General features: G+C 70.4%; 47 protein-coding genes (2 of these 47 cut by a window edge). 29 read left to right on the top strand and 18 right to left on the bottom strand.

Going from position 1 to position 57,671, the window contains the following annotated elements; genetic code table 11:
* Positions 1-534 carry the 5' end (the start) of a phenylacetic acid degradation protein PaaN gene (gene paaN / locus FNH13_RS02260; RefSeq protein ID WP_143781957.1) on the bottom strand. 1,182 nt of this gene lie to the left of the window's left edge, so the window shows 534 of its 1,716 coding nt (coding positions 1-534); it begins with the start codon at positions 532-534; its stop codon lies off the left edge, out of view.
* Between the two features lie 139 nt (positions 535-673).
* Between paaN and FNH13_RS02255 the strand changes: the two genes are divergently transcribed.
* Together FNH13_RS02255 and FNH13_RS02250 are read left to right on the top strand one after the other, a co-directional pair.
* Complete coding sequence (locus tag FNH13_RS02255) at positions 674-1,447, top strand: nucleotidyltransferase domain-containing protein (RefSeq protein ID WP_143781956.1); 774 nt, start codon at positions 674-676, stop codon at positions 1,445-1,447.
* A gap of 23 nt (positions 1,448-1,470) precedes the next feature.
* A complete protein-coding gene (locus tag FNH13_RS02250; RefSeq protein ID WP_143781955.1) occupies positions 1,471-2,673 on the top strand; it encodes a 3-hydroxyacyl-CoA dehydrogenase NAD-binding domain-containing protein in 1,203 nt (400 codons plus the stop codon).
* Between the two features lie 75 nt (positions 2,674-2,748).
* On the opposite strand, the gene FNH13_RS02245 is transcribed toward FNH13_RS02250, so the two are convergent.
* Positions 2,749-3,165, bottom strand: a complete 417-nt coding sequence (locus FNH13_RS02245) for a hypothetical protein (RefSeq protein ID WP_143781954.1) — start codon at positions 3,163-3,165, stop codon at positions 2,749-2,751.
* Positions 3,166-3,214: 49 nt separating this feature from the next.
* On the opposite strand from FNH13_RS02245, the gene paaI reads away from it, so the two are divergent.
* Both paaI and FNH13_RS02235 read left to right on the top strand, forming a co-directional pair.
* Positions 3,215-3,637: a hydroxyphenylacetyl-CoA thioesterase PaaI gene (gene paaI, locus FNH13_RS02240; protein ID WP_228266539.1), complete on the top strand. Its 423-nt coding sequence runs from the start codon at positions 3,215-3,217 to the stop codon at positions 3,635-3,637.
* 30 nt (positions 3,638-3,667) lie between these two features.
* Positions 3,668-5,803 (top strand): glycosyltransferase, encoded by a 2,136-nt coding sequence (locus tag FNH13_RS02235; RefSeq protein ID WP_143781953.1) that lies wholly within the window; start codon positions 3,668-3,670, stop codon positions 5,801-5,803.
* On the opposite strand, the gene FNH13_RS02230 is transcribed toward FNH13_RS02235, so the two are convergent.
* Both FNH13_RS02230 and wecB read right to left on the bottom strand, forming a co-directional pair.
* Positions 5,785-7,020, bottom strand: a complete 1,236-nt coding sequence (locus tag FNH13_RS02230) for a glycosyltransferase family protein (protein ID WP_228266538.1) — start codon at positions 7,018-7,020, stop codon at positions 5,785-5,787. The genes FNH13_RS02235 and FNH13_RS02230 overlap by 19 nt on opposite strands.
* Positions 7,013-8,125, bottom strand: a complete 1,113-nt coding sequence (wecB, locus tag FNH13_RS02225) for a non-hydrolyzing UDP-N-acetylglucosamine 2-epimerase (protein WP_228266537.1) — start codon at positions 8,123-8,125, stop codon at positions 7,013-7,015. The genes FNH13_RS02230 and wecB overlap by 8 nt, the downstream gene beginning before the upstream one ends.
* Before the next feature lie 361 nt (positions 8,126-8,486).
* Between wecB and FNH13_RS18920 the strand changes: the two genes are divergently transcribed.
* Positions 8,487-8,852 carry a hypothetical protein gene (locus FNH13_RS18920; RefSeq protein WP_165699982.1) on the top strand — a complete coding sequence of 122 codons (366 nt, stop codon included), beginning with the start codon at positions 8,487-8,489 and terminating at the stop codon, positions 8,850-8,852.
* Positions 8,853-8,878: 26 nt separating this feature from the next.
* A complete protein-coding gene (locus tag FNH13_RS02220) occupies positions 8,879-13,756 on the top strand; it encodes a glycosyltransferase (protein ID WP_165699981.1) in 4,878 nt (1,625 codons plus the stop codon).
* A 43-nt stretch (positions 13,757-13,799) separates the two neighbouring features.
* Here FNH13_RS02220 and FNH13_RS02215 read toward each other — a convergent pair whose 3' ends face one another.
* Both FNH13_RS02215 and FNH13_RS02210 read right to left on the bottom strand, forming a co-directional pair.
* Positions 13,800-15,563 (bottom strand): glycosyltransferase family 4 protein, encoded by a 1,764-nt coding sequence (locus tag FNH13_RS02215; RefSeq protein WP_143781951.1) that lies wholly within the window; start codon positions 15,561-15,563, stop codon positions 13,800-13,802.
* A 53-nt stretch (positions 15,564-15,616) separates the two neighbouring features.
* A complete protein-coding gene (locus FNH13_RS02210) occupies positions 15,617-17,689 on the bottom strand; it encodes an acyltransferase family protein (protein ID WP_165699980.1) in 2,073 nt (690 codons plus the stop codon).
* A gap of 187 nt (positions 17,690-17,876) precedes the next feature.
* Between FNH13_RS02210 and FNH13_RS02205 the strand changes: the two genes are divergently transcribed.
* From FNH13_RS02205 to cydD, 10 genes are all read left to right on the top strand, one after another.
* Entirely contained in the window at positions 17,877-21,323 is a 3,447-nt protein-coding gene (locus tag FNH13_RS02205) for an FtsX-like permease family protein (RefSeq protein WP_143781949.1), read from the top strand.
* Positions 21,320-24,136: an ABC transporter permease gene (locus tag FNH13_RS02200; protein ID WP_143781948.1), complete on the top strand. Its 2,817-nt coding sequence runs from the start codon at positions 21,320-21,322 to the stop codon at positions 24,134-24,136. The genes FNH13_RS02205 and FNH13_RS02200 overlap by 4 nt, the downstream gene beginning before the upstream one ends.
* Before the next feature lie 82 nt (positions 24,137-24,218).
* Positions 24,219-25,265: an ABC transporter ATP-binding protein gene (locus FNH13_RS02195; RefSeq protein WP_143781947.1), complete on the top strand. Its 1,047-nt coding sequence runs from the start codon at positions 24,219-24,221 to the stop codon at positions 25,263-25,265.
* Complete coding sequence (locus tag FNH13_RS02190) at positions 25,262-25,966, top strand: ABC transporter ATP-binding protein (protein ID WP_143781946.1); 705 nt, start codon at positions 25,262-25,264, stop codon at positions 25,964-25,966. Before FNH13_RS02195 ends, FNH13_RS02190 begins: the two co-directional genes overlap by 4 nt.
* Positions 25,967-26,034: 68 nt before the next feature.
* Positions 26,035-27,057 carry a UDP-glucose 4-epimerase GalE gene (gene galE, locus FNH13_RS02185; protein WP_143781945.1) on the top strand — a complete coding sequence of 341 codons (1,023 nt, stop codon included), beginning with the start codon at positions 26,035-26,037 and terminating at the stop codon, positions 27,055-27,057.
* 73 nt (positions 27,058-27,130) lie between these two features.
* A complete protein-coding gene (locus FNH13_RS02180) occupies positions 27,131-27,517 on the top strand; it encodes a BlaI/MecI/CopY family transcriptional regulator (RefSeq protein ID WP_143781944.1) in 387 nt (128 codons plus the stop codon).
* Positions 27,518-27,532: 15 nt separating this feature from the next.
* Positions 27,533-28,426, top strand: a complete 894-nt coding sequence (locus tag FNH13_RS02175; protein ID WP_143781943.1) for a M56 family metallopeptidase — start codon at positions 27,533-27,535, stop codon at positions 28,424-28,426.
* A 201-nt stretch (positions 28,427-28,627) separates the two neighbouring features.
* Complete coding sequence (locus FNH13_RS02170) at positions 28,628-30,070, top strand: cytochrome ubiquinol oxidase subunit I (protein WP_143781942.1); 1,443 nt, start codon at positions 28,628-28,630, stop codon at positions 30,068-30,070.
* A 32-nt stretch (positions 30,071-30,102) separates the two neighbouring features.
* A complete protein-coding gene (gene cydB / locus FNH13_RS02165; protein WP_143781941.1) occupies positions 30,103-31,158 on the top strand; it encodes a cytochrome d ubiquinol oxidase subunit II in 1,056 nt (351 codons plus the stop codon).
* Positions 31,155-34,601, top strand: coding sequence for a thiol reductant ABC exporter subunit CydD (cydD, locus tag FNH13_RS02160; RefSeq protein ID WP_143781940.1), 3,447 nt, complete (start codon positions 31,155-31,157; stop codon positions 34,599-34,601). The genes cydB and cydD overlap by 4 nt, the downstream gene beginning before the upstream one ends.
* Here cydD and FNH13_RS02155 read toward each other — a convergent pair.
* The 3 genes from FNH13_RS02155 to FNH13_RS02145 form a co-directional block, all read right to left on the bottom strand.
* Positions 34,522-35,430, bottom strand: coding sequence for an aminoglycoside phosphotransferase family protein (locus tag FNH13_RS02155; RefSeq protein ID WP_165699979.1), 909 nt, complete (start codon positions 35,428-35,430; stop codon positions 34,522-34,524). The two genes, cydD and FNH13_RS02155, sit on opposite strands and share 80 nt — an antisense overlap.
* A gap of 85 nt (positions 35,431-35,515) precedes the next feature.
* On the bottom strand, positions 35,516-36,757 hold the full coding sequence (locus FNH13_RS02150) for a hypothetical protein (protein WP_143781938.1): 1,242 nt from the start codon (positions 36,755-36,757) through the stop codon (positions 35,516-35,518).
* Positions 36,758-36,830: 73 nt separating this feature from the next.
* Positions 36,831-37,298 carry a GyrI-like domain-containing protein gene (locus FNH13_RS02145; protein ID WP_143781937.1) on the bottom strand — a complete coding sequence of 156 codons (468 nt, stop codon included), beginning with the start codon at positions 37,296-37,298 and terminating at the stop codon, positions 36,831-36,833.
* Between the two features lie 230 nt (positions 37,299-37,528).
* On the opposite strand from FNH13_RS02145, the gene FNH13_RS02140 reads away from it, so the two are divergent.
* The 3 genes from FNH13_RS02140 (at position 37,529) to FNH13_RS02130 (ending at position 40,723) form a co-directional block, all read left to right on the top strand.
* Complete coding sequence (locus FNH13_RS02140; RefSeq protein ID WP_143781936.1) at positions 37,529-37,879, top strand: hypothetical protein; 351 nt, start codon at positions 37,529-37,531, stop codon at positions 37,877-37,879.
* Between the two features lie 163 nt (positions 37,880-38,042).
* A complete protein-coding gene (gene purB / locus FNH13_RS02135) occupies positions 38,043-39,452 on the top strand; it encodes an adenylosuccinate lyase (protein ID WP_143781935.1) in 1,410 nt (469 codons plus the stop codon).
* A gap of 179 nt (positions 39,453-39,631) precedes the next feature.
* A complete protein-coding gene (locus FNH13_RS02130; RefSeq protein ID WP_143781934.1) occupies positions 39,632-40,723 on the top strand; it encodes a tartrate dehydrogenase in 1,092 nt (363 codons plus the stop codon).
* Between the two features lie 49 nt (positions 40,724-40,772).
* Here FNH13_RS02130 and FNH13_RS02125 read toward each other — a convergent pair whose 3' ends face one another.
* Positions 40,773-41,576, bottom strand: a complete 804-nt coding sequence (locus FNH13_RS02125; protein WP_143781933.1) for an ABC transporter permease — start codon at positions 41,574-41,576, stop codon at positions 40,773-40,775.
* Complete coding sequence (locus tag FNH13_RS02120; protein ID WP_143781932.1) at positions 41,569-42,558, bottom strand: ABC transporter ATP-binding protein; 990 nt, start codon at positions 42,556-42,558, stop codon at positions 41,569-41,571. The genes FNH13_RS02125 and FNH13_RS02120 overlap by 8 nt, the downstream gene beginning before the upstream one ends.
* An 85-nt stretch (positions 42,559-42,643) precedes the next feature.
* On the opposite strand from FNH13_RS02120, the gene FNH13_RS02115 reads away from it, so the two are divergent.
* Positions 42,644-43,372 (top strand): TetR/AcrR family transcriptional regulator, encoded by a 729-nt coding sequence (locus tag FNH13_RS02115; RefSeq protein WP_143781931.1) that lies wholly within the window; start codon positions 42,644-42,646, stop codon positions 43,370-43,372.
* Position 43,373: 1 nt separating this feature from the next.
* On the opposite strand, the gene FNH13_RS02110 is transcribed toward FNH13_RS02115, so the two are convergent.
* A complete protein-coding gene (locus FNH13_RS02110; protein ID WP_228266536.1) occupies positions 43,374-45,857 on the bottom strand; it encodes an excinuclease ABC subunit UvrA in 2,484 nt (827 codons plus the stop codon).
* Between the two features lie 128 nt (positions 45,858-45,985).
* Between FNH13_RS02110 and deoD the strand changes: the two genes are divergently transcribed.
* The 7 genes from deoD to FNH13_RS02075 all read left to right on the top strand — a co-directional run bounded on the left by deoD (position 45,986) and on the right by FNH13_RS02075 (position 52,411).
* Complete coding sequence (gene deoD, locus FNH13_RS02105) at positions 45,986-46,747, top strand: purine-nucleoside phosphorylase (RefSeq protein WP_143781929.1); 762 nt, start codon at positions 45,986-45,988, stop codon at positions 46,745-46,747.
* A gap of 237 nt (positions 46,748-46,984) precedes the next feature.
* Positions 46,985-47,926 carry a type IV toxin-antitoxin system AbiEi family antitoxin domain-containing protein gene (locus FNH13_RS02100; RefSeq protein WP_165699978.1) on the top strand — a complete coding sequence of 314 codons (942 nt, stop codon included), beginning with the start codon at positions 46,985-46,987 and terminating at the stop codon, positions 47,924-47,926.
* A 330-nt stretch (positions 47,927-48,256) separates the two neighbouring features.
* Positions 48,257-48,799 carry a barstar family protein gene (locus FNH13_RS02095; protein WP_143781927.1) on the top strand — a complete coding sequence of 181 codons (543 nt, stop codon included), beginning with the start codon at positions 48,257-48,259 and terminating at the stop codon, positions 48,797-48,799.
* Positions 48,796-49,443, top strand: coding sequence for a ribonuclease domain-containing protein (locus tag FNH13_RS02090; protein ID WP_202878846.1), 648 nt, complete (start codon positions 48,796-48,798; stop codon positions 49,441-49,443). The genes FNH13_RS02095 and FNH13_RS02090 overlap by 4 nt, the downstream gene beginning before the upstream one ends.
* 100 nt (positions 49,444-49,543) lie before the next feature.
* On the top strand, positions 49,544-49,825 hold the full coding sequence (locus tag FNH13_RS02085; RefSeq protein ID WP_143784894.1) for a metal-sensitive transcriptional regulator: 282 nt from the start codon (positions 49,544-49,546) through the stop codon (positions 49,823-49,825).
* A gap of 41 nt (positions 49,826-49,866) precedes the next feature.
* Positions 49,867-50,112 carry a heavy-metal-associated domain-containing protein gene (locus FNH13_RS02080; protein ID WP_143781926.1) on the top strand — a complete coding sequence of 82 codons (246 nt, stop codon included), beginning with the start codon at positions 49,867-49,869 and terminating at the stop codon, positions 50,110-50,112.
* A 79-nt stretch (positions 50,113-50,191) separates the two neighbouring features.
* Positions 50,192-52,411: a heavy metal translocating P-type ATPase gene (locus tag FNH13_RS02075; protein ID WP_143781925.1), complete on the top strand. Its 2,220-nt coding sequence runs from the start codon at positions 50,192-50,194 to the stop codon at positions 52,409-52,411.
* Here the strand turns inward: FNH13_RS02075 and FNH13_RS02070 are convergent.
* From FNH13_RS02070 to FNH13_RS02055, 4 genes are all read right to left on the bottom strand, one after another.
* Positions 52,399-52,638, bottom strand: coding sequence for a hypothetical protein (locus FNH13_RS02070; protein ID WP_143781924.1), 240 nt, complete (start codon positions 52,636-52,638; stop codon positions 52,399-52,401). The genes FNH13_RS02075 and FNH13_RS02070 overlap by 13 nt on opposite strands.
* Positions 52,639-52,647: 9 nt before the next feature.
* The gene (locus FNH13_RS02065; protein WP_143781923.1) at positions 52,648-53,250 is read right to left on the bottom strand and encodes a hypothetical protein; all 603 of its coding nucleotides are present in this window, start codon (positions 53,248-53,250) and stop codon (positions 52,648-52,650) included.
* 257 nt (positions 53,251-53,507) lie between these two features.
* Positions 53,508-54,143 carry a VOC family protein gene (locus tag FNH13_RS02060; RefSeq protein ID WP_143781922.1) on the bottom strand — a complete coding sequence of 212 codons (636 nt, stop codon included), beginning with the start codon at positions 54,141-54,143 and terminating at the stop codon, positions 53,508-53,510.
* Between the two features lie 104 nt (positions 54,144-54,247).
* Positions 54,248-55,057: a TrmH family RNA methyltransferase gene (locus FNH13_RS02055; RefSeq protein ID WP_143781921.1), complete on the bottom strand. Its 810-nt coding sequence runs from the start codon at positions 55,055-55,057 to the stop codon at positions 54,248-54,250.
* Between the two features lie 85 nt (positions 55,058-55,142).
* Between FNH13_RS02055 and FNH13_RS02050 the strand changes: the two genes are divergently transcribed.
* Complete coding sequence (locus FNH13_RS02050; RefSeq protein ID WP_228266535.1) at positions 55,143-56,000, top strand: HAD family hydrolase; 858 nt, start codon at positions 55,143-55,145, stop codon at positions 55,998-56,000.
* A complete protein-coding gene (locus FNH13_RS02045; protein WP_143781919.1) occupies positions 56,000-56,248 on the top strand; it encodes a ribosomal protein L7/L12 in 249 nt (82 codons plus the stop codon). The genes FNH13_RS02050 and FNH13_RS02045 overlap by 1 nt, the downstream gene beginning before the upstream one ends.
* 143 nt (positions 56,249-56,391) lie before the next feature.
* Here the strand turns inward: FNH13_RS02045 and FNH13_RS02040 are convergent, their stop codons facing one another.
* Both FNH13_RS02040 and FNH13_RS02035 read right to left on the bottom strand, forming a co-directional pair.
* The gene (locus FNH13_RS02040; protein WP_143781918.1) at positions 56,392-57,630 is read right to left on the bottom strand and encodes an ABC transporter permease; all 1,239 of its coding nucleotides are present in this window, start codon (positions 57,628-57,630) and stop codon (positions 56,392-56,394) included.
* On the bottom strand, positions 57,627-57,671 hold the 3' end of the coding sequence (locus FNH13_RS02035; RefSeq protein WP_143781917.1) for an ABC transporter ATP-binding protein. 840 nt of this gene lie beyond the right edge of the window; only the last 45 of its 885 coding nucleotides appear in the window; its start codon lies off the right edge, out of view; the stop codon is at positions 57,627-57,629. Before FNH13_RS02035 ends, FNH13_RS02040 begins: the two co-directional genes overlap by 4 nt.

Genomic DNA, 57,671 nt, shown 5'->3' with positions numbered 1-57,671 from the left:
GGGGACCCGCTCCTGCTCGACGAGCGCTGCGGTGACCGCCTCCAGTGCCCGGTCCTGCGCGTGCGGACCGCCGGCCTGGAAGGACATCACGAAGGGCTGGCCGGAGGTGTGCATCACGGCGTTGGCGATCTCGTGGCTGCGCGCGTTGATCTGCTCGATGATCTCGACGCAGACGGCGGCCCGGATCCGGGCACCGGCGTCGCGCCAGGCCGGCATGGCGGCCCGAGCAGCCTCGACCCCGGCCTCGATGTCCAGCTCGGGATAGCGCACCCCGAGCGCGGGCCCATAGGGCGAGACCTCGCTGCCCACCTCGGTGCCGGTGCTCGGCTGGTCCGACAGCGGGGAGTATGCCGAGTTGCGGCTCTGCTCGAACGCCGAGCGTCCGTCCTGGGCCGCGTTCTCGCCATACACCCGTGGTGAGGGCGACTCGGGGTAGCGGCTGTAGTACTCGCGGGTGGCCAAGGCGTTGCTGGCCGTGTCGAGCACCTCACCGTGGGATTCGAGCAGGGCTGCGCCGGGGGCTGTCTCAGTCACCCAGCCAGACTAACCGCCCGACCAGACCCGACCCACACTGAGCGCCGCCCGCTCACCCGGTCGACGCACTGACGTGAGCGGCTCACCGAGGTCGGTCTGCAGGGATGCCACCGGGACTCAGGATCGGCCACACTGGACCATGGCCGAGGACCGACTCATCGCGCGCGCCCGCGCGTTTCTGCGCCAGGAGTTTCCCGGCGCGGAGGCCGCCTTCCTGGGCGGCAGCGCCGCCACCGGTGCGGCAACCCCAGGGTCCGACCTGGACGTGCTCGTCGTCCTGCCCGAGCACTGGAGCCCGGTCGCCTTCGTGGAGACCTCCCGCTTTGACGGCCAGCTGGTTGAGGCCTTTGTCTACGGCCCGGCCTCGCTGCGGGTCTGGCTCGAGAAGGGGCGAGCCGCCCACCGACCGGTCCTCGACCGGTTGGTCGCCGAGGGGATCCCCCTGACGGACAACGGACTCACCCATGAGCTGGCTGCACAGTCGGTGGCCGTGCTCGCCGCCGGACCGTCCGCACCAGACTCGGAGGAGGTGCACCGGCGGCTCTACAGCCTGTCGTCCGCCGTCGACGACCTGGCGGATCGCGGCTCGCAGGCCGCCCGCGCGGCACCTCGGCCCAGCGCGCCCTTGGACCCCGCGGAGACCGCGGTCCTGGCCTGGACCGTGTGGCGCGAGGCTGCGGAGCTGGCGCTGGTCGCGGACCGGCAGTGGCTGGGGACCGGCAAGTGGCTGGTGCGCGAGCTGCGCCGCCACGGCGACCGCTACGGTCTGCTCTCCTGGGCCGACGCGTCACTGGCCGCGGCAGCCGCCCCCGACACGGACGTGCTGGTGCAGCAGGCCCAGGCCGTCCTCGACGCCGCCGGCGGTTATCTGCAGGAGGGCCACCTGCGGGGTCACCGGCCACCCGATCTCTGAGCGGTCCTCCGCGAGATGACACGATGAGGCGCATGCCACTCACCGAGGGACTGACCGCCGTAGCCGTCATCGGCGCGGGAGCCATGGGAGCCGGGATCGCGCAGGTCGCCGCGCAGGCAGGCCACGAGGTGCACCTCGTGGACGCCGCAGAAGGAGCCGCCGCCACAGCTCGCGACACCCTGGGCAAGACCCTTGACCGCCTGGTCGGGAAGGGGAAGCTGACCGCAGAGGAGAGCGCCGGCATACTCGACCGGATCATCATCGGACCCGCCGCCGACGGCGCACTCAAGGAGCTGCCACCGGTCGGTCTGGCGATCGAGGCCGTCGTGGAGAACCTGGGGGTCAAGCACGAGATCTTCGCGACGCTGGACGAGCACCAGGACGAGTCGACCGTGCTGGCGACCAACACCTCGAGCCTGGACGTCGGGGCGATCGCCGGCGGGCTGGGCACCCCCGAGCGGGTCATCGGGCTGCACTTCTTCAACCCGCCCCCGCTCATGAAGCTGGTCGAGGTGGTCCGCACCACCCAGAGCTCGGGCGAGATCCTCGACGACGCGATGGAGCTGATGCGTCGCTGGGGCAAGACGCCGGTGCTGTGCACGTCGACGCCCGGCTTCATCGTCAACCGCGTGGCCCGCCCGTTCTATGGCGAGGCGCAGCGCATGCTCGAGGCCGAAGTGGCCGACGCCGCGACGCTGGACCTCGCGCTGCGCGAGCACGGCGGCTTCCGCATGGGCCCGTTCGAGCTGACGGACCTGATCGGCCAGGACGTCAACTTTGCCGTCGGCAACAGCGTGTGGCACCAGACCGACCGCGACCCCCGCTATGAGCCGGTGAACCTGCATCGTCACCTGGTTGAGCAGGGGCGGCTCGGGCGCAAGACCGGTCGTGGCTGGTTCACCTATGACGACAGCGGCCAGGCCGTGGACGCAGACCCCGACCCCGCGCGGGTGGCCGAGCTGGTCGGCGGTCCCATCGAGACCGACCCCGTGGCCCGGACCATCGCCATGCTGGTCAACGAGGGGGTGGACCTGGTGCGGCGTGGAGAGGCGAGCGCCGAGGACGTGGACACGGCCATGAAGCTGGGCACGAACTATCCCAAGGGCCCGCACGAGTGGCTCGCCGAGATCGGTGCCGCCACGATCGTCGGGCAGCTGGAGGCGCTGGACGCTGCCTTCCCCGGCGGGCGTTACCGGGCGAGTTCCGCGCTGCAGGAGCAGATCTGAGGGTGCTGAAGGGACGCAGATCTGCCTCGGTGCCCACGGCGCAGCCCCGGACCGGGCTCGTAGGCCGGGGCTGACTCAGCGCCGGAATCCGTCGGCGTCGACGCCGAACGGTCGGCCACCGCGGATCATCAGCAGCAGGCCGCCACCGCCGAAAAAGATCAGCCCGATCACCCCGACGGCGACGCTCAGCTGCCACGGCCCACGGTCGAGAGCGTTGTGGTCGCGCCAGGCGACCAGGCCCAGGGCAGCACATCCCACCCCCATCAGCATGGTGACGGCACCCATCAGCCGGGCATACACCACCCGGGAGAGCCGACCGCCCTGGAGTTGGAGGAGACCGACCGCCAAGCAGGCGCCGAAGAACAGGATCGCGGCCACGGCCACGGGACGGGCCTGCGGTTGGAAGAACCACAGGAAGACACCGAGCGCGACGAAGATCACCCCGACCACGGACATCATGATGACTGTGCCCCGATCCGTGCTTCCCACCATGCCTCGATCCTCACACGCTCCACCACTCCGGCCCGTCTAGGGTGAGGGCGTGGACCTGACGCACGTGCGGACGATGTGGGCGCAGGACCGTGCCTCGGCAGCGCTCGGCATCGAGTGTCGTGGGGTCACGCACACGGACGGCCTCGGCGCCGCGACCGCGTCGATGACCGTCACGGAGACGATGGTCAACGGGCACGACATCTGCCACGGCGGCCTGATCTTCACGTTGGCTGACTCGGCCTTCGCGCTGGCCTGCAATGCCGGTGGGGCACCCACCGTCGCAGCGACGTGCGACATCTCCTTCATCGCCGCCGCTCGCCTCGGGGACACGCTCCTGGCCACGGCAGCCGAGCGCATTACCTACGGACGCAACGGGGTCACCGACGTCACGGTCACCCGGGAGTCCGACCACGTCGTGGTGGCCGAGTTCCGCGGTCGGTCCCGCTCGATCCCACCCAGCGCGCAGGCTTAGCGCCGCAGCGGATCTGGCTACACTCTCGTCGTGGCAGCACCCGACAAGGCACCGTCCCTGAGTCCGCCGCCGGTGGACGGCGAGGTGCTGTCCACGAGCCGGCCGCAACGCCTGGTCGCCCTGGCCCACGATGCCGCGGAGTTCACCCGGGTCCGGGGACAGCTGCAGGGCCTGACGATGGCCGGGCACACGATCACCCTCGTGTGGCTGACCGGTGAGCCGGCCCGCGAACTGGAGTTCCTGGCCCTGCGCCGTCGGGTCCGTCCCGGCCTGCTCCGCTCCCCCAAGGCACTGCGGCAGGTGGTGTCGACTCCTCGCCGGCACTGGCGCGGTGACCGGACCCGGTTGGCGGACGCGATCCGGCTGGACCCCGCGACCCTCAAGGTGGTGGCGGCCGCGGACGGGGTGATGGCCTTCGGAGAGCGCGCCAAGGGGGCGGTGAAGGATGTCGTCGAGGGTCGCAGCGTCCGGGTGCCACACAAGGAGCTGCGTGGCTGGGCCGGGTTGGCCAGAGTCTGGGACGAGTTCGCCTCCGTCGCGCAGGCCGACGGGCTGTCCCCGGACTTCGCGCACGAGCTTGCCGAGCGGACAGCGATCCTCAAGGAGCCCGCGCCGGATGCTGTCCAGTGGATGCTCAACGACTTCCTCACCGAGCTCACCCGCTCCGGTCATCATGAGCAGGCCCTGGCCCTGCTGCCCCTGATCCGGACCGAGGACGAAGACCCGGTGGAGGTGGCGCGACGCCGGGCGCTGCTGGCTTACACCCGCACCTCGGAGTCAGGGCGCGAGGACCCTGACCTGCGGGCCAGCGTGGCCGAGCTGCTCACGGCGACCGACACCGTCCTGGCTGCCGGCGATGTGGAGCGGGCCGCCGCGCTCACCACGGTCGCTCTCGGGCTGTTGTTCCACGTCGAGCTCCACGCCGACAAGCTCTCGACCCCGCTCATCGAGGAGCCGGAGACCTTTCTGCGGGACTGGCAGGCCTCCGAGATTGCCCGGACGCTCGCGCGGCCGGTACCCCGGACACCACCACCGGAGCAGAACCAGCCGGAGCAGGAGCACGGACACGAGCCGGATCACACCCGGGTGATCGTGCTCCGCGGCTCCTATCCACAGTTCTCGGCGCAGCTGATCGACGCTCTGGAGCGGCGACCCGACGTGGACGTCACGGTGCACTCGTGGGGCCGGCGGGGCACGACCGTCAAGGGTCTGGGGGTGCGCCCCGAACCGATCGAGGAGCGTCTCCGACAGGCCGTCGGAGAGGAGCCCCTCGACGGGGAGCTGGCCACGACCTTCGGTGGTGCCGATGCGATCTTCATCGACTGGGCGGACCGGGGAGCGCTGGTCGCGCTGATGCATGTCCCGGCCGGCGTGCACGTCACCCTGCGCATCCACAGCATGGATGCCCTGTCACCGTGGCTCCACCTCATCGACTGGTCGAGGGTCGATGACCTCGTCTTCGTCAGTGACCACCTGCGCGACACGGTCCAGCGGCTGCTCGGTGAGCGCCTGGCCGGCACCCGGCTGCATGTCCTGCCCAACACTCTCGACGCCTCCCGCATCCCGGAGGGCAAGTCGGAGGGTCACCGACGTCGCCTGCTCATGATCGGCTGGGCCCAGCCGGTGAAGGACCCGGCGTGGGCACTGGACGTGCTGGGCCGGCTGCGCGCGCACGACCCGCAGTGGCGCCTCACCCTGGTCGGACCCGACTTCTCGCCGGGGACGGTGACCTCAGGCCTCGCCTACATGGCGGACTTCCGCGAGCGCCTCACAGCGGAGGATGTCTGCGGTGGGGTCGACTTCGTGGGCCACACCCGGGACATCACCCCGCACCTGGCAGCAGCGGGTTTCGTCGTGAGCTCCAGCAGGCGTGAGTCCTTCGGGCTGGGCCTGGTGGAGGGGGCGGCCTCCGGCGCCGTGCCGGTGGTGCGGAACTGGCCGATCTTCGCCAGCCTGGACGGTGCCCGTCGGCTGTTTCCTGCAGCGTGGGTCGTGGACACCGTGGACGAGGCTGTCGAGCGGATCCTGGCACACGCCGAGGAGGAGTCGTGGTCGGCCGGGTCGGCCAGGACCAGGGCAGCGGTAGCCCAACGGTTCGTGGATGGCGAGCCGGCTGTCGCCCTCAGCCGGATCGTGCTGGGTGAGGCTCAGGACAGCGCGATCTGACCCAGCACCTGCACGGCGGCCGTGGTGTGCCGCACGGGCGAGCGATAGTCCAGCGGCTGGGCGGAGAGCGGGCTGCCGGGCTCGACGATCCCCCAGACGGGAGGCCCACTCCCCCGATAGTCGCTCCACTTGGAGGGCAGGAAGGGGTTGGCGGGAAACAGGCCAGTCGTGATCGCGTCGTTGATGAGCAGGGCGTCCATCCGTCTGCTCAGGGCCAGGAAGTCGAGATAGCTCACGAACGGGCGCGTCTTCACCGACTCGGCACCCTCCATGTGCAGGGCCTTCAGGGCCGAGGCGATCGCGTCCGGCTTGGACGTGTAGACGTCGATCTGCAGGCGCCGTCGCACATCAGCGGGGAGAGCAGTCAGGGCGGCGACCACGGCCGTCATCGAGCGGTTGGCGTAGAAGTTGCCGAAGTAACCGATGTGGCGCACCTGCGGGTCGAGGTCGACCTCGGGCTGAGTGAGCTCATAGAACTCCGGCGGCAGGGTCGGATGGGGGCTGACGACCGACCGTTCGCGAGCCCTCGCAGCTAGTGCCTCATCAGGGATCCGGCTCAGCATGAGTTCGCGCTGGTTCTCATTGGTGAAGATCAGTTCGTCGGCGAGCGCATAAGGCAGGTGCTCCACCCAGGTGAACAGGTTGTCGCCCGGTGGCTCGAAACCCGCGGCACGCGTCGCGGCTCTGAGCTCGTCGAGCAGCGGTCCCTCACCGGCCGGGGAGTGCCGTTCCTTGGCGTCGACATAGACCGACAGGGGGTCGGAGAACTCCGCGGTCCAGCGCACCTGTGGCCACAACGTCTTGAGTCGTGCGGCCAGGACGTGACTGGGCACCCAGTGCGCCCGACTGTAGATCCGCTCATAGGTCGAACCACCCGCCTCCCACGCCAGCGCCTGCTCGAGCCCGACCTCGACGAAGGTGTTCACGCCCTTCCACGAGGAGAACAGGGTGGGAGTGCGCAGCACCGCGCGCCGACGCACCAGGTCACCGGCGATCTTGTCGAGCGCAGGGTCGCTGTCCCGCTGCGATGACATCTCGTTCTGGATGACGTCGACGGGGCGTCCGGCCTCGCGCACCCGTTTAGCGGCCACCACGCCTGCAGTGTCTGCATAGGGCGCGAAGGCATACGCCACAACGAGGTCCCTGGCAGAGCCGGACCCGGTGGCGTCGTCGCGGACGTTGCTCACGTGGGGTGCCGGGGCCGGCAACTCAGTCATGCGAGGTCGACAGCCCAAGGTGAGCAGCGAGCACGGCTGCGATCCGCGGTCCGGCGTGGCCGTCCCACAGCGGAGGCACCGGCCAGGTCTCCTGACGACCCGCCGCGAGCACGTCCGCTATCGCACCCGGCAGGGTGTCCCGCTGCACCAGCTGGTTGGTGCCGTGGGTGATCGTCACGGGACGCTCGGTGTTGGGTCGCAGCGTCAGGCACGGCACGCCCATCACGGTGGTCTCCTCCTGGACACCACCGGAGTCGGTGACGACGGCCGCCGCCCCCTTGACCAGACCCAGGAACTCGACATAGCCGAGCGGGTCGATCACCGACAGGTTGTCGTGGTCCATGAACCCGGCTTCCTCGAGACGGCCGCGTCCCCGGGGGTGCAACGGGATGACGACCTTCACCTGGTCAGCCACGGCGTGCATGGCCCGGACCAGCTCTGCCACGTCGGCGGGGTCATCGACGTTGCCGGGTCGGTGCAGGGTCGCCACGGCATACGGCTGGGTGGTGTCGAGGCCCACCGAGGCGGCCACACCCTCGGTGTCCAGGCTCTCTAAGTGCCGCAGCAGGGTGTCGATCATCGGGTTGCCCACAAAGTGGATGGAGTCGGCCGGTGCGCCCTCGTGACCCAGGTGTGCGATGGCGTCGACGCTGGTCACCAGCAACAGGTCAGAGATCCGGTCGGTCAGCAGCCGGTTGATCTCCTCGGGCATCCTCCGGTCGAAGGAGCGCAGGCCGGCCTCGACGTGCGCGATGGGGATCCCCATCTTCACGGCGACCACCGCAGCCGCGACGGTGGAGTTCACGTCGCCATAGACCACGACCAGGTCGGGGCGGCGGTCGGCAAACAACTCCTCCAGTCCCACCATGATGGCCGCGGTCTGCGCGCCATGCGCCCCGGAGCCGACTCCCAGGTTCACGTCCGGCTCGGGCAGCCCGAGCTGGCGGAAGAAGACCTCGCTCATCTTCTCGTCATAGTGCTGGCCGGTGTGCACGAGCAGCTGGGTCACCGGATAGTCCCCGAGGGCCGCGATCACCGGGGCTGCCTTGGGGAAGTTGGGACGAGCACCGGTGATGTGCACCACCAGGGGTTGCGAGTCGGACACGGGGGATCCCTTCCTGGCGGACGATGGCGTGGCCATCATGCTGTCACAGCGCGAGGTTGCTGGCGCGCAGGTGGCCACGCCCCGGAGCATGTTCCCTGTGGAAGGGGTTCGCCCTGTGGAGCGAGGCGCGCGTCCTGTGGAGCGAGGCGCGCGTCCTGTGGAGCGAGGCGCGCGATTCTCCAGGAGTTGGCGCAAGCACCGCCTCACGACCGCCCCCTCCGCGTGCCCGTGTTGGCCATCGCCGAGGTGGCGGCACGCGGGTGCTGCGCGCCGGAGCACGCCGGCGACCGTGGCATGCTTGGTCGGCACCTCGGCTCGGGCTGGGGAACCGGCACATCACGACGAGGAAGGGTGACCGCTCATGGCTGACACGAGCCGCTCCGTGCCATGGATCCTGCGCCGGATCCCGACCAAGATGCTGCTCGCCGGGCTCGGTCTGGTCGGCGCGCTGACGATCATGGCAGCGGTGCTGATGTGGTGGCAGGTCGTCGTTGTCGGACTGGTCCTGCTCAACCTTGGCACCGTCGCGGCGGTGCTCGGGCCCTGGTCACGCCGGGGCGAGCAGTCCAAGAAGACGATCGCCAGGGTGAGCCAGGAGATCCAGGACCTAGAGCGTCGGGTCGATGCCCTCGGCTCCCGTCTGGTCGCCAGCACCGAGCGCACCCGCGTGGAGTTGCTCGATGCCCTGGCCGAGCAGACCGACCGGGCGGCGGACCGGCCCTCCTGATGGGTGGCGACAACACTGCGGGCCCGATGCACACGGATCACCCTCAGAGCTCGACGCAGCCTCCTGAGCGCGCGCCTGACACCTCGGTGGACCTCGACCTGGTCGCCCGACTCGCGGACGGGCTGACCCCGGAGTCCGTCAGCGCCTACACGAACTTCGCGATCCGCACCCGCAGCCCCCTGGCGACCCGGGTCCTGTCCGCAGCGGGCGAAGATGCTGCGCTGGCCCGGTTCACCAGCCTTTCCGGTGCACCTGACGCGCACGCTGCCGGACTGGAGCAGCTGGAGCGGGTCATCGCGCGGGAGGGAGTGGCCGCGCAGGCCCCCGAGATCGCCACCCTCTATGCCCAGCTGCTGGTGCGCACAGGCCGGGACGAGGAGCTCGAGACCCTGGTGCGTGACCCTGCGGTCCCGCTCAACGATCTGGACCGGTGGTCCCTGCGCACGGACCTGCTCAATCCGCACCGCGTCGGCTCCGGCCGTGCCGCCCTGGCCGAGCAGCTGGGCCCCGAGGAGCTTGACGCTGCAGAAGGTCGCTGGCTGGCGGCCTTCAACGAGATCCATGAGGCTGACGGGCTGGAGCCGGTGAGCCTGCGCGCCCCCCAGCCGGGAGCCAACCCCTACCAGCGGCTCAGCAGCCCCCTCGCCACCGACACAGCCTCCCCGGGGACGTCAACGGTCGACGGGGAGCTGGTGACGGTGGTGATGTCCGCCTTCCGCCCCGACGAGGATCTGCTGCTCGCGGTCCGAGGAGTGCTCGAGCAGACGTGGAGCAACCTCGAGCTGCTCATCGTCGACGACGCCTCACCGGCCGCCTTCGAGCCGTTGTTGGAAGAGGCGGCCGGCCTCGATCAGCGCGTGCGGGTGGTCCGCGCCCCACGCAATGGGGGGACCTATGAGGCGCGCAACCTGGCTCTGCAGCTGGCCCAGGGTCGGTGGATGACGTTCCAGGACAGTGACGACTGGACGCACCCGCGGCGGGTGGAGCTGCAGGTGCGTCACCTGCTGGAGAACCCGACGGTCCTGGCCAACCGGACCTGGACTTTGCGGGCCTACCAGGACCTGACGCTGACCTATGTCGGATATCCCGCTGCTCGGCTCAATGCCAGCTCCCTGCTCTTCGACCGGCTCCCCGTGACCACCCTGGTCGGCAACTTCGACTCGGTGCGCAAGTCCGGGGACATGGAGCTGCCGTTCCGGTTGCGGGCCCTGCGCAAGGGCAGCGTGCGAGATCTGCGGCACCCCTCTCCCCTCGCGATCACCCAGCTGCGCTCGAACTCGCTGTCCCGCGCAGACGCGATCCCGGGATGGTTGCGGTGGGACCGGCTGGCCTACCGCGACAGCTATATGGAGTGGCATGACCAGGTCAGCTCGCGTCGACACCGCGCGGAGCTGCCCGCAGACGGGCGGCCCTTTCCGCTCCCCCGCCGTTCATGGGCCCCGGAGCGCTCCCCGGACCCGGAGACGCCTCGCTGGCAGGTCGTCGTGCTCGGAGACCTGCGCAACGGCCAGCCCCGCGCCCCACGGACCCTCGGGGTGGCCCGAGCCGCCTCCGACGCTGGACTGTCTGTCGCCGTCGCCCAGGCGGAGTCGCCCGCTCCCCTGGCCACCAAACGCGAGGCGCTGAGCCGCTCACTCTCCCGCGACGTGCGTCTGGGCACCATCGGCCTGACCGACCTCCACGAGAGCGACCACGCCCAGCTGTTGGTGGTGACCGAGCCCGCCGCCCTGCTGCACTCCGACGAAGCCGGCCTGCAGGTGCGGGAGATCCTCGTGGTGGCCGATGAGGCCGAGCCCACCGGCTGGACGGTCCAGGCCGTCGACCAGCGCTGCGAGGAACTGTTCGGCAGGCTCCCCCGCTGGGGCGGTCCGGCGGTGCTGCACCAGGGAGCGGAGCCCTCCGCCGTGCGCACTGCCGTGCCGGACGACCGCTGGCTGCCTGCGGACCTGGCGCTGGTCACCGGCGCCACGTGGCCACAGGTGCCCCAGGCCTCTCGAGTCCGTGAGGATCACGTGGACCACCAGGGGCGGGACGGGGCGGCCAGCCCCGTCGGCCAGCCGCAGCACACCCGGCGACCCCTAGTGATCGGGCACCACCTACGCGACTACGTGGCCCGCTGGCCGCGAGGCCCCAAGACCCTGCGGCACGCCTATCCCGAGCACGCGTGGCGGCAGACGCCAGGCGAGATGCCTCGTGGTGTCGAGGAGCCACCGGCAGACCCTGCGACCGGCACGCCCCGCCGCAGGACACGGGGCGCCGGCCGGCAGGTGGGCAACACCACGGGGGACGCCGGCGCGCTGCGCAACACCACGGGGGACCCCGGCGAGGTGCGCGACGACGCGGTGCACGACGGCGAGGTACACGACGTCGAGGTGCGCGACGTCGAGGTGCATGCCCTGGGCGGCCTGACCACCCCGACCCAGGTCCTGGGTCGCGATCTGCCACCGCCTTCCTGGTGCTCGTTCCAGGGCACCGGCATGAACGTGCGTGAGTTCCTCTCCCATCTGGACGTGTGGGTCTATCACGGGCGGTGGGACCTGCATGCCGAGATCGCGGCTCTCGAGGCGCTGGCGGCTGGGTTGCCCTGCGTGCTCCCGGCGGAGGCTGCTGTCAGCAGGCTGCAGGGACGGGTGCGCTGCGTGGACCCGTGGTTGACGGCACACACCCTGGCCGAGATGCAGGCCGAGGGCGACCTCGACAGCACACCGGTCCACGGCCACTCGGCACGCCACAGGCAGGACGCCTGGGCCGCCGCCCTGACTAGCCTGCTGCCCGCCGCCACGTCCACCCGCGAGACCGGATCGGCGATCGACCCCGACGCTCTCAAGACGGGATCAGCGTCCGACCCCGAGTCATCCGAGGTCGAGTCTTCCGACCGCGAGTCTTCCGAGGTCGAGTCTTCCGACCGCGAGTCTCTCGGCCCGGACGCTCCCGCCCTGCTCCTCCGCACCGCAGCGAGGGCGGCCTCCAGGGCCGGTGACGACGCCCGCGCCTGCGACCTGGTCTCTGCCCTGCTGGACCGGGACGAGGCGCGCTTCGACGACGTCATCAGGTTGTCCCGGGCGGCCCGTCGCCAGCAGCAGGACAGCGTCCTGGACCGGGCCCAGCGCGCGCTGCTGGCTCGCACGCCCCACAGCCGTGGCCAGGTGCGACGGGCCGTCACGGCGCTCGGGGGCCTCAGCCCGGCCCACCTGGAGGCCCTGCACAACTGGCGCTCCCGCCTCGCGGCACAGACTCCGCGCCTGGACCTGTCGGACGTCGACGCCCTGCTGCTGGACGTGCGGGTGACGCAGGCCCTGGACTCGGGTCTGGACGAGGCGGTGGTGGCGCCGCTGCTGCAGCTCCCCGGCGGCCCGCGGAGCCTGGTGCGCCGGATGACCCGGGAGCGTCGGTTCGACGACCTGGAGGCCGAGCTCGGCCGGTGGGACCAGGAGCACCTCGACCAGGTCCCCACGATGGCCTGGCACTGGCTGGCCCGCCACGCCACCACCCACGGCTGGACCAGCCTCGCGGCCCTGGCCGCCGCCCGGGAGGACGGCGATTCCCCCACGGCGAGCACCGTGCAGCTGGTCGCCGAGGCGGAGGACGAACGCGCCCTCCTGGCCACTCCCTGGGAGCCCCCGCCCCCCGCACCCGCCGCGGACCCGGCACAGTTGAGCTCACGCTCGATCGTGTCGGTCCTGGGCCAGTCCCTGCCGATCCGGTCCGGGGGTTACGCGACCCGCTCGCACGGCATACTCACCTCCCTGGCCGAGCGGGGCTGGGACGTGAATGCGGTCACCAGGCTGGGCTTCCCGTTCGATCTGTGGTGGTCGGCGGGCGACCAGCGCGAGCCGGCGCGGGTCGACCTGGTGGACTCCATCCCCTATCACCGGCTGCTCACCGAGGGCGTGCGGGACTATCCGCGCATCCCCCTGCCCCCCTATGTCTCGCGCGGGGCCGAGGGGATCGCTGCCCTGGCGCGCGAGCACCGAGCCAGTCTGATCCACGCTTCCAGCCTGTATGACGTGGGGATGGCCGGGTTGACCGCCGCGCGTGAGGTGGGGGTCCCGTTCGTCTATGAGATGCGTGGTCTCAAGCAGCTCCTGGAAGAGGCGAGGTTCCCGCTGTTCTCCGGCTCGCCCCGGCGGCGCTATCTCGACCTGCTCGAGAGCACCGTCGCCCGCGAGGCCGATGCCCTGCTGGTGATCACCAAGGCGCTGGGCCGGCAGATGGTGCGGATGGGCGTGGACCCGGACCGGATCACGGTCGTGCCCAACGGGGTGGACGTCTCACGGTTCACCCCCCGCGAGCGCGACGAGGAGCTGGCTCAGCAGCTCGGGCTGTCCGGCCGGACGATCATCGGCTATCTCGGCGGGCTGGTGCACTATGAGGGACTTGACCTGCTCTTCGAGGCCATCCAGATGATGCGCGGGCGACGCGACGACTTCCATGTCCTGGTCGTCGGCGACGGCGCCTATGAGCGCAAGCTGCACATGATCGTGGACGAGCTGGGTGTCGGCGACCTGATCACCTTCACCGGACGGGTGCCGCACGAGGAGGTCGAGGGCTATCTAAGCCTGGTCGACATCACGCCCTTCCCCCGCAAGCCGCTGCCGGTCTGCGAGATGATCTCACCGATCAAGCCCTTCGAGTCGATGGCGATGCGCAAGGCGGTCATCGCCTCCGATGTGGCCGCGCTGACCGAGATCGTGCAGGACGGGGTCACCGGGAGGCTCTTCGCCAAGGGTGACGCCAGCGACCTGGCCCGGGTGCTCGAGGAACTGCTCGACGACCCCCAGGAGCGGGTCCGACTCGGCGAAGCAGCCCGCGACTGGGTTGTCGCAGAACGGGACTGGGGTCGGATCACCGATGCCGTCGACGGTGTCTATCGACAGTTGCTCGGAGGAAACGCCACCGGCTGACACCCGTCAGTTGCTCGACCAGGACGCCACCGGCTGACATCCGTCAGTCGCGGGCACCCAGGATCTCGTCGTAGATCCGGGCGTAGCGCTCGTCGTTGTGCGCCCAGGTGCGGTGGCTCAGCACCCACTCCTGGGCCCGCGCGGCGAGCTGCTCGCGTCGCTGCGGGTCGCCGGCGAGCCGTTCGAGCACGTCGGCCAGGGACGTGGCATCACCCGTCACGAAGGTCTCGCCCCGGTCACCATCACCGGTGATCTCCTGCAGCGCTGGCAGGTCAGAGACGACCAGCGGGATCTCCAGCGCCATCGCCTCATAGGGCTTCAGCGGCGTGACCAGGCGCGCCGCCCGCTCGTTGATCCGCGGGATCACGAAGACATCGAGCTGGGCGTAGTAGGCCCCCACCATGTCGTGCGGGATGCGCCCGGTGAACAGCACCGCGTCCCCGGCCTCGGAGTCCTTGGCGTGCTGCTCGAGGAACTCCCGCCGGGCTCCGTCACCGACGATCAGCGCGGTCGCCGGGACCCCGCGGCGGCGCAGCTCGAGCGCGGCGTCGATCAACAGCTCCTGCCCCTCCCGGTAGTGGTCCAGGTTGGAGACGTAGCCGAAGACGAAGCGGTCGGTCAGTCCGAGCTCAACCGCGAGGTCGGCGTCGCGCTCGCGGGGGACGAAGGCCGCCGGGTCCATCCCGTTGGGGACCACGTGCACGTGGTCCGGGTCGACCCCCCGCGCCACGATGTCGTCCTTCATAGACTCGCTGAGGGTGACCACCGAGTCCGCCTCACGCTGACACCACGTCTCGGCCTCACGGCGACGGTGATAGAGCTCGGACTGCTCGGCCCAGGCCGTGTCCTTGGTCCAGAGCGCCTCGAAGAAGCCCCGCACCTCGTAGACGACAGGCAGGCCAAGAGCCTTTCCGACGGCCAACGCCACCAGGGCAGCCTCGGTGCCCCGGTTGCCGGAGTGCACATGGATCAGGTCCGGTGCCTCGGCGGCCACGACCGGAGCCAGCGCCGTGGCATAGGCGCGTAGGTACTCGTCCCACGGCTCGTGCTCCGGGATGGCCTCCCGGAACAGGTGGCGGTAACGCACACCGCCGACCTCGTCCTCCTGTGGGGCGTCCTCGACACCGATATTGCGGGGGAAGTCCAGGGCGGTGACCGCGACAGGGTTCAGGCCGGCGCGGGCCTGTCCGGTCAGCGTGTACATGCTCCGCATCGAGTAGCCACTCTGCCGTTGCGGCATGCCGATCTTGAGCAGGTGCAGGATCTTGCCGGTGCGCCCGTGGTCGGCCGTGCGTGGCGGCAGCCCGGCGAGCACCTCGGGGTCAATGGCCGGCAGCAGTCCGGGTGCCGACTCGTTCCAGCGCCCCTGCTGGATCTTGAGCTGGCGGATGAGCAACTTGTTGTTAGGGCTGAGCTCGATGCGCCGACGCAGCACGGCCATGTGCAGACTGATGGCACCGCCCTTGGCTGCGCTCTGCTGGATCTGCCGGATCAGCGAGGTGTCGGGGGCCTCCTGTGTCGCGATCCGCTCAAACTCCTGCTGCGCCAGGGCGAGGGCCTCCTCATGGCGTCCCTCGTCGGTGAGGGCGGCGAGTCGGGCGGCCGTCAGCTGGTCCTCGGTCGGCTCGGCGGGCCTCTGCACCGCGGGGGCAGCCTCGGCGGCCGGCTTGGGCTCGGCGGCCGGCTTGGGCTCTGACGCTGGCATGGGTGCGGCGGGCTGACTGGCGGAGGGCTTGGGCACGGTCTGGCCGACGACGCGGCCGAGTCGACGGCGCAGCCTCCTGGCCCATTGCGACAGATCTGACACGGGCCGACCCTACCGCCGGAAGCTGCCGGTGGCCGACGGGACGCCGCCAGTCATCACCCGCGACCCGAGCGCGTGGGCACGTCGTCCACGCGGATCTCCTCCGGAGTCGCCTCGGTGTAGCCGAGCTCGGCGAGCTCGCGATAGAGGAACGGGGTCAGCGAGCGACCGTAGGTGTCGGTGATATGGCTGCCCTGCCGGTAGATCAGCTGACCACCGATGGCGACCGGGCACTCCGCACCCTCCGGGCAGATCCAGGGCCGCAGGTCGAGCAGCGGCAGGTCAGCCTCCTGGGACAACGCCGCCATCAGGGCCTCACCCTGCGGCTCCCTGGGAGGGAAGTCGCACGCCCGGAGGTCGTCGATATTCTCGGCTGCACACTCATAGATCTCCGCGCCGGGCGAGCTGTTGTCCATCAGCAGGAGCACCGGGATCCCAGCCTCGGTCAGGTCTGTTGCGGCCGACAGCATCCCGGCCAGCAGCTCGTCGTCCAGGCCGGCGCCGGAGTTCATCACCACCACGTGCGGCGCCACCTCCTGACTCACGAGGGTGTCGACCACGGTCTGGCCGAACTCGTTGCAGTCCTCCATGTGGTGACCCGAGACAGTGGCTCCGCAGGCGCTCTTGAGGTAGGTCGTCAGGTGCCACCCTTCGTCCTGCGCGATGGCCTCGAACCCGGAGAAGTACTGGCCCAGCTTGGAGTCACCCCACACCACCACCTCGGTGCCGGAGTCCGGGTCACCGTAGACACACTCGGGGGCGGGGTTCGGGTCCCCCTGCGCAACCTGGCAACCGTCCGCGTAGTAGTGCGGTATGTCGTCGCGCGCGAGCGCCGGGTCCGGCTCCAGCGGACCGGTCGCGTCGTAGACCGAGGTCGGGTCCTCGACCAGCTCCCAGGGGGTCGCGTCAGGGTCGGCCACCAGGGCCGCCGGTCCCGGCGTCGTCGTGGCCTCGTCCAGGGTGGGTCGGGTGAGCCAGGCGGCTCCGGCGAGACCGCATAGCAGGGCCATCGTCGTCCCGCCCATGACGAGTGACGCCCAGGGGCGGGCCGCCAGGGAGGGACGGAACCGGATCGGGTCCTCGATCAGGTGCTTGGTGGCCCACGCCAGCAGGATCGACAGCACTCCCAGCGTGACCAGCGCGGGCACCCCCAGGTCGCCCCAGTGGACCCCGGCCAGGACGACCAGAGGCCAGTGCCACAGGTAGATGGCGTAGGACAGGCCCCCGATCCACACCATCGGCGCGACGCTCAACAGGGCGCCGACCGCAGTCGGACGCTCGGGCATACCCCCGGCGATGACCAGGACCGACCCGACGACAGGCACCAGGGCGGCAGTGCCGGGCCAGGCGGTGGAGGCATCGAACACCGTGACGGTCACCACGATCATCACGACACCGGCAGCGACCGCGAGCTGGCACAGCCAGGCCGGTGCCTGCTGCAGCCGGGGCACCGCGAAGGCGAGCACCGCACCGGCAGCCAGCTCCCACAGGCGGGTCGTCGTGACGAAGTAGGCCAGGGCCGGCTCGGACGCGGTGTGCACCACCGACCACACCAACGAGGCAGCCCCGAGGACCGACAGGAGCACCAGCATGGTCGAGCGTGGCCGCCGACCCAGCCGGGCTGCCACCAGGACCGCCAGCAGGATCAGCAGCGGCCAGAGGACATAGAACTGCTCCTCCACCGACAACGACCAGTAGTGCTGCAGCGGTGAGACCCCAGCACCCTCGGCCAGATAGTCCACGGAACGTCCGGCGAGGACCCAGTTGACGACATACAGGGTGGATCCGAAGACGTCGCTCAGCAGGTCGGGCCGCTGGCTGACCGGGAGCACGAACCACCCGGCCACCAGGGTGAACAGGATCACCACGGACGCCGCGGGCAGCAGACGGCGCGCCCGCCGCGCGTAGAAGTTGACCAGGGAGACCGTCCCGCTGCGCTCAACCTCGCGCAGCAGGGCCGCGGTGATCAGGAAGCCGGAGATGACGAAGAAGACATCCACGCCGGCGAAACCGCCCGAGAGGCCGGGCACCCGCAGGTGGTAGAGCAGCACGACACCGACCGCGATCGCCCGGAGCCCCTCAATATCTGGGCGCAGGGTGCGGGCGTGCGAGGGAGAGGGTGAGGCCACAGGCGGAAGTCCTCGGGTCATGGTCGGGAACGCCGAAGATCCTCTCACGATCCGGGCCCCCGCTCGGTGTCCATCACGAAAGTGCAACGGTTGGGCAATGTCGTTGCGATGACTTAACGCACGTGCGAAAGTCACTATCTGGACCAGGGGTCGGTCGTCACCGTGAGGCGGCAGGGAAGGGACATCGATGGGCTTTGCTGCGCTGCTCGCCAAGAGGGCACGGGCGGGCCTTGGCCTGCTGCTGACCATCCTGGTCCTGGCTGCGGGCACCACAGCGATCATCGCCGGCACCTTGGGCTACTCCGAGGCGGCGGCCACCACCGCGGCCCGGCACGCCCTCGGTGATGCCGCGCCCACCGAGGCCGGGATCCGGGCGCAGACCCGGCTGGCTGAGGACCCGGGGGCCCAGGACAGCGCCGCCAGCCAGATCATCCGTCAGGCCTTCGCACCCACAGAGGTGCTGATCCAGCGCACCATCGCCTCCGAGCCGCGCACGGTCGCCGATCAGGACGGCCGGGTGATCGTCATGGCCGGTCCGGCGCTCACGGCCGAGGACGAGTTATTCACTGAGCGCATCGAGGTCGTCGAGGGCGCCTGGCCGCAGGGCGACAGCGAGCCGATCCAGGGGGCGTTGCACGCCGGCGCTGCCGAGCTGTGGGGGGTCGGGGTCGGTGACATCCTTGACGTGGGCGGCGCACCGGTCGAGCTCACCGCGCTCTGGCGCCCGATGGATCCCCAGGACGCCTTCTGGTTTGACGACCCGCTGATCGAGGCCGGCAGCTCCGACGGTCAGGTCGGCCCGCTGGTGGTCCCCGAGTCCGCCGCCGGCTCGTTCGGCTCGACGCCCTTCGTGCGGTTCACCGTCCAGCCCGACGCCGACCGGGTGCTGCCCGCCGACATGCCGCGTCTGGCGGCGGTGGCCGCCGACCTGGACCGGGACCTGCAGGTCCCTGAGGTCTCGGTGCGCGGCGTGACCGTGGAGGGCGACCTGGCCCCGACCGCCGCGACCGCCTCGCGCAACCTGGCCACGGCCCGCGCGCTCAACCTCGTGCCGGTCACCCTGCTGCTCCTGGTCAGCCTGATCGCCCTGGTCCAGATCGCTCGGCTGCAGGCGCAGGCCCGGGCCGGTGAGGTGGAGCTGCTCATCGCCCGCGGCGCGTCCCGCGGTCAGGTGTTGGGCTGGTCCGTGCTGGAGGCCCTTGCCGTCTCGGTCGTGGCGGCAGCCCTGGGCACCGCCGCGGGCCTGGGCGTGATGCAGCTGGTCCCGGCCGGCGACCTCCAGACCGGCCTGGTGGTGCGCACCGGGCTGCTGTCCGGGGTCGCGGTCCTGGCCTCCCTGGTGGTCGTGGCCGTGCTCCAGGTGCGGGCCCTCGCGGCACGCTCGGCCACAGACCGCTCCGGACGCACCCGGACCGTCGCCGCCCTCGGCACCCTGGTGCTGACCCTCGGCGCCGCAGCCATCTCCTGGTGGCAACTCAACCGTTATGGCTCCCCCCTGGTGACCTCGGAGGACGGCAGCCTGCGCACCGACCTCGTGGCCGGCGCCGCGCCCGCCCTGCTGCTGGCGGCCGCGGCCCTGCTGGCCACCACGGTCCTCGGCCCTGTCGCCCGCTTCGTGGAGGCACTCAGCCGCCGGTCCCGCGGCCTGCTGACCCACCTGGTGTCCGCCCAGGTCTCCCGGCGGATCGTCGTGTATGCCGTGCCGGTCGTGCTCACCGTCCTCGCGGTCGGTGCCACGACCGTCTCTGGCCTGTATGCCGGGACCTCCGCCAACCTGCGCGACGGCATCGCCTCCCTGGGGCGCGGCGCCGATGTCCGCGCCGTCGTGGCCCCCGGCCCGGTCTCGCGCACAACGCTGGCGACCGTGCCGACCCTGGCGGACATCGAAGGGGTCGGGGCCAGTGCCCCGGTGTGGCTGTCCAACGGCCGGGTCGGCAGCACCGTCGTGTCCTACACCGCGCTGCCGGTCGACCAGCTCGGTGAGGCGGTCAGCGTGCCCGAAGGCATCCTCGACGTGCCGGAGGTCAGCGCGGCGGTGAGCGGCACGACCCGCCCCGAGACGGCCCTGCTGCTGCCGGAGAGCGCGACCGCGCTCAACCTGTCCCTGGACCTGTCCGTCATCCCGGATGAGGAGGAGCTGCAGGAGCAGTTGGACAGCGTCGTCACCTGGATCACCGAGCTCTACGCCGCGGACTACGAGGCAGAGTTCGGTCAGCCTCCCTCTGCGGAGGAGCTGGAGGCCGAGCAGCGTCAACAGGTGCAGCACGTCATAGGGACGTTCGGGCAGGACGAGCAGCTGACCATCTCCCTCTGGTTCTGGGACGAGGCCAGTGGCAGTCTGCTGCGCGTCGAAGCACCACCGGTCGACTTCGACTTCGGCGTCTCGGTCGACGACCCGGCCGGACGTCCCCAGGTCGCGGTGTCACGTGTGCCGATGGCGGCCACCGTGCAGGTGCCGGTCGATCCCGGCCCGGGACGCAGCCTGGTCGGCATCGACCTCGGGTTCCCCCAGACGGGCTATTTCTATGACGTCGAGGCCAGCATCAGCACTCTCACCACGACCGGTGAGGAGGGGACCGGCACCAACCTGCTCGCCGACCCGACCGCGCTGGCCAGCTGGCAGACCCCGATCCCGACCGAGTGGCCCGAGCCGGAGGGCGACCTGGTCGACCAGGTCGCCATCCCCACCACGGGCACCCTGGCGGGTGGCGAGGACGGGTTGGTCCTGACCGCTGTCACGGGGCGCGAGGACCTCAACACGTTGAACAACGACACCGTCGCCGTGGTGCCGCTGCGCGATCCGGGTCTGGCCGGATCCGGAGCCACCGGCCCAGCCGAGGGTCAGGACACGGGCGACGGCACCTCGGACGAGGCCCTCCCGGTCGCGATCACGCAGTCTCTGGCCGAGACCGGCAACTTCCAGGTCGGCATGGGCATCACAGTGCAGGGTTTTAACCGCAACATCCCGGCGCGGGTCGCGGCGATCATCACTGCTGTCCCCGGCACCACGGCCCCGCACAGTGTGCTCGTCGACACCTCGGCCCTGAGCACCCACCTGGTCGTGAGCGGGGACACGCTGGGCGCTCCGACCCAGTTGTGGGCCTCCAGCGCTGACCCTGAGGCGACCGCAGCCGCGGCTCAGGGGCTGCCCGGGATCGCGGCCGCCACCGGGGTGGGTGCGGTGTCGATCACCGACGCGGCCAGCGCCGTGCGCCTGGTCTTCTGGGTCGCCTCTGCCGGTGCGGTGCTGCTCGCGGTGACCGGCATCGGCGCCGTCGCCGCCAACCTGCTGCGGGTGCGCCGTCCCGAGGTCTCGGTCCTGCGTGCCCTGGGCATGACACCCGGTGGCCAGGCCCGCGCCAGGGCGGCTGAGCTCGCGGCCGTCGTCCTGGCCTCGCTCGGGCTGGGTCTGCTGAGCGGCTGGCTCGTCGGGCGCCTGGTCGTGCCCGAGCTGTCCCGCAGCACCACCTTGGCGGGTCAGGCCCAGTTGCCGGCTCCGTTGGTGCTCGAGGCCCCCTTCTGGGCTGGTCTCCTGCTCGGGCTGTGCCTGGCCCTCGCCCTCCTGCTCGTCGTGCTCTACCTGACGGTGCGCGACCAGGCGCTGGACCGTGAATACCGCGAGGAGATCCGATGAGCCGGCACGGCGCCGTCCGGGTGCCGGGGCGCGCCCGGGTGGTCCTGCGTCAGGTCTTCGCCGACCCCTGGCCAACCCTGCTTCTGGCGGTGCTGGTCGCCCTGATCGCCTTCGCGGCGACGCTGTGGCCCCGTTTCATCCTGGACATGAACAGTCGGCAGGTGCCCTATCAGGTGGGTGCTCTCTCTGCGCAGCAACGCGACCTGATGGCCAACTGGAGTGCCACCATCGTCCCCGAGGCGGGGCGCGAGTACACCTCCGCTCAGGACACCTGGGGCGACCTGCTCGACGGGATGGAGGAGACCCGCCAGGCACAGCCCGAGCCGTTGCGCTCCATGATGGGGCCCGGCGACCTGTTCATCGAGCTGGGCAAGAACGACACCCTCCAGCAGCCCCCCGAGGGCACAGAGTTCGCCCGGGTCGCGATCCAGCAGCGCATCGACCCGTTGCTGGAGGAGCACGTCGACCTGGTCTCCGGTGACTGGCCGCAGATGGTGCTCAACCCCAGCCCACAACTGCCCGCTGAGAGCATCCCCGAGGGCACTGTTGACGGCCCTGTGCAGGTGGTGATCCTGGATGATGCCGCCGACCGGCTCAACCTGGCCCCTGGTGACACCTTCGCGGACTTCCTGATCACCGGCACCTATGTGCCCAAGAACCCCGAGGATCCTCGCTGGGCCCACATGCCCAACTCGACCCGAGTGGGCGAGATCTTCTCCGGTGACCTCGGTCTGGTGGGTTTCATCACGGCATACCTGCCGCCTGAGAACCCCGGGTCGACGGGACCGATCACCAACAACGCGATGAAGCTGTTCTATCCGGTCCAGGGTGAGGGCGTCTCGGGTGACCAGATCGATCAGGTCACCAGCCAACTGATCCGGCTGACTGCCACGCAGCAGGACCTGCGGATGCCGGAGACCGCCGAGGAGCTCGACACCACCTTCAACTCCCCGGGCGTCAATCTGTCCACCCCACCCATCCAGACCACCTTCAGCACTGAGTCACTGAGCACCTTCGAGGCGCTGTCTCAGCAGCAGCGCGCCACGGCCTCGATCCTGGCTGTGGTGGCTGCCGGGCCGATCGGCGTCGCTCTCGCCGTCCTCGCCCTCGCGGGCAGTCTCATCGTGTCGCGCCGGCAGCAGACCCTGGCCCTGGCCACCGCCCGCGGCGGCTCTCCGGCTCAGGTCCGGGGAGCGATGGCACTGGAGGGGCTGGCCGCTGGCATCCCGGCTGCGGTCGCTGGGCACTATGCCGCCAACCTCATCGACCTGCCGGCCAGCGGATGGACCGAGTGGCTCCCGGTCGGCCTCATGGCCCTCGCCCCTGCCGTGGTGCTGGCGACGACCGCGAGCACTGCCAGCCGGTCCAGCCGCAGCGACCTGAGTAGTCGCGGCGCGAGCCGGTTGCGGATGCTCGCCGAGGTGGTCGTGCTCGCCCTCGCGGGGCTGGCGATCTGGCGGCTGTTCGACCGGGGCCTCACCGGTGTCTCGGAGGCAACCGAGGGCACCGGTCCGGACGCCGTGACCGTGGTCAGCGTCGACACTGGAGTCGATCTGCTGATGGTCGCCACCCCGGTGCTGCTCGCGCTGGCGGCCTGCGTGATCACGCTGCGTCTCTACCCGCTGCCCGTGCACGCCCTGATGCGTCTGTTCCGCCGCGGACGGGGCCTGACCAACTTCCTCGGGGCGGCCCGTGCGGTGCGCGATCCCGCCGGTGGGGTCATCCCGGCCCTGGCTGTGATCCTGGGGGTCTCGGTGGCGGTCCTGTCCTCGGTCCTGGCCGCGACGATCAACACCGGGGCTGAGTCCGCCGTGTGGCGCACCGCCGGTGCCGACGTCCGGATGTCCGGTCCGACCTGGTCGGCGGAGGACGTCGAGACGGTCCGGGGGGTGGACGGTGTCGCCGAGGTCGCTGCGATCCGGCCCGCGACGCACAACGCGGATCTGCGCGGTGAGCTCACGGCTGACGGGCTGACGATCTATATCGTCGACAGCACCCTGCCAGAGGTCTGGGCGGACACCCCCCTCACGCCGCTGCCCGAAGCGCTCTTTGCCTCCGCCGGCAGCGCGACTCCCGTCGTGGCCGGAGGAGAGCTGGTGGCCGACTCCGGCGGCGGCTCCCTGGAGGGCCACGGCGAGGTCGAGGTGATCGGGCACGTCGACGAGCTGCCCGGCGTGCGGACCCGGGGGGAGTTCCTGATTGTGGACCGGACCCAGTGGGAAGCGGCCGGAGGTTCGACACCAGACGGGGCGGTCGTGCTTGTCAAGGCAGCCGACCCCGGCCAGACCGAGACGCTGACCGCTGATCTCAACCTTGCCGTCCCCAACGCGCTGGCCGAGACTCCGCGCGCCCAGCTCGCCACCTTCCGCGAGGCCCCGGTCACCGGGTCCATGTCAGGACTCCTGGTTGCCGCGGTCGTGGCCACCACCGCCCTGACCGTCCTGGCGGTGCTCTGTGTGCAGCTGATGGGCGCCGCCGGGCGCACCACCTTGTTTGCGGTGCTGCGCACCCTGGGGCTGAGCCAGCGGCAGGCCCGCGGTCTCACCGCCTGGGAGCTCGGCCCGCTGGTCGCGATGGCCTTTGCCGTCGGGGCGGCCCTTGGTGTGCTGGTCCCCTGGCTGCTGCTCAAGGCGATCGACCTCACCGGCCTCACCGGTGGGGACACACAACCTTCGCTGGCCATCGACTGGGCGGTGCTGGGGCCGGTGGCCCTGGGCATCCTGCTCGTCGTCGGGCTGGCCATCGCGGTGTCCGCCACGCTGTCCGGCCGGGCCGACCTGGTCAGCACGCTGCGCGGGGGCGAGGAGAGATGACCGAGACGATGGCCGACGGCACACTGACCAGCACCAGCACCAGCACCAGAGCGGTGACGACCACCGCGGTGAAGGAGTCACCATGACGACAACGGACACCCCGCTCGCCGGAGTCACCAGCCGGGACCACGGTGGACCGGACATCCTGTGTGAGGACCTGGTCCGCATCTATTCCACCGAGGGGGTGGAGATCCAGGCGCTGCAGGGTCTGAACCTGCGGGTCGAACCCGGCGATGTCGTCGCGCTCGTCGGCGCCTCTGGCTCGGGCAAGTCGACGCTGCTCAACATCCTGTCCGGTCTGGACAAGCCGACCGGCGGACGCGCGACGGTGGCCGGGGTCAACCTCGGGTCGATGTCGCGCACGCAACGGGTGCGCTATCAGCGGCACACCGTGGGCTTCGTCTGGCAGCAGACCTCACGCAACCTGATGCCCTTCCTGACCGCCGCAGAGAATGTCGCCCTGCCGCTGCTGATCAGCAACGCGCGGGAGCGGCGGGAGCGGGTGGGCGAGCTGCTGGAGCTGCTCGGGGTCGCCGACGTGCGGGACCGCCGCCCGGCGGAGATGTCCGGTGGCCAGCAGCAGCGGGTGGCGATCGCCACGGCCGTGGCCAACAACCCGGCCGTCCTGCTGGCCGACGAGCCGACCGGTGAGCTGGATGACGCGATGTCCGAGATCGTCCTGGACGCGATGCGCGAGGCCTCCGAGCAGCTCGGCGTCACAGTCCTGATCGTCACGCACGACCCGACGATCGCCGATCACGTGCGCCGCACCGTGCAGATCCGGGACGGCCGCACCTCCACCGAGGTGCTGCGCCACACCGAGGTCGACGAGCACGGCGTGGAGCACCTGGTCGCAGAGGAGTACACGGTCATCGACCGGGCCGGGCGCATGCAGCTGCCCAGTGGCTATGTCACCGAGCTCGGACTGCGGGACCGGGTCCGGCTCGAGCTGGAGCCCGACCACGTCGGGGTGTGGCCGGATGCCGAACGCAACCGCCCCGTCGATCCCGAGCACCACGAGGCCGGCAGCGAAACCACCGGCACGGGGACGCGTGACCCGGGCGATCGGCATACTGCCGAGGATGCGGACCCCAACGCCGTGTTCCGGCCCGCCAAGGAGGATTCATGAGTGACTATCTGATCCGGGCGGAGCAGCTCTCCCGCACGTTCGGCAAGGGCGCCGCCGAGGTGCACGCGCTGGTCGACGTCACCGTCGAGGTGCACCCCGGGCAGCTCACCGTCGTGCGCGGCCCCTCCGGCTCCGGCAAGACGACCCTGCTCAACATCCTGGGTGGGCTGGACCGGCCGACCTCCGGGCGCGTGCTGCTCGGTGACGGCCGGGTGCTCTCGGAGATGAAGGAGAACGACGTGCTCGCGGTGCGTCGCGAGATGGTCGGGCACATCTTCCAGAGCTTCGGGCTCGTGCCGGTGCTCTCGGCCGCCGAGAACGTCGAGGTCGCGCTGCGGCTAAAGAAGACCCCCGTCGCGGAGCGTGCCGACCGGGTGGCCGCGGCGCTCGACAAGGTCTCGCTGGGCAAGCACGGGACGCAGCGACCCTATGAGCTCTCCGGCGGTCAGCAGCAGCGCGTCGGCATCGCCCGGGCCCTGGTCAGCGACCCGCAGATCCTGATCGCCGACGAGCCGACGGGCCAGCTGGACTCCGACACGGCAGCCACGATCATGGACCTGCTCTCCGAGCTGACTCACGAGCGGGGCATCGCCGCCGTCGTCTCCACGCACGACCCGATCCTGATGGCTCGCGCCGACCGGCTCATCGAGCTGCACGACGGGCACGTGGCCGACGGCGCCCTGGCCAGCGCCGACGCCTGAGCCCGGACCGGCAGCGCGGGTCCTCCCACGCCGGCGTCTGATGGGCGCCCTCCCGTAAGGTCGGTGCCATGAGGCAGAAGGTTCTGGTCACCGGCGGTGCCGGGTTCATCGGCTCCCACACCGTCGTCGAGCTCGCCGCGGCCCACCAGGTCGAGATCCTCGACAACTTCAGCAACGCGGTGCCCTCGGCCATCGACCGGCTGCGGGAGCTCACGGGGGCAGACCTGCCGGTGCACGAGGTTGACCTGCGCGACCACGAGGCCGTGCGCGCCGTGCTGCGCGAGGGCGCCTTCGACGCCGTGATCCACTTCGCCGGCAAGAAGGCGGTCGGTGAGAGCGTCGAGCAGCCGCTGGACTACTACGACAACAACGTCGGCGGCACCATCTCCCTCGTGCGCGCGATGCAGGAGTATGCCGTGCGCCAGCTCGTCTTCTCCTCCTCCGCCACGGTCTATGGGGCCGACGCTCCGGTGCCGATGACCGAGGACCTGCCGACGTCGGCGACCAACCCCTACGGCTGGACCAAGGTGATGATCGAGCAGATCCTGCGCGACGTCGCCGTGGCCGATCCGACCTGGCGGATTGCGCTGCTGCGCTATTTCAACCCCGTCGGAGCACATGTCTCGGGACGCATCGGGGAGGACCCGTCCGGCATACCGAACAACCTGATGCCGTTCATCGCCCAGGTCGCGGTCGGTCGCCGCGAGCGGCTGCAGGTCTTCGGTGACGACTACGACACGGTGGACGGCACGGGCGTGCGGGACTACATCCACGTGGTCGACCTGGCCCTGGGGCACCTGGCCGCCCTGGAGCGGATCGGGCAGACCGACCAGCCGCTGTCGGCGTGGAACCTTGGCAGCGGATCAGGGACGAGCGTGCTGGAGCTGGTCACCGCCTTCGAGCGGGCCAGCGGCCAGCAGATCCCCTACGACGTGGTGGCCCGGCGTGCGGGTGACATCGCCGCCTCGTATGCCGATCCCTCCCGCGCAGAGGCCGAGCTCGGCTGGCGTGCGGAGCGGACGGTTGAGGACATGTGCGCCGACACCTGGCGCTGGCAGCAGGACAACCCGCAGGGCTACCCGTCGCCCTGACCCCGGGACGGGCGGAAGTGAGATCTCCTACACGACGTAGGACTACGGCCCGCGGAGGCGTATCATGGGGTCTATGTGGCCGTTCGGAGCGAGTCTTGGTGACCTGGAGCGCGCCGTCATGGATGTTCTCTGGGACAGTGACGGCGATATGAGCGTGCGCGAGGTGCACGAGCGCCTCGCGCTGAATCGCGACCTCGCCTACACCACGGTCATGACCGTGCTCGACCGTTTGGCCAAGAAGAAGGTCGTCACCCGCGTCCGCGACGGACGAGCCTGGCAGTACAGCCCGACCGCGTCGCGTGAGGAGATGACGGCCGCCACCATGCGCAACACCCTGGAGTCGCTCGACACCAGTGACCGCAAGGCGGCGATGCTGCACTTCATCGGGGGCGCCAGCGAGCAGGAGATCTCCGATCTCCAGGCCCTGCTGGGCGCAGCCCCGCCCACGTCGAACGGATAGGCACGGGCAGCGCCGGTGTCATCCGCACTGCCCGTCCTCGCCCTCGCGGCGACCGCGATCCTGCTGACCGTGGGGATGCCGCGGCTGCTGCCCCGTCTGCACTGGCTGCGCCGCACTCCCGGTGCCGCGCTGGCGCTGTGGCAGGTCGCCGGCGCCGCCGGGGTGCTGGCCGCCCTGATGACCGCGCCGGCAGCCGCGATCGCGCTGAACAGCGAGGGCGGGACCGTGCCGACCTTCTTCACTGAGTCGACACGGGTCTCCCTGGCGGTGGTCGTCGCCACGGTGATGACCGGGGGCATGTCCGTGATGCTGCTCCGGTCGGCCCACCTGATCGGTCGTGGCCTGCGGACCGACAGGCGCGCCCAGCGCAACCTCGTGGACGTGGTCGCCAGCCGCTCTGACGGGCGGGTGCGAGTCGTCGACCACCCGGGCCGATCGGCATACTGTCTGCCCGGTCTGCGCTCGCGGGTGGTGCTGACCCAGGGCACCGTCGAGGCACTCACCGAGGAGCAGCTGCGCGCGGTGCTGGCCCACGAGCGCGCCCACACCACCGCCCGGCACGACCTGATGCTCGAGTTCTTCACAGTGCTGCACTGGACCGTGCCCCGACGGCTGCGCAGTGACGACGCGCTGGCCGAGGTGCGGCTGCTCATCGAGCTGCTGGCCGACCGTCGGGCGGCACGCCGCGTCGGGGTCACCCCCCTGGGCGTGGCGCTGGCGGTGATGGCCGGCTCAACCCATCCACCGGCGGCGCTCGGCAGCTCGGGCGCTCCGAGCGAGCTCATCGTGCGGCTGCGAGCACTCCCTGGGCACGAGCGCACACACCCCTCGGCCGTGCCGGTGCTGCTGACGACAGCCGTGATCGCGGCGGCTCCGTGGGCCTCTCTCACCTGGGCGTTCTGGGCCTGAGCCCGACGCCACGCGCCCGGTCACCCGGGAGAGCGCAACGCCGCGCGCTCGTCGGAGGTCGGCAAGTGAGGCCGAGATCACGCCCCTCGGGCTTGGCACCCATCTACTACGCGGCGTAGTGTCACTACGTAATGTAGTAGTCACTATGTCCGTGGCGCACCGGGATGCGCCCGGCACGTCACCTCTGTGTGGGGAGCGCCCATGGAAGCACTTGAGCTTGCTCGCTGGCAGTTCGGCATCACGACCGTCTACCACTACTTCTTCGTGCCGATCACGATCGGCCTGTCGCTGCTGGTGGCGATCCTGCAGACCGCCTGGATGCGCACCCGCAACCCGGAGTGGCTGCGGCTGACCAAGTTCTTCGGCAAGCTCTTCACGATCAACTTCGCGCTCGGCCTGGTCACCGGAATCGTGCAGGAGTTCCAGTTCGGGATGAACTGGTCGGACTACTCCCGCTTCGTCGGTGACATCTTCGGGGCGCCGCTGGCCATCGAGGCGCTGCTGGCCTTCTTCCTCGAGTCGACCTTCCTGGGACTGTGGATCTTCGGGTGGGGCCGCATCCCCGAGAAGCTGCACCTCGCCTGCATGTGGCTGATCCACCTCGGCACGGTGCTCTCGGCCTACTTCATCCTCGCGGCCAACTCGTTCATGCAGCACCCGGTGGGCTACTACAACAACCCCGAGACCGGCCGCGCCGAGCTGGTCGACTTCTGGGCCGTGATGACCAACCCGGTCCAGCTGGTGACCTTCCCCCACGTGATGACCGCCGCCTTGATGACCGGCGGTGGCTTCATGCTGGCGATCGCCCTGTGGCACGTCTGGCGTCAGCGCACCCCCGACAGCGAGCAGCCGATGTATCGCAAGGCCGCCACGATCGGCGCGATCGCCGTGCTCGTCGGAGGCCTGGGCACCGCCATCTCCGGCGACCTGCAGGGCAAGGTGATGACCGAGGTCCAGCCGATGAAGATGGCCGCCGCGGAAGGGCTCTACGACACCGTCCCCGAGGGAGTCGGCGCGCCCTTCTCGATCATCACCGTCGGCACCCTCGACGGCACCGAGGAGGTCTGGGCGCTCACCGTGCCTAAGTTGTTGTCCTACCTGTCGACCGGCACCCTGGACGGCGGCGTCGAGGGCATCAACGACCTCCAGGCGGACTACCAGGTCACCTATGCCGGCAACGAACTCACCGAGATGGAGGACTACCGCCCCATCATCCCGGTGACCTACTGGACCTTCCGGCTGATGATGGGCTTCGGTTTCGCGGCGATGGGCATCGCGGCGCTCGCCCTGCTCTGGCTGTGGAAGGGCAAGGAGATGCGCCACCGGTTCTGGTACTGGTCAGCCATCGCCGTCATGTTCCTGCCCCTGCTGGCCAACTCCTGGGGCTGGATCTTCACCGAGATGGGGCGTCAGCCGTGGGTGGTGTTCGGGCTGATGGGCACGCACACCGGTGTCTCCCCGGGCACCACGACAGCCGAGGTGGCCACCACGATGATCGGCTTCACCCTGCTCTACGGGGTGCTGGCCGTGATCGAGGTGGGTCTGATCCTGAGATACACCCGCGCCGGAGCGCCCGAGTATGACGGCGAGTCCCTCGACCCCCGCGACCGGGCCGACGACGAACCGTTCGTCTTCTCCTACTGAGCCCCTCGGCATACTGACAAGGAAGTGAAGCAATGGAACTGACCACCATCTGGTTCATCCTCATCGCCGTGCTGTGGATCGGCTACTTCGTCCTGGAGGGATTCGATTTCGGCGTCGGAGCACTCTTTCCCGTGCTCGGGCGGAGCACGCAGGAGCAGGACGGTGAGACCCGCAAGCGGGTCATGCTCTCCACCATCGGCCCGGTCTGGGACGGCAACGAGGTGTGGCTGCTGACGGCCGGCGGGGCCATGTTCGCAGCCTTCCCGCACTGGTACGCCACCCTGTTCTCCGGGTTCTACCTGCCGCTGTTCATCATCCTCGTCGCCCTGATCGTGCGAGCGCTCGGCTTCGACTACCGCGGCAAGGTCGACAGCGACGTCTGGCGCCAGCGCTGGGACTGGTGCATCTTCCTGGGGTCGGTGATCCCGGCGGTGCTGTGGGGCGTGGCCTTCACCAACATCGTGCGCGGCGTGCCGATCGACGCCGACATGGAGTACACCGGTGGCTTCTTCACCCTGCTCAACCCGCTCGCCCTGCTCGGCGGCCTGGTCTTCCTCGGCGTCTTCGTCACGCACGGCGCGATGTTCCTGGCGCTGAAGACCGACGGCCCGATCCGCCACGACGCCCGCGCCCTGGCCGTCCGGGTGGGTGTGGTCGCGGCTGTCCTGGCCGTCGTCTGGCTGGCGATCATCCACACGGACACGGGCACGGCGCTGTCCTGGGTGGTGGCCGGTCTGGCTGCGGTGGCGCTGCTGGCCGCCCTGGCCAAGGCCCGGCAGGGCTCGGAGGGCTGGGCCTTCACCGGCACCTTCGTGGCGATCGCCCTGGCTGTCGCATCGCTGTTCATCGCGCTCTTCCCCGACGTGATGCCGAGCTCGACCGACCCGGCGTTCAGTCTCACCACGACCAACGCGTCCTCGACCGACTACACGCTGATGATCATGACCTGGGTCGCGGTCCTCTTCGTCCCGATCGTGCTGCTCTACACCTCCTTCACCTACTGGACCTTCCGCAAGCGGATCAGCGGCCACCACATCCCGGCCGTGGACACACCAGAGGACGAGACGGTGGTGACCCCCCAGTCATGAAGCCGTTCGACCCGGAGCTGTTGCGCCAGGTTCCCGCCGCCCGTGCTCCTGTGGCCGCTCTGTCGGTCGCGGGGGTCCTGGCCGGCACCCTGGCCGTCGCCCAGGCGGTCTGCCTCGCCTGGTTGGCCAGCACTGTGGTCACCGGCGGGGAACTCACCGCCCCGCTGGCCTGGACGGTTGCCCTGCTGGTGCTCCGCGGTCTGGTCGCCGGGGCGCAGGAGTCGGTCGCCGGCTGGGCCGGTCAGCGCGTGGCCTCCGGGATGCGCTCCCAACTGCTGCGTCGCTGGTCCGGGCTGCCGGAGGAGTCCCGTCCGCAGCCCGATGACGCGGTCCGTCGCGCCACCGACGGGGTCGCTGCGATCGAGCCGTATGTCGCGCGCTACCTTCCCGCCCTCGTCGCCGCCGCGGTGGTGCCGGCACTGAGCCTGCTGACGCTGTTGGTGGTGGACGTCTGGGCCGCCCTGATCGTGCTGCTCACCCTGCCCCTGATGCCGATCTTCGCCATCCTGATCGGCAGCCACACCCGGGAGGAGACGCGGACTCGCTGGGACGCGATGACCGACCTGGCCGGGCACTTCCTCGACGTGGTGCGGGGCCTGCCGACCCTGGTCGCCTACGGCCGGGCTGAGCGCCAGGTGGCCGTGGTCGCCGAGGTCGGCCGTCGGCACCGGGTCGCCACCGTCCGCACGCTGAGGACCGCCTTCCTGAGCACCGTGGCCCTGGAGCTGTTGGCCACCATCTCGGTGGCGCTGGTCGCGGTGTGCGTCGGACTGCGACTGGCCTTCGGTGCGATGGACCTGCAGGTGGCGATGACGGCGATCCTGCTCGCCCCTGAGGCCTACTGGCCGATCCGCCGGGTCGGTGCGGAGTTCCACAACGCCGCCGACGGCGCCGAGGCGCTGGAACAACTCGGGCAGGACCTCACCCCCACCACCCCACCGAGCACACCGAGTGGCGTGAGGGTCGCCGTCGACACCCTCGCCTACCGCCACCCGGGCCGCGCAGACACGCTGCGCGACCTCACGCTGACGACACCCCCGGGCCCGGGCCTGACCGCGCTGACCGGCCCCTCTGGCGCGGGCAAAACCACCCTCCTCGAGCTGATCGCCGGGCTGCGCCTGCCGTCCGCAGGATCCGTGAGCGCGCCGTCCGCCCACCTGGCCACCCAGCGGCCGCTGCTGCTCCCGGGATCGGTCCGAGAGAACCTGGCGCTGGCTTGCCCCGACGCCAGCGACGCCGAGATGCGCCTGGCACTGCAGCGGGTCGGGCTGTGGGAGGCGCTGGTCGTCCGGGAGGGCCTGGACACGGTGCTGGGTGACGACGGCTTCGGCCTGTCCGCCGGACAACGTGGCCGCCTCGGCCTCGCCCGCGCCCTCGTCTCCACCGCCCCGCTGGTGCTGCTGGACGAGCCCACCGCACACCTCGCGGCCGACGCGCTGCCCGAGATCCACGCACTGGTCACCGAGCTGGCCCGGCACCGTCGGGTGATCGTGGCAACCCACGACCTGGACCTGGCGGATCACGCCGACCAGCGCTGGCGCATCCCGCTGGCTGCGCGCCTCGACCGCGGCAGGCAGGTGCCATCCCCGACCGCGGCACGGCCCCTCTCCACCGAGACACCTGTCTCGGCCCCACAGACTGGTGGCGGCGTTGCTCTCGATGCCGGCGACGCCGTCACCACCTCACCACCGACCCTGCTGCACCGCTGGATCCCCTCACCACAGCGGCGCCTCACGCTCGCAACCGCGGTCGGTGGCCTGGCCACCACCTCCGGCGTCGCCCTGACGGCGACGTCCGGCTGGCTCATCGTGCAGGCCTCCTATCAACCGGTCGTCCTGACCCTGCTGGTCGCGATCGTCGGCGTGCGCGCCTTCGGTCTGGCCCGACCCGTGCTGCGGTATGCCGAGCGCATCGTCTCCCACGACGTCGCCCTGGAGACACTGGCCGCGGAGCGCACCCGCGCCTTCCGGCGGCTCATTCCGTTGACGCCCGCCCGCCTCGGACGGCGCAGCCGCGGTGAGGTCCTCACGGCGGTGGTGCGAGACCTGGACGACGTCACCGACGAGAAGGTGCGAGTGACGGTGCCGCTGTGGGGAGCCGTGCTCGCCAGTGCCGTGGCCGCGCTGGTCGTGGGCGCCTTCCTGGCGCCGGCCGGCCTGGTGGTGCTGGCCGCCTCCGTCGTCGTGCTGCTTCTCGGCCGGGCCGGTCAGGCACTGGAACAGTCGGCTCACCAGGACCTGGTCACGGCCCGCGGCGCCGTGCGCTCCCTGGCGACCCTGGTCACTGCCCAGCTCACCCAGGTGCAGGCGGTGACCGGAGTCGGGCATGCTGACCGCCTCGTCGACCGGATCGACACGGCCCACCACGGCGAGGACTCGGCGGCCCGCAGTCTGAGCCGGGCCAGGGGCGTGGTTGTGGCCCTCACCTGGGGGGTCATCGCTGCCGCCGTCGGCACCGTCGGATGGCTCGCTGGCCAGGCCTTTGTCGCCGGGACACTCTCCGGACCGGTCGCGGCCCTGGTGGTGCTGACCCCCATGGCGATCGCGGAGGCATGGGCCACCGTGCCCGAGATCTTCGGTGCGCGGGCCCGGGCCCAGGCAGCCCGAGGGCGTCTGGCCACCCTGTTCGCCCAGCAGCCCGCTGTCGCGCAGGAACGCGACGCCCGCCCGCCGGCCGCTGACCGCACCGCCGCAGTTGGGGTGCCCGTCGTGACGGATGCCGCAGTTGGGGTGGCCGTCGTGACGGATGCCGCACCGGTGGTGTCGACCGATGCGGTCCAGGCCGCGTGGGACGCGGCCGCCGTCGAGCCAGACCTGGCCCCCGTGAGCCTGCGTCTGCAGCCCGGCGAGCGGCTGGTGCTGACCGGTCCCAACGGCGTGGGCAAGTCGACCCTGCTCGCGGTGCTGGCCCGTCACCTCGACCCGACCGTCGGCACCTACAGCCACGGCGCCACCGAGGTCCGAGACCTCCCGCTGTCGCAGGTGCGCCGGCGCATCGCGGTCGCCGACGACGAGCCGCACGCCTTCCAGGGGACGGTCCGTGCCAACCTGGTCCTGGCGTGTCCGGACGCCCGCGATGAGGACCTCGTCGCGGCCCTGCGGGCTGTCGACCTCGGTCACTGGTTCGACCAGCTCCCCGACGGACTGGAGACGCGCCTCCTGGGGCTCAGCGGTGGCGAGCGCACCCGGCTGAGCCTCGCGCGCGGCATACTCTCCCGGCGTCCGGTCCTGCTCCTCGACGAGCCGACCGCCCACCTGGACGAGGTGAGCGCCTCACGCGTCCTGGAGTGTCTTGGCCACGGACTGCAGAGCGTCGTCATGGTGTCCCATGACATGCGCCCGGCCAGCTGGCGCGAACTGCCGCTCACGGCTGCTGCGCAAACTCCAGCAACGTCCGTGTCCAGTCATCGGGACCTGACCAGCTCAGCCGCGAGATCCCGGTGACCACGGCATTGACCCGGCTCCAGCGCAGCAGCCGCTCGGGGTCGACCCGGACCAGGGACGCCAGGTCATAGGCGCGCTGGGCCATCTCCTCCGCGGTGCCGGTGGTCACCACGAAGTCGACCATGTCGAAGCAGCGGTCCCCGACGCACAGCTTGGGGTCGACGGCCACCAGAGTCCGTCCGTCAGGCCGGCTCTCGGCGCGCAGCACGTTGCCCAGGTGCAGGTCGCCGTGGATCACCACCTGCTCCCGGTCGGTCTCGAGCAGACTCAGGCACTCGTCCACCGCCCGGCCCCAGACCTCCCGCGAGATGTGCTCGTTGACCTGCGGCAGGGTCTGCCGTGCACCGATCCTGCGGAACATGTCCTCGCAGCGCTGCCGCAGCACCTCGGCCACGCCGTCGGCCGTGGTGCCGTGCAGATCGCTGAGCAGCTCAGCCCACTCCTGCGGTGTCGGCGGGGTGGCGCGCGAGTCGTCCAGGGTGGTGCCGGGCACGACCCGCTCCATGAGCATCGCCCCGCCGGACGGGTCCTCGGCCAGGACGGTGGGCACCCGACCCGTCGGCACGAGGTGGCGCAGCATCCGGACCTGCCGGGTGAGGAACCCGGCGTCGGGGCTGATCTTGAGCACCCCTGGCCCCGAGCGGTGGGTGACAGCGAGAACCACCGACGTAGCCCCTGAGGGCAGCAGCCCCTCGACCTCCAGGCTCCAGCGCTGACTCAGGCCGCGCAGCAGCACCGGCAGTCCGCGCGCGAACGCGGACGCCCGCTCGGCACCGAAACGTTCCTCCAGGGCTGCGCCCGCGGCGACCAGGTCTGGTTCCGTCAGCACCCGACGACAGTAGCCCGGGCGGGGAGGCCGCTCCACCGGTTTCCCCGGGTGTGCCCCTGGCACCACCGGGGCTGTGGCCACGCGCTCAGGGGCGCCCGACGACGAAGGACTCTCCGACCCGCGGGTCGGTCACCACCGCACGGCAGCCGGGCAACGGCGTGGGCGACCCAAGAGAGGTCACCTCGAGCGTGCCGCAGGTCTCGCCGGTGACCGGGTCGATCACCACGTGGCGCACGCTGTCACCGGCGAACGGGTTCCAGGGCTGGCGGTAGGACGTCGCCACGATCGTCTCGGCGCCGTGGGAAATCAGCAGGTCAGCCTCCACCCGGTGGTCCATCGTCCCCTCATCGTTGGTCCCGAACAGCCAGGACGTCTCGTCCAGGCCGATCAGCCCCGCCGCGCTCGCTTCGACGTTGAGCAGCCCCTGCGGCACCGTGGCCACGGTGCCGTCCTCAACCGTCACGAGGATCTCCTGCTCCCCGTCGGCGATCAGCACATTCTCGCCGAGCAGCGCCATCCCGGGATCCTCGAAACCCTCGCAGATCCTGGGGAACTCACGGACGTCCGCGTCCGGACCGGCCCGGCGGATGGTCAGGTTGCATGCTCCGTCGGTGGTGTCGAGCTGGGCGATGACGCCCTCCCCCGCGACGGCGAAACCCGGACCGAGCCGGCTGCCCTCACCGGTCGCCGGGTCGTGGAGCAGGACCTCCTGCTCGGCGCCGGCCGCGACGTTCGGCCTGGGCTGGCTCACCAGTTGGTCGGGCAGCTGGAGCGGCAGTCCGGACTCGACCTCCTCGGCATACCACTCCAGGGTCGTCCAGCGGCTACTTCCCTCGCGCTGGCTCCAGCGCTGGCTCCCGTCGGGCTCGACCGCTCGGTAGACGCAAGCCTCGCCGCGCTTGCAGTCACGCAGCACCGTCGTCCCGTCACCGAAGACCGCGAGAGGACGCGCCGTTCGACCGACGAACTCGGGCCGGCTCCAGAGCTCCGTGCCGTCGTGTCCGTAGGCGATCACACCGCCCTGGTGGGTGGTGATCAGTGCTACTTCCCCACGCCCGGCGTACCACTGCTTCCACAGCCAGCCCAGGTCGGTGACGTCGGCATGCACCTGGCCGGACTCCAGGTCCAACAGGGAGATCGTGCCGTCCCAGTCGGCCAGGACGACGGTGGTCCCCACCTGCGCGACATCCTCGGGGTCGATGCCGCGGAGCTCGTGCAGCACGTTGTCCGCGGCGCTCGGTCGGCCGATGAGGTAGCCCACGCCAAGCACGACGGCGGCAAGCAGCGCGACCGCCCCCAGCACCCGGATCCATCGTGTGAGTCCCATGGTGCAGGGACGCTAGCCGAGCACGGCTGGTTCCCCCGGGCTCTCGCACCTCAGCACGCTGGCAGCGCTCCGGTCACCCGGTGAGCAGCAGGTAGAGCTCGGTGCGGAGTGTGGCGGGATCCGTCTCGGGCGACGGCTCGGTGACATAAACCTCCCACATCCGCCCGTCCGCAGTGCGCCCCTGCTCACCCACCCACTGCATCAGAGCCCCCCAGGAGTCACCGAGGGACTCAAAACCACCAGCGTGCACGGCGTGGGCCACCTCGCCGCCGGGTAGCTCACTGGCCAGCACGTCGCCGTCATCGGCGATCGGCGCGGCGGTGGGGAAGCCCGCCTCGAGCTCGAAGCGCTCGGTGGGGATACTCAGGTAGTAGCCGAGCGCGGCACCGGCAGGCGCCACACCCTGACGCCCGAGCGCCTGAACCACGGCGCTGTAGGCCGAGTCGTAGAAGGCGGCGATCTCGTCCGCCCCGACCGAGCCACGCACGACGGCGGTGGCCTGTGCGGCGTGGGTGATGATCTCGGGGTCCTGCAGAGTCATGGTCGTCCTTCCATCGGGGCTGACAGGTGGGCTGACCCGCGGGCGCGGTGTAACTCATCGTCCTGCGACGACCCGGACCAGGCAAGCGGCAGGCGTTGCACCCCGGTGCCAGCCAGCCACCGCGCCGGACAGGTCGTGCGGGCCAACGCGCCGGACAGGTCGTGCGGGCCAACGCGCCGGGACGGGCCAGCACCGCTAGCGTGGAGAGAACGACGACCTGGAGGTGTGTCATGGACGACTGGCTGATGTGGCTGCTACTCGCGATCCTGGTGCTGCTGGTGCTGGGTGCCGTCTGGGCCTTCCTGAACAGCAAGAACAAGTCCCGGCACCGCGAGGAGGCCGGGCACATCCGCGAGCGGGCCACGGGTGGCGAGCGCTACGCCGAGGACCGCGAGGCCACGGCCCGTCAGGCGCAGCAGGAGGCCGACGAGGCCAAGGAGCAGGCGCGACGTGTGCAGGAGGAGGCCGACCGGCGAGAGGCCCAGGCACGGGCCGCCACCCAGGAGGCTCGTGACCACCGTGACCGGGTCACCGATCAGTACCTCGAGGCCGACGAGATCGACCCAGACGTCAAGAAGTAGCCGTACCGCGGTTCCGGCGCACACCTATCGACTGCTCGCGCCGCAGCGATGCGACCAGAAGAGCGCTATGTGAACGCCTGGACGTCGCATGGCGCCCCTTTGGTCGCATCGCTCGGGGGCAACGGCGGGCGCCACCGCTCGGGAGCGATGCGAGAATCGACCCATGCCCTCCCTCGCGGACCTCACTCCCCCGATCGCTCTCGGCTCCCTCGACGGCCGCTACCGCCGGGCGGTCGCGCCCCTGGTCGACCATCTCTCCGAGCCGGCGCTGAACCGCACCCGGCTGCACGTCGAGATCGAGTGGCTCATCCACCTCACCACCGGTGAGGTCGTCCCCGGGGCGGGCACCCTCAGCCAGGACGAGGCGAGGAGCCTGCGCGGGCTGGTAGAGGAGTTCGACACTGCCGCCATCGACGAGCTCGCCGCGATCGAGGCCGAGACGGTCCACGACGTCAAGGCAATCGAGTACTTCCTGAAGCGCCGCCTCACCGACCGACTCGACAACCGCGGCGACCTGGCCGAGTTGGTCCACTTCGCCTGCACCTCCGAGGACATCAACAACCTGTCGTACGCGCTCATGGTCCAGGGCGCGGTCCAGCGGGTCTGGCTCCCGCGCGCGACCCAGCTGGTCGAGCAGGTGAGCGGCATGGCTCGCGAGCTGGCCGACATACCGCTGCTGGCGCACACCCACGGCCAGCCAGCCACCCCCACCACGATGGGCAAGGAGCTCGCCGTCCTCGCGTGGCGACTGTCCCGGCAGCTCGCCCGCGTGGCCGGGGCGGAGTACCTCGGCAAGCTCAACGGCGCGACCGGCACCTATGGCGCCCACCTGGCCGCGGTGCCCGACGCCGACTGGCAGCAGATCAGTCACGACTTCGTCACCGGGCTCGGCCTGACCTGGAACCCGCTGACCACGCAGATCGAGAGCCACGACTGGCAGGCCGAAGTCTATGCCGACATCGCACGGTTCAACCGGGTGCTGCACAACCTGTGCACGGACGTGTGGTCCTACATCTCGATGGGCTACTTCGCGCAGGTCCGGGGGCAGGGCACGGTCGGCTCCTCGACAATGCCGCACAAGGTGAACCCGATCCGGTTCGAGAACGCCGAGGCCAACCTGGAGGTGTCCAACGCCCTGCTCGACGTGCTCGCCTCGACGCTGGTGACCTCGCGGTTGCAGCGGGACCTGACCGACTCCTCGATGCAGCGCAACATCGGCACCGCGCTGGGTCACTCGCTGCTCGCGCTGGACAACGTCTCCCGCGGGTTGGCCGGACTGGACGCCGCCCCCGAGCGGATGGCCGCCGACCTCGACGCCAACTGGGAGGTGCTCGCGGAGCCGATCCAGTCAGCGATGCGCGCGCTGGCAGCCGCCGGCCACCCCGGGATGGACAACCCCTACGAGCGGCTCAAGGAGCTGACCCGCGGCCGGCGGATCGGCCAGGCCGAGCTCGTGGAGTTCGTCCGCGGGCTGGGTCTGCCGAGCGAGGTGGAGGAGCGCCTGGCGGCGATGACCCCCGTCTCGTATGTCGGGATTGCGCCGGACCTGGTCGCGCACCTGCGCGCGGAGTAGCGTCGCGTCCATGGCCAGACTGGCCGACATACCGGTCGAGGAGCTGCGCGGGGTGAGGATCGAGTCGTGGCTCGCGCGGGCCCCCACACGGGTCGCGAGGGCCTAGCTGGACTCCCTGCCCGACAGACGTCCCTGAGCCTCATGGCAGGCTGGCCCCAGCCACGACTCGAGGAGGAGCTATGCCCGCCAGCACCCACCGCATCGCCGTGATCGCCGGGGACGGGATCGGAACCGAGGTGATGCCCGAGGGCCTCAAGGTGCTCCGCCGGGTCGCCGACACCTTCGACGTGGGCCTGGAGTTCGAGGAGTTCGACTGGTCCTCTGCCGACTACTACCAGCGCACCGGGGCGATGCTCCCGGAGGACTGGAAGGCGCAGCTGGTCGGCTTCGACGCGATCTACTTCGGTGCTGTCGGCTGGCCGGACGTCGTGCCCGACCACGTGTCCCTGTGGGGCAGCCTGCTGCAGTTCCGCCGGGAGTTCGACCAGTACGTCAACCTGCGGCCGGTGCGTCTCATGCCGGGCGTGCGCTCACCGCTGGCCGACAAGAAGCCGGGCGACATCGACATGATGATCGTCCGGGAGAACACCGAGGGCGAGTACTCCAGCGTCGGTGGGCACATGTTCCCCGGGACCGAGCGCGAGGTCGTCATCCAGGAGACGGTGATGACCCGCATCGGGGTGGACCGGGTCCTGCGCTATGCCTTCGAGCTGGCCCAGACCCGCCCACGCAAGAAGCTCACCTCGGCGACCAAGAGCAATGGCATCGCGATCACCATGCCGTTCTGGGACGAGCGGGTGAAGGCGGTCCACGAGGACTACCCGGAGATCGAGGTCGACAGCTATCACATCGACATCCTGACCGCCCGGTTCGTGCTCAGCCCCGAGCGCTTCGACGTCGTGGTGGCCAGCAACCTCTTCGGCGACATCCTCTCCGACCTCGGACCGGCGTGCACCGGCACCATCGGGATCGCCCCGAGCGCCAACATCAACCCGACCCGCGAGCACCCCAGCCTCTTCGAGCCGGTCCACGGCTCCGCGCCGGACATCGCCGGGCAGGGCATCGCCAACCCGATCGGGCAGATCTGGTGCGGGGCGATGATGCTGGCTCACCTGGGCGAGGCGGCTGCCGCAGAGGCCACTGAGCGAGCCATCGAGGGGGGCCTGACCCAGGGCAGCGCCGACGGCACCGCGACCCCGGACCTGGGTGGCACCGGCACCACGCAGTCCTTTGGCGACCTGATCGCCGACCTGGTCTCCACACCGGTCTGAAGCACGCGGTTCAGCCCGCGCAGGGCGGGACCTCGTCGCCCGGTTCCACTCACCCGCGACGCACCAAGGCGCGCAGCGAGATCGCGAGGCCGCCCACGCACCAGATCGCCAGCACCAGCAGGTCCCGCCCACTCGCGGCAAAGGCATCCGACGCGAGCCCGGCCCGCACCAGATCAGCGCCCGGCCGAGCAGGCAGCACGTCATGCACCGCCTGGAACCACTGGGGCAGTTGCTCGAGCGGAAAGGTGATCGGGGAGAACAGCAGCACGAAGAAGACCAGCACCTGGGTGACCAACTGGGCCAGCAGCGGCGGCAACGTCACCGCGATCGCATAACCCACTGCTGCGGCGGTCAGCGTCACCAGCACGGTCCCGCTGAGCAGCACGGGCCAGTCAAGGGAGAGGCTGATGTCATAACGCCACAGTGCGACGAGCACGGCGACGGCGACGCTCGGCAGCGCGACGATGACCCACACGGTCAGGTCGGCGGCCAGCAGCAACGGCCGCCACACCGGCATCGAGCGCATGTAGTGGAAGGTCCCGTCCGTCCTGGCACGGGCCACTCCCTGCGGCACCATCACGAGCCCCAGTGTCAGCAGCAGCACGGTCGGCGCACCGGTGGACAGGAACAGCGCCGTGGCAGCGTCCATGTCGGGGATGAGGAAGCCGAACCCGACGATGATCCCAGCCGCGAGCAGCGCCTGCACCACGATAATGAGCGGGAGCATCGCCCCGATCTGGGAGAGGGTCCAGCGCACGAGGGTGACGTATGTCGTGAGCGCACCGGCCGCGCTCGGCGCCGGGAGGGTCGTGGGCCGGCTCCGCACGGTGCCGGTCAGGGTCTCGTCAGACATGCGACGCCTCCTGGATGTGCTCGCTACCCGTGTCTCTGGGCTGCGTGGTGAGCGCCAGATAGGTGTCCTCAAGGGTCACCGGCCCGAGCGCGAAGCCGTCGATGTGCTCCTGGTCGCGCAGGGTCGTTGCCCAGGTCACGGCCGTGGCGGCCTGGGCCGTGGGCACGGTGAGCAGCACCCGGCGACCGGCACGGACACGGCGCCGGACCGTGACCGGCACTGTCTGAGGCTGGGCCGTCGGGTCCTGCCCGTCCGGCTGCAGCTGGAGGTCCAGCCGCAGGTCGTTGTCCTGAGTGCCGCGCAGCCGTGCGGGAGATCCGGCGGCCACCACCCGTCCGTGGTGCAGCACCACCAGGTCGTCCACGATCCGCTCTGCCTCGGCAACGTTGTGGGTGACGACCAACACGCCCGACCCCTCATCGCCGCGGCGACGCACCGCGTCCCACAGCAACCGCCGTCGGGCGGCGTCGATGTCGTTGGTCGGCTCATCCAGCACCAGCAGGGGCATCGGTGCGGCGACCGCCATCGCAAAGGAGGTGAGCCGTCGGATCCCACCGGAGAGACCACCGCCCTCCGGCAGGGCCCGCCGGTCCAGCCACGGGCCCAGGTCCAGCTCATCAGCCAGGCGGGTGGCGGCCGCACGGGAGTCCCGTGCGGTCAGTCCGCGGATCCGACTCGCCAGCTCGATCGCCTGCCGCGGGGTCAGGCCGTCGATAGGCGCCTGCGCCTGCGGCTGGAGCGCGACGTGCCGCCGCGCGGCCGCCGGATCCGCCACTGCGTCGGTCTCGCCGATCTGGATCGTGCCGGCATGGGGCCGCAGCAGCCCGACCAGTTGGGACACCAGGGTGGTCTTGCCCGCGCCGTTGTGTCCGAGCAGGCCGACGACGTCACCGGGACGCACGTGCAGCGAGACGTCGTCGTTGGCCAGGACGGAGCCGAAGCGGCGGGTCAGGCCGGCCACGTGCAGGATTGCGTCTGTCATCACTCCGCCATTCAAATACCGCGAGTATTGAGATACTGACAGTATTCCCGTACCGCTGGTATGTCAACGGGGTTAGGGTGGCTGGATGACCCCCGCACCACGCTCCCGACAGGATCTGCAACAGGAGACCCGCGACACCCTGGTGAGCGCGGCGCGCGCCGTCTTCGCCGAGAGCGGCTACCACGCGGCCACGTTGGAGGCCATTGCCCGCGAGGCTGGCTATAGCAAGGGAGCGGTCTATTCGAACTTCGCCGGAAAGGCCGAGCTGTTCCTGGCGGTGATGGACGCCAACATGGAGGCTGCGGTCATTGCCGAGGGCTGGGACCTGAAGGACCCGGCTGCGGAGGAGGCTGCCGACTGCGAGCCTCTGCCGGAACAGTTCGACGAGGCGATCCTGGGCATGGGGTTGGCGACCCTGGAGTTCGTCGCCGCGGCGGCCCGCGATCCCGAGCTTCGCCCCCAGCTGGCCAGCAGGTTGACGCAGGTCATTGATGGCTACGCGGGGACGGCGACGCGGGCCCACCCAGGCGAGGAGGATCCGTTGTCGGTCACCGAACGGGGTGCGCTCCTGGCCGCCCTGGACCAGGGCACCGCGCTGCTGACACTGGGCGGCAGCGAACTGATCGACCAGCGCGTCCTCCGCACGGGCATGCAGCGGCTGCTGGTGCCCGGACCGGACGAGGTCCCCCGCGCCGGCGAACGCGGTGCCGCGGCGCTGCACGACGACACTGTCCGGCAGCGGCTGGCCACCGCAGCCCGCGCGGGCGGGTGGGACCGCACGGGGCCGACGGGGCGCGGCGGCGTCGGTCGCTGACCTACGTGGCGGATTCGGATCCAGCGGCGGCCACCAGCCCCGCAGTCATCACGACCCCTCCCGCCTCACCTGATCCAGGCCCGAGCTCCATCACCCAGTCCGCCGTGGCCAGCGCAGCCGGGTCGTGCTCGACGAGCACGACGGTGTGCCCGGCGTCCACCAGGGCGTGGAGGGTGGCCAGCAGCCGGTGCACATCGGCCGGGTGCAGGCCGGACGTCGGTTCGTCCATCAGATACAACGTTGGGGAGCGGCGCTCCTTCTGCAACTCAGTGGCCAGCTTGATGCGCTGTGCCTCACCACCGGACAGCTCGGTCGCGGACTGCCCAAGGCTCAGATAGCCCAGCCCGAGCGCCTCCAGTGCCGCGAGCGCACGCCGCACCGGCTGCTCGTCGGCAAAGACCTCCAACGCGTCGGTCACCGTCAGCGCCAGCACGTCCGCGATGCTCCGCCCTGACCAGGTGACCTCGAGCGTCTCGGGGTTGTAGCGCGCTCCGCCGCACGTCGGACAGGTCGAATAGGTCCCCGGCAGGAACAGCAGCTCGACCGAGACCGCACCCTCCCCCTGGCACGTCTCGCACCGCCCGGCCGCGGTGTTGAAGCTGAATCGTCCGGCCGTGAAACCGCGCTCCCGCGCCGTCCGTGTCGCCGCGAACAGCTTCCGGACATGGTCGAACAGGCCGGTATAGGTCGCCAGGTTGGACCGCGGCGTCCGCCCGATCGGCCGTTGCGTCACCTGCACCACCCGGGTCGGCGCCCCGGTCCCGGTCGCGCTGGCCTCTGCCGCGACGACCACCTCACCACCTTCCCCCGCCAAGCCAGCCCCCTGACCCTGCCCGTCGGAATACTCCCCGTCGCTCTCCTCCTCCGTGATTTCCACCCGGGCGAGCCGGTCACCGACCGCCTCGAGTATGCCGTGGAGCAGGCTGGTCTTGCCCGACCCGGAGACGCCGGTCACCACGGTGAGCGCGCCGAGCGGCACCTCGACGGCGACGCCGTGCAGGTTGTGGCGCTCGATGCCGGTCACCGTCAGCCACCCGGAGGGATCACGGGTCGCTGCCTCACGGATGTCGGCCGGGTGGACTGGGTCGTGCAGGTAGTGCGCCGTGACCGACCCGGCGACCTCGGCGAGGCCGTCCAGCAGCCCGGAGTACAGCACCTGCCCACCCTGCGAGCCCGCACCGGGTCCCACGTCGACGACCCAGTCGCACGCGCCCACCACCGCCATGTCGTGCTCGACCACGAGCACCGAGTTGCCGGCCTCGACCAGTCCGCGCAACACCTCCAGCAGCGGGACAACGTCCTGGGGGTGCAGCCCAGCGGAGGGCTCGTCGAGGACGTACACCACGCCATACAGGCCCGAGCGCAGCGCGGTGGCCAGCCGCAGGCGCTGCAGCTCCCCGGTGGAGACCGACGGTGTGGGACGGGCCAGGTCGAGGTGACCCAGCCCGAGGGTGACCAGGACGTCGAGGCGGGAGACGAGGTCGGTGAGCAGGAGGCGCTCGGCGGCAACCACCGCACGCGAGCGCTCCGCGTGCAGCGGCTGGTCCCCGTGGGGAAGCTCGGCGAGCCGTCGGCGCAGGATCGGCAGCAGGTCGCCCACCGGCAGGTGCTGCGCCTCGTCGATCGCCAGGTCCTGCCAGGTGACGCGCAGCGCGTCCGGGTTGAGCCGACGACCGTGGCAGACCGCGCACGGAGTGGTCTCGACAAACCGCAGCGCGCGTCGTCGCTGGGTGGCGCTCTTGGTCTCGCTGAGCGTGCGCAGGACATAGCGCGCCGCGCTGGAGTAGGTGCCCTGGTAGGGCCGGTTGATGCGATCGGCATCCCGGGTCGGCACCACGGTGACCACGGGCTGCTCGTCCGTGAACAGGATCCAGTCGCGGGTCTCCTGGGGCAGCTTGCGCCAGGGTGCGTCGATGTCGTGGCCGAGCGTGGCGATGATGTCGCGATAGTTCTTGCCCAGCCACGCCCCGGGCCAGGCGGCGATCGCGCCCTCGGCGATCGACAGGCTCGGGTCGGGCACCATCGAGGCCTCGGTCGGCCGGTGCACGACCCCCAGACCCGAGCACTCCGGGCAGGCCCCGACGGCGGTGTTGGGTGAGAAGTGGTCGGAGTCCATCGGCTCGACGTCGTCGGGATAGTCGCCGCTGCGCGACCAGAGCATCCGCAGCGTGTTGCCGGTGGTCGTGATGGTGCCGACCGAGGACCGGGAGGACGGTGCGGCTGGTCGCTGCTCGATGGCCACCGCCGGCGGCAGTCCCGTGATGTCCCGCACCTGCGGGTCGATGGCGGTGTGGATCAGGCGGCGGGCGAAGGGCGCGACCGAGTCGAAGTAGCGCCGCTGCGCCTCGCCGTGGATCGTCCCGAACGCCAGGGACGACTTGCCCGATCCCGACACCCCGGTGATTGCGACCAGCTGGTTGCGTGGAATCTCGACGTCGACGTCACGCAGGTTGTGCAGCCGGGCGCCGTGGACATGGATGGACACCCGCCCATCCTCACACCCATTCTTGGAGAGGCTTGGCACGTGGACCACACCCTTTTGGAGAGGTTTGGTGCGTCCCTCGCGTCTGCGTGGTGAGGCTCGGAACGGAACCGGCCGCCTACCCTGTGGCCATGAGCACGCACATAGCCGCCGCCCCCGGCCAGGTCGCCCCACGCATCCTCCTGCCGGGAGATCCGCTGCGCGCCAAGTGGATCGCCGAGAACTTCCTCGAGGACGCGGACTGCTACAACGAAGTCCGCGGGATGCTCGGGTTCACCGGGACCTACCGCGGCGAGCGTGTCTCCGTGCAGGGCACCGGGATGGGGCAGCCCTCACTCTCGATCTATGTCAACGAGCTGATCACGGAATATGCCGTGCAGCAGCTGGTCCGTGTCGGCAGCTGCGGGGCCCTCACCGAGCGCCTCGCCCTGCGCGACGTCGTGATCGCCCAGGCCGCGGCAACCGACTCGTCGATGAACAGCCACCGGTTTCAGGGGTTCCACTATCCGGCGACGGCAGACTTTGCGCTGCTGCGGCATGCGGCTGAGGCGGCTGAGGCGCCAGCGAAGGGGGCCGGATCCGGCGTCCAGACGCAGGGCGGCGCCTCGTCCCGCCACCTGGTCGGGACGATCTTCAGCTCTGACAGCTTTTATCACGACCGCCCCGACCTCACACAGCGGTTGACGGAGTTCGGGGTGCTGGCCGTGGAGATGGAGGCTGCCGAGCTCTATACCCTCGCCGCGAAGCACGACCGTGCTGCCCTGGCCATCTGCACGGTGTCCGACCACATCGTCACCGGCGCGGAGACGACCGCTCAGGAGCGTGAGCAGACCTTCGGCGCCATGGTGACGATGGCACTCGACGCGATGCTGGCGACACCCCTGCCGGAGTGACCGTTCACCCGGACGTCGCTGGCTCTGCGCCGCCTGAGGGCCCCATACGGCAGCCGTGCAGAGCCATGCGACCAAAGGGGCGCGAAGTGCATGCCTAGACGTCTCATGGCGCCCATCCGGTCGCACGGCTCGGGCCGGGCGCTCCCTGAGCCACCCTCTCCGGTCGTCAACAGCGGCGCTCACTGGGGCTGTGGACAACTCCGGCCGCAGAACCCGCTCGCCGTGCATTGTGAGGGAATGCACCCAGACATCGCGACCCTCTTGGCGAGCCAGGGCGGGGTGGCCGCAACTTCACAACTCACGACGATGGGCATCACTCGCTACGTCCTTCGGCGCCTGATCGTGCACAAGGAGCTCATCCGGCTCCCGCGCGGGATCGTCGCGGACCCCGCTGTGTGGGAGGGCGCGGCGCCGTGGGACCGTCACGCGCTCAGGGCTCAAGGTTTGATGATGGGTCCGGCAGGGGCGCCCGGGAGCCCTCTGGCGCTCAGCCACCACAGTGCCCTCAGCCTCTGCGGCGCAGCCTCACACGGAGTCGATGACCGCATCCACATCGTCCGGACAGATGGACGCCGCGGCCGCAGCGACGCCTTTGTGCAGTGCCATTCACCTGTCGCCGAGGACCAGGTTCACGAGCGGGACGGCGTGCGGATGGTGCTGCCCGAGTTGGCGGTGCTCCAGACCGCTGCCACGTTTGGGGTCGAATCCGGACTGGTCAGCGCCGACTCGTGCCTGCGAGATGGCCAGGTCACGCCAGACAAGTTGCAGCAAGCCCTGGACCGGGGCGGTTTCGGCAACGGGACGAGCGCCGCCAGAACGGTGACCAAGCATGCCTCTGGCCTCGCCGAGTCGGCCGGCGAGAGCCGTTGCCGGTGGTTGTTCGTCATGCTCGGACTGCCGACACCACTCGCCCAGGCGATCATCCGCGACCACGCGGGCCAGTTCATAGCGCGCGTCGACTTCCTGTTCGAGGACGAGCGCACCGTCATCGAGTTCGACGGGCGGGTGAAGTACACGAACCCCAGGGTCCTCTTCGAGGAGAAGCAGCGCGAGGACTTCCTACGCACCCTCGGCTACATCGTGGTGCGCCTTGTGTGGGCAGACCTCGCGCATCCAGACCGCGTGCGCGCGAGGATCCTGGAGGCGTTCTCGATCTCGGCCCGCCACCGCGCATCGTGACCACGTGCCCCTGACCTGATGCCACCGCCTCTCGAAGTCGCTGCCGGGAGGCCATGCGACAAAAGGGGCGCGATGCGTGTGCCTGGACATCTCACGGCGCCCATCCGGTCGCATCGCTCGCCGGGCTGACCGAAGTCGCAGCCGGGAGGCCATGCGACAAAAGGGGCGCGATGCGAGTGCCTGGACATCTCACGGCGCCCATCCGGTCGCATCGCTCGCCGGGCTGACGGGAGTCGCATCGCTCGCCGGGCTCACGGGAGTCCCATCGCTCTCCGTGGCCAAACCACGTATGTGCGGGGAGCACTATGGCTGGGACATACTCTGGACGCCATGCCCACTGGAAGAGCCAGTCATCCCATAGGCGTCCGCAGCGTCCTGCCGGCCCTCGGTGGTCAGGGGGTGCTGCTGGCCGCGGCGGCCGACGCTGACCGGATCCGGCACGCCCTCGCCGACGCAGGATTTGCCATTGTCGAGGCTGATCTCAGTGCCCGTGACCAGCGGGCCGACCCCACTACCCTGCGGACCGCCCAGGCCACGATCGCCGAAGCTCTGTACCTCCCCGAGACCGCTGGCCGGAATCTGGATGCGATGGTCGACTCCCTGCGTGACCTTGCCACCTGGTGGCCGGAGGACGAACGGATCCTGCTCCTGCTGCACAGCGCGGAGGCCCTAGTCCAGAGCGATCTGCCCGGCTGGCACACCCTGACCGAGATCCTGCGGGATGCCTCGCGCGACCTCTGGCAGGGCGGCGCTCCAGGTGACCGCGTGTTTGAGACGGTGGCCCTGGTTGACCGGCACGGAGTGCCGAGCCTCCCAACGGAGCCCCTGGCCAACGCGGTCCCGGATGGGCCTGACCTGGAGGACGGAGCATGAGCCGCACGGCCCGGACCGTTGGGGCCCTGGTCGCCGCAACAGCGTTGCTGCTCAGCGGATGCGTGGACGTCGACTCCACGCCCAGTAGCGAGACCCAGACGGAGCCGGCCTCAGCGGAGCGCAGCACAGAGGGGAGCGGTGGCCCCGGAGACCTCCTGCCCGGCGCTGAGGGAACCAGCCAACCCACCGCTGACGACGCCATCGACGACCGGCCGGCTGCGGACCCGACAGACACGGACCCGACAGACACGGACCCGACGGACACGGACCCGACGGACACGGACCCGACAGACGACGATCAAAGTGAGCAACCAGAACTGGGGGCTCCCGGCATACCGGCGTGTGACCTGCTCGACCTGCCCGCGACTGCGCTACCGGTCATCGAGGACATCGAGGCCGGCGGTCCCTACGACTACCCGCGCAACGACGGTGTCCACTTCCAGAACCGGGAGGGCATCCTGCCCGACGAGGACCGCGATTTCTATCGCGAGTTCACCGTCGAGACACCAGGACTCGACCACCGGGGGCCACGCCGGATCGTGACCGGCGGTTTCGAGGAGACCGACCCCGAGCACTGGTACTTCACCGAGGACCACTACGAGAGTTTCTGCGAGTTCGATCCCGACCGTGCCGAGGTCGGCTGACGCCCCCGCAACGCGGCGCGCCCCTGTCGAGGTTCGCCCGTCCGGCCGGGGTCTCACCTAGACAATCCATACCCAAGGGGGGTATGCTGTGGGCATGGCTGTGAACGGATACACCGGCTCCAAGGAGGACTACCTCAAGCGGCTCGCCCGCATCGAGGGACAGGTCCGGGGCATCGCCAAGATGGTCGACAACGACACCTACTGCATCGACATCCTGACGCAGGTCTCTGCCGCGACCAAGGCTCTCCAGGCGGTCAGCCTCGGCCTGCTGGAGGACCACATCGGGCACTGCGTCGTGGACGCGGCGCGCGAGTCCGACGACGCGGCGCAGGTCAAGGTCACCGAGGCCTCGGCAGCCATCGCACGCCTCGTGCGCAGCTGACCCCCCACCCACCACGGCACCACCTACCGAAGGAGCACATCATGGAATACCGCGACACCAGCACCCAGAACCAGGTCACCCGGATCGCCGTGAACGGCATGACGTGCGGCCACTGCGCCGACTCGGTCACCGAAGAGCTCAAGGAGATCGAGGGCGTGCTCAGCGTCCGGATCGACCAGATCGTCAAGGACGGCAGCACGGACGTCTTCGTCGAGTCCGACCGCCCGCTCGACCTGCCAGCCGCCCGTGCAGCTGTCGAGGAGGCCGGTTACACCGCCTCCGTCTGAGGCAGCACGTCCCAGCCATCCACGTCGGGACGCTGACCTCAGGACGACGCCCGACACACCCACAGCAGGACCAGGAGCCATGAGCACGACCACGAAGCCCCTCCCACCCACGCATGAGACAGACGTCCAGCACGTTGATCTCGCCATCACCGGGATGACGTGTGCCTCGTGCTCGGCCCGCATCGAGCGCAAACTCAACAAGATCGAGGGCGTCGAGGCCAGCGTCAACCTGGCCACCGAGAAGGCCAGCGTTTCCTACCCCGCGGCACTGTCCGTCGCCGACCTCGTCGCGACCGTGGAGAAGACGGGGTATGGCGCCACGCCCCTGGCGCAGGACCGGGCCAGCCGTGCACCGGCCATGACGCACGACGTCGTGGACCAGACCTCGCTCCGGCTGCGGATGGTCGTGGCCTCCGTGCTCGCGGCGGTCGTCGCCATACTCCACATGGTGCCGCCGGTCGCCGACGCCATGGGCACGGCAGGGATGTGGGCCCAGTTCGTCCTGACCCTGCCGGTCTATCTGTGGGCGGCCTGGCCGTTCCACCGGGCAGCGATCATCAACGCCCGCCACCTGTCGTCCACGATGGACACGCTGGTCTCGGTCGGCACCACGGCGGCCATGGGCTGGTCGGTGGTCGCCCTGCTCACCGGCTTCAGCCACGACATGTACTTCGAGGTCGTCGCCGTCGTCACGGCCTTCCTGCTGATCGGCCGCTACATCGAGGCCCGCGCCAAGGCCCAGGGCCGCTCAGCGCTGCAGTCGCTGATGGAGCTGGGCGCCAAGGACGTCGCGGTGCTGCGTCACGAGACCGGCAGCGGGGCGTGGACCGAGCACCGCATCCCGGTGGACGACCTGCGCTCCGGTGACCGCTTCGTGGTCCGCCCGGGCGAGAAGGTCGCCACGGACGGCCGGATCGTCGACGGCTCCAGCTCGATCGACGCCAGCATGGTCACCGGCGAGTCGATGCCCGTGGAGGTCAGCGCCGGGGACCCGGTCACCGGAGCCACCGTCAACGGACACGGCCGCCTGGTGGTCGAGGCGACCCGCGTCGGTGCCGAGACGACCCTGGCACGCATCACCCAACTAGTGGAGCAGGCCCAGACCGGCAAGGCCCCGGTGCAGCGTCTGGCCGACCGGATCTCCGCCGTCTTTGTGCCGATCGTGCTCGTCATCGCGGTGCTGACCTTCCTCATCTGGCTGCTCACCAGCAACCCCGTCACCGACGGCCTGGCCGCCGCGGTGGCCGTGCTGATCATCGCCTGCCCCTGCGCACTCGGGCTGGCCACCCCGACCGCGCTCCTCACCGGCACCGGCCGCGGTGCCGAGCTCGGCATCCTGATCAAGGGCCCGCAGATCCTGGAGTCCACCCGCCGGGTCGACACCGTCGTGCTCGACAAGACCGGCACGCTGACCACCGGTGAGCCGGTGCTCACCGACGTCCTCACCGTCGGCAACCTGCCGAACGAGGCCGCCCTCAAAGCCGCGGCCAGCGTCGAGGCCGGCAGTGAGCACCCGATCGCTCAGGCGATCGTGCAGGGCGCACGCGACCGTGGGATCGAGCTCAAGCCGCTCACGAACTTCGTCAACCTGCCGGGCCAGGGCGCCCGAGCCGGCGTGGGAGGCACCGAGGTGACGGTCGGCAAGCCTGACCTGTTCGACCAGGTCCCCGACCAGTTGCTGGCCGAGCTCGCCGCCGGCCGGGGCACCACGGTGCTCGTGGGCTGGGAAGGCACCGCCCGCGCGGCCATCACCGTGGCCGACACCCCGCGGACGTCGAGTGCCGCGGCGGTGGCGCGCCTGCGCGAGCTGGGTCTGACGCCATACCTGCTCACCGGCGACAACGAGCACACCGCGCGCCGGGTGGCTCGCGAGGTCGGCATCGACGAGACGCACGTCGACGCCGGCGTCCTGCCCCAGGACAAGTTCGACCACATCCGCGCCCTCCAGGAGCAGGGCAAGGTGGTGGCGATGGTTGGCGACGGGGTCAACGACGCCGCCGCGCTCGCCCAGGCAGACTTGGGCATGGCCATGGGGTCGGGCACCGATGTGGCCGCCGAGTCCGCGGACATCGTGCTGATGCGCTCTGACGTCGACACGGTCGCCGACGCCATCGGCTTGTCACGCAAGACACTTCGCGTCATCCAGCAGAACCTGGTGTGGGCCTTTGGCTACAACACGCTGGCCATCCCGCTGGCCGCGCTGGGCCTGCTGACCCCGATGATCGCCGGCGGCGCGATGGCGATGTCCAGCGTGCTCGTCGTGCTCAACAGCCTGCGGCTGAAGGCCTACAAGCGCTGACGCAGCTCCCCCACGCCGGCTCCGGTGTCCTCACGGTGGACCACCTCCTCGACGATCCGGCTGTCCCGACCCCCGGGCGGCGTGGAGGTCCGGTGCGCCACCGCCCGGAGCCGGTCGAGGGTATGCCGTGGGCTGGCTCCGCGGTGCAACTCCACCCCGCGCGCATTCTGTCGATCGAAGTCGAAGCGAACCCGGGCCAGCCCGACCGCCCAGCGCGCCGGACTCATCGCTGGACCTCATCCTGAGCGACGACGCCTGGGCAGGGCCACTGACAGCCCCAGCAGGCCCACGGCAGAACTCGCCAGGGCCACGTTAGTCAGCACGGACTCCTCGGGCACCCCGTCACCCTGGCGCCTCGAGTTGAGCTCGACACCGGTGACGGCGACGATCGCCATCCTGCGACAGGAGTGCTGCTCCGGTCCCGCACCGCACACGTCGCGCAACTGGTCGGCCAGCCGGTCGTCGATCGCACCCCGCGCCCAACGCCCCAGGGGCCGACCGGACTGGTCGGCATAACGCAGCAGGTCATAACCGTAGTCGTGCTGTCGACAGGCCGGCTCGAACTCCTCGGGGAGCGGCACCGGGGAGGAGCACCCACCGTCGGCCCGGACCAACTGGCCGTGCTCGGTGACCGGCTGATAGCCGCGCACGGCCGCGAAGTCCCCCGGAACGGCGGCCAGCGCCTCCTGCGTGGTGCCCGACACCAGTGCCCGCACAGCGACGGCCGCCTCTGTCTGCTCATCCCCGGCCTCCAGCCCGGTCCCGGCCAGCGTGAGACCACCGCTGGTGAGCAGTGCCACGAGGCACAGAAGGAGTGCTGCGAAGCGTCGGGAGATCATGCTTCCGACGCTAGGAATCACCTGTGCTGCAGTGGATCACCCAGAGGTCGGAGACACGCGATGCCGCCTGGGGCCGGACAGCCGCTGCGGCCTCACCCGCGGGGTGAGGCTCAACTCACCCACAGGTATGACGCTGGGCAGCGGAGCCCGGATGATGCCGGGGCGGCGGAGCCCGGATGATGCCGGGGCGGCGGAGGCAACCCGCCGACGCGGCGGCGGAGGCGACCCCGCCGGCATACGAGAGCCTGGGGGGTGCCTCAGATGGTGACGGGCCCCTCGGGTCCCTCGAAGGTGACCGACTCCAGGGCAGCCAGCTCGTGCTGCTCGAACGTGAAGTCCACGCCCTGCTCCCAGTTGCCCCGCTCGGTGATGCCCAGCCAGTCCCGCACGCGCGCCGGCTCGCCGGAGATGTGCAGTCCGGTCAGGTTGACGGCCGACGCCTGCAACCGTGAGGGGTGGTGCGCCATCGTGGACCACTGGATGAAGAACGGCAGCTGCGGGTCGGCGATCAGACCGCGGATCCCGATCTGGCGCCAGTGCAGCTCCACGCCCTCGGGGGTGTGCCGCTGGCCCTCGACGGAGCGGCGACCCAGCCGCTCCTCGACGTCGCTGAGGTCCTCGACCGCGATGACCCACGCCATCCACCCGCCGCCCAGGGCGGAGCGGGCGCGCACGGCCTGGCCGAACGGTGCCTTGTCGGAGGCCGGGTGGTCCAGCACCTCGACGACCTCGATGTAACGGTCACCGGCAAGGGGCAGGATCACGTTGCGCGTCCCGAAGCGCGGGTGGACCCCACCGTCGCGCGGGGTGATGCCCAACCTGTCGCCCAGTGTCTGCGCCGTCGCCCGCAGCCCCTCCGGACTCGCCGCGTAACTCACGTGATCGATCCGCATTCAGTCATCGTGGCACACCGCTTTGGTCAAGCGTTAACCAGGTCCGTGCGGACCGTGAGGCCTGCCGGAAAGGGCCCCTCCCGGGGGAGGTCGCGAGCGCTCGCTCAGCGCGCTCGCCGCTGGCGCACGGCCTCGTAGGTGATGATCGCCGCGGAGGTCGATACGTTCAACGAGTTGGCCTGCCCGACCATCGGGATCCGCACCCGGTGGGTGGCGGCGTGGAGGACCTGGTCGCTCAGACCGGTCTTCTCCGCACCGACCGCCAGGGCCACCGGGCCGGTGTAGTCGATGTCGGTGTACTCGACATCGGTGTCCGGTGTCGCGGCGACCAGGGCGATGCCCCGCGCCGCGAGATAGCTCAGGGCCGCGCCGGTCGAGTCGCTGACCACCGGAACCGAAAAGACCGTGCCCTTGCTGGCCCGCACCAGGTTGGGGTTGCCCCAGTCGGTGACCGGGTCCGCCGCGATGACGGCGTGCACACCGGCCGCGTCGGCGGTGCGCAGCATGGCACCGAGGTTGCCGGGCTTCTCCACGTGCTCACACAGCAGCACCAGTGCGTCGTCGGGCACCTCGAGGTCGGAGATGTTGCGGGTCACGGTGTCGACCACCGCCAGGAACCCGTCCGGTCCCTCCCGGTAGGCCACCTTCTCGAAGGCCGCCCGCCCGAGCCGGACCACCTTCGCGCCGCGGCCAGCGACGTCGTGCACGACCCGGGCCTGGGCGTCAGGGTCAGCCATCAGGTCAGGACAGTAGAAGACGACCCGTGGCACCACCCCGGCCCCCAGCGCCAGGTCGAGCTCCTCAAAGCCCTCGATGAGGGTGCGCCCCTCCGCCTCCCGGACGCGCCGGCGACGCAGGGCGGCCAGCGCCTTCAGCCGCGGATTCGCCGGCGAGGTGATCAGCAACTCATCCATCGCGGGACAGCATCTCAGACTCGGCCAGCGGTCGCGTCACACCTCGCTGCCCCCGGTCCGTCCCGACCCGGGTAGCGTGGGCCAGGTGACACGATGGGGAGCTGCGGAAGACCTGCTGATTGCACTGGACGTGGACGGGACGATCCTGCACCACGACGGGCACCTCACCGAGCGCGTCGCCGCGTCGATCGTTGCGCTGCGTGACGCGGGGGCGCACATCGTGATCGCCACCGGACGCTCCGTGGTCGCGACCACACCGATCCTGGAGGAGCTGGGCCTCGTCCGTGAGGGTGGCCTGGCGGTCTGCTCCAACGGGGCCATCACCATCGGTCTGGACCCGGCGTATGACGACGGGTACCGCATCCTTGAAGCCGTCACCTTTGATCCCCGCCCGGCGGTGGAACTGCTGCGTCAGGCCCGTCCGGACGCTCTCGTCGCGGTCGAGGAGGTCGGCGTCGGCTTCAAGCTCAGCGCGCCCTTCCCCGACGGTGAGCTGCAGGGCAACCTGCGGGTCGTCGACCACGACGAGCTGGTCGCCAGTCCGGCCACGCGTGTCACCTTCCGAGATCCCAACGGATCGGCGGAGAGCTTCTCTGATCTGGTGGATGAGATCGGCCTGCACGGCGTGAACTATGCCGTCGGCTTCACCGCGTGGCTGGACCTGGCTCCCGAGGGGGTCTCCAAGGGCAGTGCGCTGGAGCAGATCCGCCGCCAGCTCGGCGTCGAGCCATGGTGCACGATCGCCGTCGGTGACCAGCGCAACGACCTGGAGATGCTCAGGTGGGCGGCCCGTGGCGTCGCGATGGGACAGGCTCCGCCCGAGGTGGTGGCTGCCGCCGACGAGACGACGTCGCCGGTCGAGGAGGACGGGCTGGCGGTGCTGCTGGAGCAGGTGGCTGCCGAGCTGTCCAGCAACTCCGCAACGAACACCAAGGAGCACTAATGGGACTGTTCGGCAACGACGACTCCTCACAGGTCGCCGCCCTGACGATGCGCGTCACCCAGCTCGAGCAGCGGGTCGAGCAGCTCGCCCAGCTGGTGGGTGCCCCTGCGGCTCCGCAGGACCCCCGCATGGACGAGGTGATCCGCCTCAAGCGGGCGGGTGAACCCATCGCCGCGATCAAGCTGCTGCGTGAGATCCAGCCTGGCCTCGGCCTGGCTGACGCGAAGGCAATCGTCGACCAGATGTGAGACACCCGGCCCACGCAGACATCGTGCCGGGCACACACCAGTGGGCCGGCCGACCCCTGCGCGACCGACCCACTGATGGCACCAGAGCCGGGTTCCCCGCCCGGCTCCGGGACTGACCCGGGTGCCCCACCCGGGTCAGGACCTCACTCGCCGCCTGCCCAGGCAGCCTTCAGCGAGACCCGGCCGGACGTCTGCAGCAGCGACCGCTTGTAGAGCCGGGTGCCGACGCCGATCGTGACGAAGCAGAAGACCACCGTCAGGCCGAGGGCGATCACGGCCTCCCACCACGCCGCGGAGCCGTCCAGCAGCCGCATCGGCATCAGGATCGTAGAGAGCACCGGCACGAAGGAGCCGATGACCTTGGCCGCCCCGTCCAGGCTGAGTCCCACGATGAAGACCAGCACCAGGGCCATGGTGAGCGGCATCGTGGTGGACTGCAGGTCCTCGGTCCGTGAGGCCATCGCACCGGCCGCCGCCCAGATGCAGGCCAGCGCCAGGAAGCCGAGCACGAAGAACGGGATGTACCACAGGAACCCCTGGCCCAACATCGAGAGGTACTGGTCGTACTCGGTGAAGGTCAGTCCCACGAGGGCGACGATCCCGATCAGGGCCATCTGGCCGAAGGCCAGCACCGTGCTGCCGACGACCTTGCCGATCATGAGGGCACGCACCGGGATCGCTGCGGCCAGGATCTCCACGATGCGCGACTGCTTCTCTTCGACGACTGAGTTGGCGATCATCATCCCGAACATCACGGCCGACATATAGAACAGGAAGGCCATGGCAAAGCCGGCGAGCCAGGACACGAAGCGCGACTGCTCATCACCACCGGAGAGGTCCCGGGTCGTCACGGTCGAGCCCGCGGTGAGCTCATCCAGGCTCGTCCCGGCGGCCTGCGCATTCTCCTGCAGCGCGTTGGAGCGGACGGCGTCAGTGATCACGCCCTCCAACTGAGAGTCGGTCTCGCCGTTGGTGACCAGCTCCCAACCGTCCCCCGCGGGGAGGAGGGCACCGTCCACCTCCTCATCGACGAGCAGCGCCTCAGCGGCGGCCGTGTCAGCGACCTGCACCGACTCGACGGAGGCCTCGGGGTCCGACACCTGCAGGTCCTGCTCGGCCTGGGTCAGCACGGCCGTGGCCGCGGTGTCGGTCACCGCGACCTTGAAGGCGGGCGCGCTGCCGCCCATCAGGAAGCCCTGCAGCGCAAACATGCCGACGATCAGCAAGAGGGTGGCGCCGGTGCCGATCAGGAAGTTGCGATCGGTGAGCCGGACCTGCATCTCCCGCAGGGCCACCAGTGCCCAGGGAGCGCCGCGGTCATCCGAGCTGCTCTCGGCCGCCGGGGCCGAGGTCTTGGGCGTGAGGCTGGTGTCGGTGCTCATGCTGCTGCCACCTCTCGGTAGATCTCACTCAGGGACGGACG

The organism is Ornithinimicrobium ciconiae (assembly GCF_007197575.1).
GTDB lineage: Bacteria > Actinomycetota > Actinomycetes > Actinomycetales > Dermatophilaceae > Ornithinicoccus > Ornithinicoccus ciconiae.
Note: the sequence above shows the minus strand (reverse complement) of the source record. Positions and strands in the feature narration are given on the sequence as shown.

What these genes read in the sequence shown, in the direction of transcription:
- FNH13_RS02255 (WP_143781956.1), top strand. Translation starts at nt 674, where the DNA reads ATGGCCGAGGACCGACTCATCGCGCGCGCCCGCGCGTTTCTGCGCCAG.
- FNH13_RS02250 (WP_143781955.1), top strand. Translation starts at nt 1,471, where the DNA reads ATGAGGCGCATGCCACTCACCGAGGGACTGACCGCCGTAGCCGTCATC.
- FNH13_RS02245 (WP_143781954.1), bottom strand. Translation starts at nt 3,165, where the DNA reads ATGGTGGGAAGCACGGATCGGGGCACAGTCATCATGATGTCCGTGGTC.
- FNH13_RS02230 (WP_228266538.1), bottom strand. Translation starts at nt 7,020, where the DNA reads ATGACTGAGTTGCCGGCCCCGGCACCCCACGTGAGCAACGTCCGCGAC.
- FNH13_RS18920 (WP_165699982.1), top strand. Translation starts at nt 8,487, where the DNA reads ATGGCTGACACGAGCCGCTCCGTGCCATGGATCCTGCGCCGGATCCCG.
- FNH13_RS02220 (WP_165699981.1), top strand. Translation starts at nt 8,879, where the DNA reads ATGCACACGGATCACCCTCAGAGCTCGACGCAGCCTCCTGAGCGCGCG.
- FNH13_RS02205 (WP_143781949.1), top strand. Translation starts at nt 17,877, where the DNA reads ATGGGCTTTGCTGCGCTGCTCGCCAAGAGGGCACGGGCGGGCCTTGGC.
- FNH13_RS02200 (WP_143781948.1), top strand. Translation starts at nt 21,320, where the DNA reads ATGAGCCGGCACGGCGCCGTCCGGGTGCCGGGGCGCGCCCGGGTGGTC.
- FNH13_RS02195 (WP_143781947.1), top strand. Translation starts at nt 24,219, where the DNA reads ATGACGACAACGGACACCCCGCTCGCCGGAGTCACCAGCCGGGACCAC.
- FNH13_RS02190 (WP_143781946.1), top strand. Translation starts at nt 25,262, where the DNA reads ATGAGTGACTATCTGATCCGGGCGGAGCAGCTCTCCCGCACGTTCGGC.
- galE (WP_143781945.1), top strand. Translation starts at nt 26,035, where the DNA reads ATGAGGCAGAAGGTTCTGGTCACCGGCGGTGCCGGGTTCATCGGCTCC.
- FNH13_RS02180 (WP_143781944.1), top strand. Translation starts at nt 27,131, where the DNA reads ATGTGGCCGTTCGGAGCGAGTCTTGGTGACCTGGAGCGCGCCGTCATG.
- FNH13_RS02170 (WP_143781942.1), top strand. Translation starts at nt 28,628, where the DNA reads ATGGAAGCACTTGAGCTTGCTCGCTGGCAGTTCGGCATCACGACCGTC.
- cydB (WP_143781941.1), top strand. Translation starts at nt 30,103, where the DNA reads ATGGAACTGACCACCATCTGGTTCATCCTCATCGCCGTGCTGTGGATC.
- cydD (WP_143781940.1), top strand. Translation starts at nt 31,155, where the DNA reads ATGAAGCCGTTCGACCCGGAGCTGTTGCGCCAGGTTCCCGCCGCCCGT.
- FNH13_RS02150 (WP_143781938.1), bottom strand. Translation starts at nt 36,757, where the DNA reads ATGGGACTCACACGATGGATCCGGGTGCTGGGGGCGGTCGCGCTGCTT.
- FNH13_RS02145 (WP_143781937.1), bottom strand. Translation starts at nt 37,298, where the DNA reads ATGACTCTGCAGGACCCCGAGATCATCACCCACGCCGCACAGGCCACC.
- FNH13_RS02140 (WP_143781936.1), top strand. Translation starts at nt 37,529, where the DNA reads ATGGACGACTGGCTGATGTGGCTGCTACTCGCGATCCTGGTGCTGCTG.
- purB (WP_143781935.1), top strand. Translation starts at nt 38,043, where the DNA reads ATGCCCTCCCTCGCGGACCTCACTCCCCCGATCGCTCTCGGCTCCCTC.
- FNH13_RS02130 (WP_143781934.1), top strand. Translation starts at nt 39,632, where the DNA reads ATGCCCGCCAGCACCCACCGCATCGCCGTGATCGCCGGGGACGGGATC.
- FNH13_RS02125 (WP_143781933.1), bottom strand. Translation starts at nt 41,576, where the DNA reads ATGTCTGACGAGACCCTGACCGGCACCGTGCGGAGCCGGCCCACGACC.
- FNH13_RS02120 (WP_143781932.1), bottom strand. Translation starts at nt 42,558, where the DNA reads ATGACAGACGCAATCCTGCACGTGGCCGGCCTGACCCGCCGCTTCGGC.
- FNH13_RS02115 (WP_143781931.1), top strand. Translation starts at nt 42,644, where the DNA reads ATGACCCCCGCACCACGCTCCCGACAGGATCTGCAACAGGAGACCCGC.
- deoD (WP_143781929.1), top strand. Translation starts at nt 45,986, where the DNA reads ATGAGCACGCACATAGCCGCCGCCCCCGGCCAGGTCGCCCCACGCATC.
- FNH13_RS02100 (WP_165699978.1), top strand. Translation starts at nt 46,985, where the DNA reads ATGCACCCAGACATCGCGACCCTCTTGGCGAGCCAGGGCGGGGTGGCC.
- FNH13_RS02095 (WP_143781927.1), top strand. Translation starts at nt 48,257, where the DNA reads ATGCCCACTGGAAGAGCCAGTCATCCCATAGGCGTCCGCAGCGTCCTG.
- FNH13_RS02090 (WP_202878846.1), top strand. Translation starts at nt 48,796, where the DNA reads ATGAGCCGCACGGCCCGGACCGTTGGGGCCCTGGTCGCCGCAACAGCG.
- FNH13_RS02080 (WP_143781926.1), top strand. Translation starts at nt 49,867, where the DNA reads ATGGAATACCGCGACACCAGCACCCAGAACCAGGTCACCCGGATCGCC.
- FNH13_RS02075 (WP_143781925.1), top strand. Translation starts at nt 50,192, where the DNA reads ATGAGCACGACCACGAAGCCCCTCCCACCCACGCATGAGACAGACGTC.
- FNH13_RS02070 (WP_143781924.1), bottom strand. Translation starts at nt 52,638, where the DNA reads ATGAGTCCGGCGCGCTGGGCGGTCGGGCTGGCCCGGGTTCGCTTCGAC.
- FNH13_RS02065 (WP_143781923.1), bottom strand. Translation starts at nt 53,250, where the DNA reads ATGATCTCCCGACGCTTCGCAGCACTCCTTCTGTGCCTCGTGGCACTG.
- FNH13_RS02060 (WP_143781922.1), bottom strand. Translation starts at nt 54,143, where the DNA reads ATGCGGATCGATCACGTGAGTTACGCGGCGAGTCCGGAGGGGCTGCGG.
- FNH13_RS02055 (WP_143781921.1), bottom strand. Translation starts at nt 55,057, where the DNA reads ATGGATGAGTTGCTGATCACCTCGCCGGCGAATCCGCGGCTGAAGGCG.
- FNH13_RS02045 (WP_143781919.1), top strand. Translation starts at nt 56,000, where the DNA reads ATGGGACTGTTCGGCAACGACGACTCCTCACAGGTCGCCGCCCTGACG.
- FNH13_RS02040 (WP_143781918.1), bottom strand. Translation starts at nt 57,630, where the DNA reads ATGAGCACCGACACCAGCCTCACGCCCAAGACCTCGGCCCCGGCGGCC.